Origin of the sequence: Pseudonocardia sp. CA-107938 (assembly GCF_050936315.1) — a bacterium.
Classification (GTDB): Bacteria; Actinomycetota; Actinomycetes; order Mycobacteriales; family Pseudonocardiaceae; genus Pseudonocardia.
Map to the genome: position 1 here is coordinate 1,118,917 of NZ_JBNJNA010000002.1, position 55,173 is coordinate 1,174,089.

Here is a 55,173-nt window from a genome sequence, read left to right on the forward strand (position 1 = left end):
ATACAGCGCGAACTCGTACGGGTGCGGGCGCAGCCGCAGCGGGTCGATCTCCGACTCGCGCTTGTAGCTGATCCAGGTCTCGATCAGGTCGGGGGTGAAGACGCCGCCCTCGAGCAGGTACTCGTGGTCGGCCTCGAGCTTGTCGATCACCGCGCCGAGGCTGGCGGGCACCTGGGCGATGTCCTTGGCCTCCTCGGGCGGCAGCTCGTAGAGGTCCTTGTCGATCGGGGCCGGCGGCTCGATCTTGTTCTTGATGCCGTCCAGGCCGGCCATCAGCATGGCGGAGAAGGCCAGGTACGGGTTGCCCGACGAGTCGGGGCAGCGGAACTCGATGCGCTTGGCCTTCGGGTTGCTGCCCGACAGCGGGATGCGGATGCACGCCGAGCGGTTGCGGGCCGAGTAGACCAGGTTGACCGGGGCCTCGAAGCCGGGGACCAGGCGGTGGTAGGAGTTCACCGTCGGGTTGGTGAACGCCAGCAGCGACGGCGCGTGGTGCAGCAGGCCGCCGATGTAGTAGCGCGCGGTGTCGGAGAGCCCGCCGTAGCCGGACTCGTCGTGGAAGAGCGGCTGCCCGTCCTTCCACAGCGACTGGTGCACGTGCATGCCGGAGCCGTTGTCGCCGAACAGCGGCTTGGGCATGAAGGTGGCGGTCTTGCCGTGCGCCCACGCCGTGTTCTTGACGATGTACTTGAACAGCATGATGTCGTCGGCGGCGTGCAGCAGCGTGTTGAACTTGTAGTTGATCTCCGCCTGGCCGGCGGTGCCGACCTCGTGGTGCTCGCGCTCCACGTCGAAGCCGCTGGCCGTCATGGTGCTGACGATGTCGGCGCGCAGGTCGGCGTAGTGGTCGACCGGCGGGACGGGGAAGTAGCCGCCCTTGTAGTTGACCTTGTAGCCGAGGTTGCCGCCCTCCTCCTCGCGCCCGGTGTTCCACCAGCCCTCTGCGGAGTCGATGTGGTGGAAGGTCTCGTGCTGGCTCGACCCGAAGCGGATGGAGTCGAAGATGTAGAACTCCGCCTCCGGCGCCATGTAGGCGGTGTCGGCGATGCCCGACGCGGCGAGGAACTGCTCGGCCTTGCGCGCGATGTTGCGCGGGTCGCGGCTGTACGGCTCGCTGGTGATCGGGTCGTGCACGAAGAAGTTGATGTTGAGGGTCTTGTGCTTGCGGAACGGGTCGAGCCGCGCCGTCGCCACGTCGGGCAGCAGCGCCATGTCGGACTCGTTGATCGCCTGGAACCCACGCACCGACGAGCCGTCGAACGCGGCCCCGTCCTCCAGGATCTGGCCCGCGGTGGACGCGGGGACGGTGAGGTGCTGCATGACGCCGGGAAGGTCGCAGAAGCGGATGTCGACGTACTCGACCTTCTCGTCAGAGATGTACTTGATGACCTCTTCCGAGTTGCTGAACACCCTGCACGGCTCCTTCGTTCGGCTCTTTTTCCAGCGGCAACTTAGGTCGACGTTGTTGCCCGTCCATCACTCACCTGTTTCACGGACGTTAACGGGAGTAGGTGACGTCGGTCTCGTGCTGCCGCCGCATACGCTAGCGGTATGGCCCGCGACAGCCAGTCCCCGAAGCGCGGAGCGCCGGCGGAGCGCTCATCGACACCGCGCGTGGAAGCGTCCGACGCACACCCGGGAGCGCAGTTCGGGCTGCCCGCCGGCGGCGTGTCCTCGGTGGCGTCGCTGGGCCGGCGCGCAGCCGCGTTGCTGATCGACTGGCTGCTCGGCTACGCCATCGCGCTGCTGGTCAGCGGGCCCGACCCGTTCCGCTCGGGCTCCCTGCAGTGGACGGTGCTCGCTGTCTGGTTCGTGCTCACCGCGCTGCCCGTCGCCCTCTTCGGCTCGAGCCCCGGCATGACCGCGCTGGGCATCCGCGTCGCGTCCCTCGACGACGCCGCGGTGATCGGGGTGCCGCGAGCGGTGCTGCGCACGCTGCTCGTCGCGCTCGTCCTGCCACCGCTCGTGCGCGACGGCGACGAGCGCGGGTGGCACGACCGCGCCACGCGGACGATCGTGGTGCGCACGCGCGCTTGACCCTCCCCGTACGGGAGGGTCGACCGTCGTTCCCATGACCACTTCGACGACCGCCCCCGAACTCCTCGACATCCCCGCTCGCGACCTGCTCACCGTCGACGGGACGGGCGGGCCGGAGACCGACGGGTTCGGCCGCGCCATCCGCGCCCTGTTCGCCGTGCGTGCCGCCCTCGGCGGGACGGGCGACGTCCCGCTGGAGGGCACCTACACCCAGGGCGACGACCTGCACGGCTTCGACCTCGACGCCCCCGACGGCTGGCACTGGCGGCTCGCGGTGCCCGCTCCCTCCGCGTCCGCCGCGGCCGTCGCGACGGCCGCCGAGCGCTTCGGCGCCCCCGTCCACCTGCGGCGCAGCCGGGCGCAGCGGGTGGCGCGGGTGCTGCACGTCGGTCCGTACTCGGCGGAGCGGCCCGCCCTCGCCGCGCTGTACGGGTTCGTCGCCGCGCAGGGTCTCGTCCCGACCGACGGGCACACCGAGGTGTACCTGAGCGACCCGGCGACCGTCCCCGCCGAGCAGCTGCGGACCTACCTGCAGGTGCCGGTGATGATGGTCCGGTGATGTCGATCGGGGCGTTCGCCCGGCTCTGCCGCCTCACCGTCAAGGCGGTCCGGCACTACGCCGCCGAGGGCCTGCTCGAACCGGCGCACGTCGACCCGTCGTCGGGCTACCGCTACTACACCGCGGAGCAGGTCCCGGCGGCGACGACGATCGCGCTGCTGCGCCGCCTGGAGGTGCCCATCCCGGTGGTGCGCGAGGTGCTGGCCGCGCCGGACGAGGCCGCGGTCGCCGCCGTGCTCGCCGGGCAGCGGGCGCAGTGGGCGGCCGAGCTGGCCCGGCGCGAGCAGGTCCTGCGCGCGCTGGACGGGCTGCTCGCCAACCCCGACCGCGTCCGCTACGACGTGACCATCGCGGCGCACCCGCAGCAGCGGTTGACGGGGGTGCGCGGCACGGTGCGGGCCGCCGATCTGGACGACGACATCGCGGCGCTCTGCCGGCGGGCGCTGGTCGCGGGGATCGGGCGGGAGCCGCTGATGGCGGTCTACCCGCTCGACCTCGCTGAGGAGATGGACGTGCTGGTCGGCGTCACCAGCGCGCTCGCCGGGCTGCCCGACGCCCAGGTGCTGCCGGCCGGCACCTGGGCGTCGACCTTGCACGTCGGGCCGTACGAGACGCTTTCCGCGGCCTACACGGCACTGCTGGAGCACGTGCGCGAACAGGGCCACGAGGCCGTCGGCCCGGTGACGGAGACGTACCTGACCGACCCGTCGACGTCCGGCCCGGACGAGCTGGTCACGCGCATAGCTGTACTGATGATCGGCTCACGCACACCCTGAGGCGCCCGCGCACATGGTCGACCGTGTGCGTCGGCACCCGACGGTGTGCGTGAGCGGAGTGGTCAGCGCCGCTTCACCGTGCGCTGCATGCTGCGCATCTTCGCGCCCTGCGGCATGGGGCCCTTCGGCAGCGCGGCAGCTCGCGAGCCGAGTGCTGCGAGCCGGGCTTCGAGGGACTCCATCTGCGCGGCGGAGATGTTGCGCGGCAGCTTCACGAGGTGGCGCTGCAGCTGCTTGAGCGGGATCTGCTCCTCGTCGTTGCCGACGATGACGTCGTAGATCGGCGTGCTGCCGACGACGCGGGCGGTGCGCTTCTTCTCCTGCGCCAGCAGCGACTTGACGCGGTGCGGAGCGCCCTCGGCCACGAGGATCACGCCGGGCCGGCCGATGACGCGGTGGACGGCGTCGAGGTGGGTGGTGCCGGCGACCCCGGGGGTGACGAGCCACTGACCGCGCAGGTTGTCGAGCACCCAGCCGGCGGCGCCGGGGGTGCCGTCGGCCTTGGCGTAGACGTTGCGCTGCACGCGCCGGCCGAAGATGCTGACAGCGATCAGCAGGCCGACCGCGATGCCGACGGGCAGCACGACCCATTCGAGCCCGAAGAACAGCCCGATGACGAACGCCAGCGCGGCCGCGCCGAGCACCGAGCCGATCATCAGCGGCAGGAGCAGCTTGTCTTCCTTGCGCTGCGTCTGGAACACCTGCCACATCTGGCGGCGCCGCGCGCGGCCCTCCTCGCGCTTCTGCTTCTTCGCCGCAGCCTTCGCTTCCTTCGCCGCAGCGTCGTTCTTCCCACCCGCCATGCGGCCAGGATACGGGCCTACCGGCTCAGCAGGGAGCGCGCCTCCTGCGCGGCCGCACCCTCGCTCGCCAGGTGTTCCAGCCCGGCGGGCAGGGTCTCGCCGCGGGCGGCGACGGTCTGGGCGTAGAGGCGCCCGGCGCGGTAGGACGAGCGGACCAGCGGGCCGGCCATGACCCCGGCGAAGCCCATCGCGGTGGCGGTGTCGGAGTGCTGCACGAACTCCTCGGGCTTGACCCACCGCTCGACGGGGTGGTGGCGCTTGGAGGGCCGCAGGTACTGGGTGATCGTGATGATCTCGCAGCCGGCGTCGTGGAGGTCCTGCAGTGCCGCGGTGACCTCGTCGGGGGTCTCGCCCATGCCCAGGATCAGGTTGGACTTGGTGACCAGCCCCGCGGTGCGGGCCTTGGTGATGACCTCCAGTGAGCGCTCGTAGCGGAACGCGGGGCGGATCCGCTTGAAGATCCGCGGCACCGTCTCCAGGTTGTGCGCGAGCACCTCCGGGCGCGAGCCGAAGACCTCGTCGAGCTGGGCGTCGATGGAGTTGAAGTCGGGGATCAGCAGCTCGACGCCGGTGCCGGGGTTGAGGGCGTGGATCTGGCGGACGGTCTCGGCGTAGAGCCACGCGCCGCCGTCGGGCTGGTCGTCGCGGGCCACGCCGGTGACGGTGGAGTAGCGCAGGCCCATCTGCTGCACCGACTCGGCGACGCGGCGGGGCTCGTCGCGGTCGAGCTGGGCGGGCTTGCCGGTGTCGATCTGGCAGAAGTCGCAGCGGCGGGTGCACTGCTCCCCACCGATGAGGAAGGTGGCCTCGCGGTCCTCCCAGCACTCGTAGATGTTGGGACAGCCCGCCTCTTCGCAGACGGTGTGCAGGCCGCCGGAGCGGACCAGCGACTTCAGCTCGGTGTACTGCGGCCCGGTCCGGGCCCTCGTCCTGATCCACTCCGGCTTGCGCTCGATCGGGGTCTCCGCGTTGCGCACTTCCAGCCGGAGCAGCTTCCGTCCTTCCGGGGCGATCGTCACGCCCTCAGGCTACGCCCCGACTACTGTTCGACCTCGTGGACTTGAGGATCTTCACCGAGCCCCAGCAGGGCGCCATCTACGCCGACCTCCTGCGTGTGGCGCAGGCCACCGAGCGGCTCGGGTTCGACGCCTTCTTCCGCTCCGACCACTTCCGGGCCATGGGCGTGCCCGGCCTGCCCGGTCCCACCGACTCGTGGACGACGCTGTCGGCGCTGGCCGTGCAGACCGAGCGGATCGCCCTCGGCACGCTCGTCACGTCGGCGACGTTCCGGCTGCCCGGCCCGCTCGCGATCGCCGTCGCGCAGGCCGACCAGATGTCGGGCGGGCGGATCGAGCTCGGGCTCGGGGCCGGCTGGTTCGAGTCCGAGCACACCGGCTACGGCATCCCGTTCCCGTCGACGGCGGAGCGGTTCGCCCGGCTCGCCGAGCAGCTGGAGATCATCACCGGGTTCTGGGCCACGCCGGAAGGGGAGAGCTACACGTTCCGCGGCGAGCACTACACGCTCGTCGACTCGCCCGCGCTGCCGAAACCGGCGCGGCCGATCCCGGTGATCGTCGGCGGCATGGGCGCGAAGCGCACACCCGCGCTCGCCGCGCGGTTCGCCTCCGAGTTCAACATCCCGTTCCAGCAGCTCGACGCCGCGACCGCCCAGTACGACCGGGTGGCGCAGGCGTGCACCGACGCCGGTCGCGACCCGGCCGGGATCGTGCGGTCGTTCGCGCACGTGCTCGCCGTCGGCGCCTCCGACGCCGAGGTGGAGCGCCGGCTGGCGGCCGCCGGCAAGACCCGCGAGGAGCTGGCCGGCGACCCGCTCGTCGGCACGCCTGCCCAGGTCGTGGACGCCGTCGGGCAGTGGCGGGAGAAGGCCGGCGCCACCCGCGTCTACCTCCAGGTGCTCGACCTGACCGACCTCGACCACCTCGAGCTCGTCGCCGCGGAAGTGGCCCCGCACCTGGCGTAGCCTCAGCCCCATGGCCAGCCGATCCTGCCGCCGCACCGCCGATCCCGTCCGCGTCGACCGCCTGGGGCGCGTCGACTACGAGGTGGCGTGGGAGGTGCAGCGCGAGAACGCGGCCGCCCGCCGCGACGGCACCGGGCCGGACGTGCTCATGCTCCTGGAGCACGAGCACGTCTACACCGCCGGCAAGCGCACCCAGCCCGAGGACCGGCCCACCGACGGATCGCCGGTCGTCGACGTCGACCGAGGCGGCCGCATCACGTGGCACGGGCCCGGCCAGATCGTCGCGTACCCGATCGTCGGGCTGGCCGAGCCGCTCGACGTCGTCGACTTCGTGCGGCGCCTCGAGGAGGCGATGATCGCCGTCGTGCACGGCTACGGGCTCACCGAGGCCGGCCGCATCGAGGGGCGCAGCGGGGTGTGGCTGCCCGCCGACGCCACCCGCTACGAGCGCAAGATCGGCGCCATCGGGGTGCGCGTGCAGGGCGGGGTCACGCTGCACGGTCTGGCGCTGAACTGCGACCCGGACATGTCGGCGTGGGACCGCATCGTGCCGTGCGGCATCTCCGACGCCGGCGTCACCTCGCTGACGGAGGAGCTGGGCCGCGACGTGCCCGTGTCCGACGTGATCGACGCGCTGGAGCTCGCGATCCTGGCCGCGCTCGACGGCACCCTGCCCGTCTCCGACCACCCGGTGGCGCGGCCGGCCGTGCCGGTCGGCCTCGACCTGCAGCTGGACCCCGCGATCCGTTAACGCCGCCCGCCGGGCTCCCAGTTGTGCACCTCGACCGCCGCGTACCGGTCGGTCGTGAGCACCGCGCCGGCCGCCGCGGCGTCTGCGGCGCGCAGCACCGCCGCCGTGCCCAGCCAGGTCGCGCCGTCGTCGGAGAGCAGGGGACCGTACGCGATCAGCCGGTCGGGGTCCGCCGGCTCGACGTCGACGGGCGGCCCTTCGCCGAGGCCGAGCACCAGGAACCCGGGGTCGCTGCCGCGCAGCGTCGGGGCCTCCCACATCGTGCGGCCCAGCGCGTTGCGCCACCGCCGCACGAGCACGTCCCGGTAGGCGCCGGCCTGGTAGCACGGCTCCTCGAAGGCGAACGCGCGGGCGGCAGCCGCGTCGGGCACGTCGACGGCGTGGATGCTGCCGGTCAACGTCTCGTCGTCGTCCTCGAACGTCGGGCCGCGGACGATCAGCTCACGCTCGAACCGGTCCATGTACGACCAGTGCGCCTCGATCATGTGCCCGCGCAGCGGGGTCGAGCCCGGCCGGTCGCGGTGGTAGCAGAGGAACTCCACGCGGCCCAGTCTCCACGATCGTGATCATCGTTCGACGGCGACCGCCAGCGCGTCGTCGAGCGTGCGGTGCCGGAAGTCGTAGCCGGCGGCCAGGAGCTTCGCCGGGATCGCCCGCTGCCCGTACAGCAGCATCTCCTCGCCCATCCCCCCGGGCAGCAGCTTCACCGCGGCGGCCGGCACGGCCAGCGGCGCCGGCCGGTGCACCGCCTGCGCGAGCGCCCGGGTGAACTCGGCGTTGGTGACGGGCGCCGGGCCGGTCACGTTCACCGGCCCCCGGACCTGCGGGTGCTCGACGAGGAAGCAGATCGCGCCCACCTCGTCGTCGAGGGAGATCCACGGCCAGTACTGCTCGCCGGACCCGATCCGGCCGCCCAGCGCCAGCCGGAACAGCGGCCGCACCGGCCCCAGCAGGCCGCCCCGGCGAGCCAGCACCAGCCCGGTGCGCAGCGTGACCACCCGGGCGCCGCCGTCGGCCGCGGCACGCGTGGCGGCCTCCCAGTCGCGCACCAGCCCGGCGAGGAACCCGTCACCGCAGGGCGCGCTCTCGTCGATCTCCGCGGGCCCCGCGTCGCCGTAGAAGCCGACGGCGGCTGCCGACACGAACGACGCGACGCCGTGCTCGGCGACCGCAGCCGCCAGCACCTCCGTCGGCCCGATCCGGCTGTCGCGCAGCAGCTGCTTGCGCGCGCCGCTCCACGGCCGGTCGGCGATCCCGGCGCCGCCGAGCGACACCACGGCGTCGACACCGTCGAGCGCGCCCCGGTCGATCCGACCCGCCGGCGGGTCCCAACGGCGCTCGTCGGGCCCTGCCGGGGCGCGCCGCACCAGGCGCAGCACGTCGTGCCCCGCCGCCCGCAGCTGGGCGACGACAGCCGTACCGATCAGACCGGACGATCCGGCTACGAGGACGCGCACGCGTCGATCTTCGCCGAACCGGCGCCCTCGCGCGACCCGGCGAGGGCGCCGCGGGGGTCAGAGCCCGAGGTCGGACTCGAACGCACCCTCCTCCAGCCGCGCCTTGATCGCCGACACGAAGCGGCCGGCGTCGGCGCCGTCCACGAGCCGGTGGTCGTAGGTCAGCGGCAGGTAGCAGACGGAGCGGATCGCGATCGCGTCCTGACCGTCGGCGTCGCTCACCACCACGGGCTGCTTCGTGATCGCCCCGGTGCCGAGGATCGCGACCTGCGGCTGGTTGATGATCGGGGTGTCGAACAGCGCGCCGGCGCTGCCGATGTTGGTGATCGTGAACGTGCCGCCGGACAGCTCGTTCGGCGACACCTTGTTGGCCCGGGTGCGCGCCGCGAGGTCCGCGATGCGCTTGGCCAGCCCGGCGATGTTGAGGTCGTCGGCGTCGTGGATGACCGGCACGATCAGCCCGCGCGGCGTGTCGACGGCGATCGCGAGGTGGACGGCACCGTGGTAGGTGACCTCCTTCGTCTCCTCGTTGATCGACGCGTTGACCTGCGGGAACGCCTTCAGTGCCTCGACGGTCGCCTTCGCGAAGAACGGCAGGTAGGTGAGCTTGACGCCCTCGCGGCGCTCGAACTCCGCCTTGGCCCGGGCCCGCAGCGCGGCGATCCGGGTGACGTCGACCTCCTGCACCGTGGTGAGCTGCGCCGAGATACGCAGCGACTCGCTCATCCGCTGCGCGATCACCTGCCGCAGCCGCGGCATCTTCACCGTGGAGCCCCGCTGCGGGCCGCCCTCGGCGGGCTTCGGGGTGGCCTGCGGCGTGCGCGGCGCCGCCGCGGCGGGAGCGGCCGGGGCAGCCGCGGCGGCCGGGGCGGGCTCCGGTGCCGGCTCCTCGGCGGGCTTCGCGGCCTCCGCCGCGGCCAGCACGTCCTGCTTGCGGATGCGGCCACCGACCCCGGAACCGGTGATGGTCGACAGGTCGACCCCGTGCTCCGTGGCGAGCTTGCGCACGAGCGGCGTGACGTACGGCGCGCCACCGGAGTCGGAGTCGGCCTCCGCCGCCGGCTCCTCCTTCTGCGCAGGCGCCGACTCCTGCTTCGGCTCCTCCTGCTGCGCGGGGGCCTCCTGCGCGGGCGCTTCCTGCTGCGGCTCCGGTTCGGGCTCCGGCTCGGACTCGGCAGGGGCCGCGTCGGCGTCGCCGACGACGGCGAGCTGCGCGCCCACCTCGACGGTCTCGTCCTCCTGCGCGGTGATCTCCAGCAGCGTGCCGGCGACCGGCGACGGGATCTCCGTGTCGACCTTGTCGGTGGACACCTCCAGCAGCGGCTCGTCCACCTCGACGGTGTCGCCGACCTGCTTGAGCCACCGCGTGACGGTGCCCTCCGTGACGCTCTCCCCGAGCTCCGGCATCTTCACGGACGTGCCGGAGCCGCCCTTCGCGGCGCCGCCGCTCGTCGCGGACGGTGTCGGACGCGGGGCCGGTGCGTCGGCCGGGGCGTCCTCGACCTCGGGCTCGTCCCCGGCGTCCTCAGCCGCCTCCTCGGCGGCCTGGGCGGACGCGCTGTCGTCGGCCGTCTCCTCGGTGCTCTCGTCGGTGGACGCGGGCGCGTCGCCCGAGCCCTCGCTGGCGTCGCCGATGATGGCGAGGTCGCCGCCGACCTCGACGGTCTCGTCCTCGCCGGCCACGATGCGCTGGAGCACACCCGCGGCGGGCGAGGGGATCTCGGTGTCGACCTTGTCGGTCGAGACCTCGAGCAACGGCTCGTCGACCTCGACGGTGTCACCCTCCTGCTTGAGCCACCGGGTGACGGTGCCCTCGGTCACGCTCTCCCCGAGGGCGGGCATCTGGACGGTGAAGGCCATGGCGGGTCGGTACTCCTGTCCTCGACTGCGATCGGCGGCGAGCCGGTCAGCTGTGGGCGTGCAGCGGCTTGCCGGCGAGCGCCAGGTGGGCTTCGCCGAGTGCCTCGTTCTGGGTGGGGTGGGCGTGGACGAGCGCGGCGACGTCGTCGGCGTGCGCGTCCCAGTTGTAGATCAGCTGGGCCTCGCCGATGAGCTCGCCGACCCGGGCGCCGACCATGTGGATGCCGACGACCGGGCCCGGGGTGCCCTGGGCGCCGGCCTTGACCAGCTTGATGGCGCCCTGGGTCTGCAGGATCTGGCTCTTGCCGTTGCCGGCCAGGTCGTAGGTGAGGGTCTGCACCTCGCCGTGGCGTTCGCGGGCCTGCTCCTCGGTCAGCCCCACGGAGGCCACCTCGGGCTCGCAGTAGGTGACGCGCGGGATGCCGGCCTCGTCGATCGGCGGCGGGTTCAACCCGGCCAGCTGCTCGGCCAGGAAGATGCCCTGGGCGAAGCCGCGGTGGGCGAGCTGCAGGCCGGGCACGATGTCGCCGACGGCGTACACGTTCGGCAGGTTGGTGCGCAGCTGCTCGTCGACCTGCACGAAGCCGCGGTCCATCGCCACGCCGGCCTCGGCGAAACCGGTGTCGGCGGTGTTCGGGCCGCGACCGACGGCGACCAGCAGGTAGTCGGCCTCCAGCTCCTCACCGGTCTCCAGCGACACGGTGACCGACTGCTCGGTCTGCCGTGCGCCGGTGAACTTCACGCCCGTGCGGAAGGCGATCTTGCGGCGGCGGAACGCCCGCTCCAGCAGCTTCGACGCGAACTCGTCCTCGGCCGGGACGAGCCGCGGCAGCGCCTCCACGATCGTCACGGAGGCGCCGAAGCTCGCGAACACGCTCGCGAACTCCACGCCGATCACCCCGCCGCCGAGGATCACGACGCGGCCGGGCACCTCCGAGAGGTGCAGCGCCTCGTTGCTGGTGACGATGCGGCCGCCGATGTCGAGGCCGGGGAGGGTGCGGGCGTAGCTGCCGGTGGCGAGGACCACGTCGGTGCCGACGTAGCGCTCGTCACCCACGACGACGGCGTTGGGCGCCTCGAACCGGCCGGTGCCCTGCACCACCTGGATCTTGCGGGACGCGATCAGCCCCTGCAGGCCCTTGTACAGCCGGGCCACCACGCCGTCCTTGTAGGAGTGGACGCCGGCCATGTCGATGCCCTCGACGCTGGACCGCACCCCGACCTTCGCGCCCTCGCGGGCGGCGTCGGCCACCTCGCCGGCGTGCAGCAGGGCCTTCGTGGGGATGCAGCCCTGGTGCAGGCAGGTGCCGCCGAGCTTGTCGCGCTCCACGAGCACGACCGACTTGCCCAGTTCGGCGGCGCGCAGCGCGCACGCATAGCCACCCGAACCGGCACCCAGGATCACCACGTCCGCGTTGTGCACCGTGTGCTCCGGCACCCGACAGCTCCCTTGCGACTTCCGTCGGCCCGGGGTCGGCCGGGCTCTCCGGCCCATCTTGTCACCCATGGCCATCCCGGGCGGGATGTGGTCCGTCCGGGAGAAAAACACAGCGCACGGGCGTTGACAGGACCAGGAGGTGGTCCTCATGGGACTGTTGGGCCGACTGCGTGGCCGGGAGGCCGCCGACACGGACGACCTCGCCCGGCTGCGCGCCTGGGTCGGCGCGCACCACGGCGTCGAGGCGTTCGTCGAGCCGCGCACCGCCGTCACGCCGACGACCGTCCTGCTCGTCGACGCCGACGGCGCGTGGACCCGCGGCCGCGTCACCGGTCCCGCCGCCGCCACCCGGTTCGCCCGGAAGCTGCGGATGCCCGTCTACGACGCCCAGATCGTCGGCTACCCGCAGCGGATGCGCGACCACGACGCGCGGGAGCGCATCCTGCGCCGGCGCCGCCAGGCCTGAACGCGCTGCTCAGCGGCGACGCAGGGTGTCCAGCGCGTAGCGGCCCGGCCCGATCGCGACGAGCAGCAGGAACACCCAGCTGTACAGCGCGGCCGGCTCACCCTGGTTCAGCACGGGCAGCGCGCCCATCGGCTGGTGGACCATGAAGTACGCGCCGGCCATCACCCCGGACAGCACGAACGCGGTCGGACGGGTCCACAGGCCGGCGGCGATCAGGATCGCGCCGACCAGCTGCAGCGAGCCGACCACCCACGGGAAGCTCCCGACGGGAGCCGCCGCGCCCTGCCCGTCCAGGCCCCCGAACGCGCCGTACGGCATCACCGCGTGCACGGCGTACAGGAAACCGATGACCAGGCGGAAGGCGAGCACGACGGCGTCGCGCGCGGCTTCCTGGCGTGCGGTGGGGGCGGCGGAGGTCGAGGCGGCGGCGGTGCGGGTGATGGTGGTCGCGGTCATCGCGGGCTCCCGGGGTGCGTGGGGCGGGGTTGTCGGGAGGTAGACCGCAGCTCCTCGGAAAACTCATCGCCGCGCCCGGAGAAATCCCCGCGAGTTGCCCCGTTCGACAGGGCGAGTTGGCCCGTTCGACAGGGCGAGTCGCCTGCTCAGGCGGCCAACTCGCCCTGCTGGGACGGGCAACTCGCCCTGTCGAGATGGGCAACTCGCGCGGCGGAACGCGGGACTCGAGGGGTCAGGGCCGGTCGGCGAGCTCCTGCAGCAGGGCGGCCAGGGTGCGGACGGGGACGCCGGTGCCGCCCTTGGTCGTGTAGCCGTAGGGGCCGCCCGAGTGGAACGACGGGCCGGCGATGTCGATGTGTGCCCACTCCAGGCCGTCGGGCACGAACTCGCGCAGGAAGATGCCGGCGGCGAGCATGCCGCCCCAGCGGTTGCCGGTGACGTTGGCGATGTCGGCGACGCGGGAGTCGAGGCCTTCGCGCAGGTGGTCGGGCAGCGGCATGGCCCACGCGTCCTCGCCGACCTGCCGGCCGAGCGCGGCGACGCGGTCGCGCAGCTCGTCGGTGCCCATGACGCCGGCGGTGCGCATGCCGAGCGCGACCTGCTGGGCGCCGGTGAGGGTGGAGACCTCGACGAGGAGGTCGGGGGAGTCCTCGGCGGCCCGGGCGATGGCGTCGGCCAGGATCAGCCGGCCCTCGGCGTCGGTGTTGAGCACCTCGACGGTGGTGCCGTTGTACATGCGCAGCACGTCGCCGGGCCGGTACGACGCGCCGGACGGCATGTTCTCCGCCATCGGCACGGTCGCGGTGACGGCGACGGGCAGGTTCAGCTTCGCGGCCAGCACGGTGGTGGCGACGACGGCGGCGGCGCCGCCCATGTCGCTGGTCATGTGGTCCATGTTGGCGGCCGGCTTGATCGAGATGCCACCCGTGTCGAACGTGATGCCCTTGCCGACGAGCGCGACCTTGGCCCGCGGCGCGTCACCGCCGGCCCAGGTGAGGCGCACGAGGCGCGGCGGACGGGTGGAGCCCTGCCCGACGCCGAGGATGCCGCCGTAGCCGCCGTCGGCGAGCGCCTGCTCGTCGAGGACCTCGACCTCGACGCCGGCGTCGGCGGCCAGTGCGGCCGCGCGCTCGGCGAACGTGGCCGGGTAGAGGTCGTTGGGCGGGGTGTTGACGAGGTCGCGGGTGGTGACGACGGCCTGCGCGACGGCGGCGGCGCGCGCGATCTCCGCGGCGTCGCCGTCGAGGTAGAGCCGGCCGAGCGGGGCCTTGCCGTTGGAGCGGCGGTACTCGGTGAACGTGTAGGCGCCCAGCACGCTGCCCTCGCCCGCCGCGGCGAGGTCGAGCGCGCCGAGCGTGGACAGCGCGTGTGCGGAGCCGGCGAGCGCGCGGGCCGCGGCCCCGCTGGCGCGGCGCACCCGGTCGCCGGGGATCCCGCCGTCCGCGGGCCTGCCGAGTCCGACGGCCACCAGCAGCGGCGCGGCGATGGCACCGGCCGTCGGGATCTTGACGACGTCGTCGGCCTTGCCGGTCGCGCCGACGGCGGCGAGGAGTTCCGGCAGCCGGCCGTCGAACGCCTCGGCGACGTCGGCGGCGCCGTCGGCGAGCACCGGCCCGTCCTCGCCCTGGACGAGCCCGACGACCACGGCGTCGACGGCGGCGGTCGCGGCGGAGGCGGTGGCGGGGTGCAGCTCGGTCGTCACGTGCGCGGACTTCCTCTCGGGGAGCGGTGGGATCGGGGGCGAGATCCGTTCGAGATGCTAATGACACCGGCGTGCGCCCGGATCGGGCAGCCCGGGATGCTTGGCTGTACAAGTGCCTCCGCCACCGCGTCGACTCAGTACGGCCGATGTGGTCGTACTGGGGTTGGCGACGGTGCTCGGTGCCGGCGCGTTCGCCGTCTGGGGTCCGGCGGCGGCCGCCGCGGGACGGTGGTTGCCGCTCGCGGTGCTGCTCGCGGCTCTCACGGCGTTCTGCACCACCGCCTCCGCCGCCGAGCTGGTGCTCGCCGGCGAGCGCCCGTCGACGGACGGGGTGGGCGACTTCGGCGCCCTCGACATCGTCCGTGCCCGGTTGCCCGACGCCGTCGGCCGGCTGGGCGCGGTCGCGTTCCTGGTCGCGCGCACCGCGGCCGCGGCGGCGGTGGCCTTGGTGTTCGGGTCCTACGTGCTGCCGACGGCGTCGGTCCCGGCGGCGATCGGCGTGATCGTGGTCGCGACGATCGCGCACGTCGCGGGCCTGCGCGCGACGGTCCGCGGCACGTACGCCCTGGTCGGCGGCACGATCGCGGTCCTGCTGTTCGCCGTGCTCGCCGCGCTGCTGATGACGGGTCAGGCCCCGGTGGCGCCGGCTGCCGGGTTGGTGCTCGACCCGGTCGTGCTGGGCTGGGGCGCGCTGGGCATCACCGGCGCGGCCGGGTACGTGTCGTTCGCGTTCGCCGGGCTGGCCCGTGCCGCGGTCGTCGGCGCGGCGGCGGAGGAGCCTCCGGCGGCCCTGCGGCGCGCGGTGCTCGCCACGTCGGCGATCGGGCTCGCGGTGCTGCTCCTGCTCGCGGTCGCGCTGCTCGCCGGGATGGGCCCGGAACGGCTGGCCGGCGAGGTGGCACCGCTGGCCGCGGTGGTCGACGCGGGTCGCGCACCGGCGATGGGCGTGCTGGTCCGGGTGGGGGCCGCGGTCGTGGCACTCGGGGCACTGCTCGGCATCATGGGCGGGCTGAGCCGCACCGTGGTGACGATGGCGCGCGCCGGTGAGTTGCCGGCCGCACTGGCCGTGGCCGGTGCTCGGGGCACGTCCTGCCGGGCCGGGCTCGTCGCCGGGGCGGCGTCGATCGTGGTGGTGCTGCTGGTCGGGCAGGCCGCCGCGATCGCGGTGTCTGCGTGCGCGGTTTTGCTGGCCTACGCGGTGGTGAACCTGGCGGCCATGCGGCTGCCGGCCGCCGGTCGCAGCTGGCCGCGCTGGGCACCGGTGCTGGGCCTGGTGCTGACGCTGGTGCTGGCGGCGTCGTTGCCGCCGATCCAGGTGCTGGTGGCGGTGGCACTGGTCGCGGTGGGATGGGCGGCCGCCACCGTGCGGGTCACCCCATGATCGCCGCGTAGCCGGCCAGGTGCAGCTCGAACGCCGCGCGCACGCCGTCGACGTCGCCGGTGGTGAGCAGGTCCAGCAGCAGCCCGCGGGTGACGGCGAGGCCGAGCCGTGCGTGGGCGCGGGCCGCGCCCGCGGGTAGCCCGAGGCGCACGAACTGCTCGGTGACGGGGTCGAGCCACGCCGTGACGACCCGGTCGAGGAACTCGGCGGTGTGCGGCCGGCCGGCCAGCGCCTGCCCGTAGACCTCGAAGAACAGCCGCTCCGCCGGCCACAGCGCCGGGTCGAGGAGCTGCTCGGTGAACCGCCTGGACTGCTCGAGCGGCGGGATGTCCGGGTCGGCGAACAGCTCCGCGAGGCGGTCGCGCTGGCGCTGCTCCACGCGCTCGACGATGGCCGTGACCAGAGCGTCGCGGGAGCCGAAGTGGTAGCTGAGCATCCGGTGGCTGGTGCCGAGCTCGGCGGCGAGCGCGCGCAGCGAGAGCTCACCCAGTCCGTGCTGCTCGACGTGGGCGATCGCGGCGTCGAGCAACGACTCGCGGGACAGCATGTACCACATGGTACATTCTTCGGGTGGAGTTCACGCACACCCTGCACGTGGCCGCCCCGGTCCAGCGCCTGCACGCCGCGCTCGTCGACGTCGAGGACTGGCCGCGCTGGACGCCGTCGATCACGTCGGTCCGGCGCCTGGATCCCGGGCCGCTCGCCGTCGGCTCCCGCGCCGAGGTGCGCCAGCCCAAGCTGCCGCGCGCGATCTGGACGGTCACGCGGCTCGACGAGGGCGGCATGGTCTGGGAGTCCAGGGCGCCCGGGGCGCGCACGGTCGGCGAGCACCTCGTCGAACCCGAGGGCGACGGCGCCCGCCTCACCCTCCGGCTGGTGCAGCACGGCCCGCTCGGCCGGCTGGTCGGGCGCGTCTACGGCGGTCTCACCCGGCGCTACCTCAGCCTGGAGGCGGAGGGTTTCCGGCGCTGCTGCACCGAGGCCGAGCGGGCGCAGTAGCGTCCGGAGCGTGGACGATCTCCTGACCAGCCCGCTGCACGACCGGCACGTCGCCCTCGGGGCCACCCTCGGTGAGTTCGGCGGCTGGTCGATGCCGCTGTCCTACCCCGACGGCACCGTCGCCGAGCACCTCGCGGTGCGCGGGGCGGCCGGCGTGTTCGACGTGAGTCACCTCGGCAAGCTCGTCGTGGCCGGGCCCGGCGCGGCGGAGTTCGTCAACCGCTGCTTCACCGCCGACCTCGGGAAGATCGGGCCGGGGCACGCGCAGTACACGCTGTGCTGCACCGAGTCCGGCGGTGTCGTCGACGACCTGATCGTCTACCTCGTCGGGCCGGACGAGGTGCTCGCCGTGCCGAACGCGGCCAACTCCGCGCAGGTCGCCGAGCTGCTGCGGGCCGCAGCACCCGAGGGCGTCACGGTCACCGACCGGCACACCGAGCGCGCCGTGCTCGCCGTGCAGGGCCCGGCGTCGGCCGAGGTGGTCACCTCGGCGCTCGGCGGGATCGACCTGGGCGGCCTGGACTACATGGCGTTCCTGGACGCGCAGATCGACGGTGGCTCCGGCGTGCGGGTCTGCCGCACCGGCTACACCGGCGAGCACGGCTACGAGCTGATCCTCCCGAACGACGGCGCCGGACCCGTCTGGGACGCGATCCTCGCCGAGGGCGCCGCCCCGTGCGGCCTCGCGGCCCGCGACACGCTGCGCACCGAGATGGGCTACCCCCTGCACGGGCAGGACCTGTCGACCGCCATCACCCCCGTGCAGGCCGGCAGCAGCTGGGCGGTGGGCTGGGACAAGCCCGAGTTCTGGGGCCGTGACGCGCTGCTCGCCGAGCGATCCGCCGGACCGGTGCGCCGGCTGCGCGGGCTGCGCGCCACCGGCCGCGGCGTGCCCCGTCCGGGCATGGACGTGCTGCGCGACGGCGAACGGGTCGGCGTCACCACGTCGGGCACGTTCTCGCCGAGCCTGAAGACCGGCATCGCGCTCGCGCTGATCGACACCGCGGCCGGTGTCGAGCTCGACGACACCGTCACCATCGACGTGCGCGGACGCGCGCTGGAGGCCACCGTCGTGAAGCCGCCGTTCGTGGCGACGCACGTGCGCTGATCAGCTGCTGGGACGGGGGATGGTCGGGCTTCCGACCATCGACCGGCCCGGTTACCTTGTCCGCATGACCGTGCCATTCACCCGTACCCCGCACCCTGCTCCCACACCCCCGGAGCGGCGCGCGGAGATCCTGGCCGACCCCGGCTTCGGCAGGTACTTCACCGACCACATGGTCACGATCCGGTGGTCGGCCGAGCGGAGCTCGTCGGAGCGAGCAGACAGCGCCGACCGGGGCTGGCACGACGCCACCCTCCAGCCCTACGGCCCGCTGTCGTTCGACCCGGCCTCGATGGTCCTGCACTACGGGCAGGAGATCTTCGAGGGGCTCAAGGCCTACCGCCACCCCGACGGTTCGATCGCCTGCTTCCGGCCCGACGCCAACGCCGCCCGGTTCCGCCGGTCCGCGGCGCGCATGGCGATGGCCGAGCTGCCCGACGAGCTGTTCCTGGAGTCGTTGCGGCAGCTCCTCGACGCCGACCGCGAGTGGGTGCCGGCCGCCGGCGGCGAGGACTCGCTCTACCTGCGGCCCTACATGCTCGCCACCGAGGTGGGGCTGGGCGTGCGACCGTCCGCCGAGTACCTGTACGTGCTGATCGCCTCGCCCGCGGGCCCGTACTTCGCCGGCGGCGTCAAGCCCGTCGACGTGTGGCTGTCCACCGACTACACCCGCGCCGCGCAGGGCGGCACCGGCACGGCCAAGTGCGGCGGCAACTACGCCGCGTCCCTGCTGCCGCAGACCCAGGGCACGGCGCACGGCTGCGCGCAGGTCGCCTACCTCGACGCCGAGGAGCGGACGTGGGTCGAGGAGATGGGCTCCAACAACCTGTTCTTCGTCTTCGGCTCCGGTGACCACGTGGAGGTCGTCACGCCGACGCTGTCGGGCAGCATCCTGCCGGGCATCACGCGCGACGCGCTGCTGGTGCTCGCGAAGGAGATCGGCTGCGAGGTCACCGAGCGGCGCATCTCCGGCAAGGAGTGGATCGACGGGGCGAACGACGGCACCATCAGCGAGGTCTTCGGCTGCGGCACCGCTGCGGTGATCACGCCGATCGGCGGCGTGAAGAGCCACGACGGCGAGGCGCGGATCGGGGGCGGCCAACCCGGCCCGGTCACCCTGCGGCTGCGCGAGCTGCTGACGTCCATCCAGCGCGGCGCGGCCCCGGACACGCACTCGTGGATGCACACGATGGTGCCGGCCTGACGGAGGCGGCCCGGATGGTGGCGGTGATCAAGGGCAAAAGGTCGTTGACGAAGATCGACTGACGACAGTTTGCCCTTGATCACCGAACTGCCGCCACCACCAAAGCCGCCGTGGTCGCCAGTTCGCACACCGCGCCCAGCGCGTCGCCGGTGACCCCACCGAAGCGCCGCGCGGTATGCCAGGCCAGGCCGATCGCGAGCACTGCGGCGAGCGCGACCGCCACCGGCCCACGCCAGCCCAGCACCGGCACCGAGGCCCCGGCGAGCACCAGCCACCACAGCGGCGCGACCCACCACGGCTGCGAGCCGGCGACCAGCGCGCCGAGCCCGTCGGGACGGGCCGCGGGCACCCCGCGCCGGCACGACCACGCGAACGTCGCCCGCCCGGTCGCCGCGGCCAGCGCGACCGCGGGCACGGTGGCGGCGCCGAGCGCCGCGGCCTGCACCCCCAGCACGACGAGCAGCGTCACCACCGCGAACGGGCCGGCGCCGCCGTCACGCAGCACGGCGAGCGCCCGCTCGGGCGGGCCGTAGCAGCCGAGCCCGTCGGCGGTGTCGGCGAGCCCGTCGACGTGCATGCCCCGAGTGGCCAGCGCCAGCGCACCGACGGTCAGCAACCCGACCACCAGCGCCGGCAGGCCGAGTGCGCTCAGGCCCACGACCAATCCGCCGGCGGCCGCACCGAGCAGCAGCCCCACCACCGGTGCCCAGCGCAACGCGGCCGCCGCCGTCGCCCGGTCGACCGTCGCCACCCGCACGGGCAGGACGGTGAGCAGGGACAACGCGACCGCGAGCCCCTTCACGCCGGCGCGGCCCCGGCCAGCAGCAGAGCCGCCATCCGCACGAGCGGCAGGGCCGCCGCGGCGCCGGTGCCGTCGCCCAGCCGCACGCCGAGGTCGACGAGGGGTTCCAGCCCGAGGCGCTCGACGACGATGCCGGCCGCGGGGTCGGTCGAGCGCTGGGCCAGCAGCCACCACGCCTTCGCGCCGGGCGCGAGCTGCTCGGCCAGCAGCGCGGCCGCGGCCGGCACGACGCCCCCGTCGAGCAGGACGGGGGTGCGGCGCAGCGCGGCCTGCAGGCAGAACCCGGTGAGCGCGGCGATGTCCGCGCCGCCCGCGACGCGCAGCAGGCCCAGCGGGTCGTGCCGGACGGCCTTCGTGCGGCGCAGTGCGTCGCGGACGGCGGCGGCCTTGCGCATCCAGGTGGCGTCGTCGATGCCGCTGCCGCGCCCGACGACCGCCACCGGCTCGGTGCCCGTCATCGCCGCGACCAGCACCTCCGCCGCGGTGGTGGCCCCGATCCCCAGCGAGCCCGGCACGAGCAGGTCGGCGCCGGCGTCGACCTCCTCGTCGGCGATCGCCCGCCCGACGGCGACGGCGTGCGTGGTCTCGGCCTCCAGGAGCGCGTCCTCGCGGTCGATGCGCCCGCTGCCCGGCCGCACCCGGTACTGCCCGCCGCCGGTGATGCCGCCCGCCGCGAGGCCGACGTCGACGACGCGCACCGTGGCCCCGCCGACCGGCGCCAGTATCGCCACCGGCGACGACGAGTGGTGCAGCGTCGTGACCTGCTGCGCCGTCATGCCGGCCGGGTGCACCGACACGCCCGCCTCGGCGATGCCGTGGTCGCCGGCGATGACGACGATCCGCGGCCGTTCCGGCGGCGGCGGCGGGCAGGTGCCGCGGGCGCCGGCGAGCCACACGCCCAGCTCGGCGAGGCGGCCGAGCCCGCCGGCGGGCACCGCCGACTCGGCATGGCGGGCCACCGCCGCACGGTGCGCCTGCTCGTCGGGGACGGGAACGGTGGGGAGATCCACGGGGTGTTTCCTAACAGCGCCGCTCGTCGACGATCACCGGGGGTCCTTCAGCCGGATCGGCAGGCCGGCCACGAGGAGCACCACCTCGTCGGCGACGGCGGCGAGGGCCGCGTTCAGGGCGCCCAGCTCGTCGCGGAACAGGCGGCCGGCCCGGGTCGCCGGCACGACCCCGAGGCCGACCTCCGCCGACACCAGCACCACCCGGCCCGGCGCGGTCGCCACGGCCGTGACCAGCGCGTCGACCCGGTCGGCGACGGCCGCCGGCACGGTCGCGGACTCCCAGGCGCCGGTGTCGTCGAGCACCCCCGTGAGCCAGGTCGCGAGATCGTCGACGAGCAGCGGATCGCCGCCGGCCGCGACGGTCGCGGCGACGTCGGCCTCCTCGATGGTCGTCCAGGCGGCCGGGCGCCGCGTCCGGTGCGCGGCGATGCGGGCCTCCCACTCGGCGTCGCCGTCGATCCGACGGGCGGTCGCGAGGTAGCGCACGGGCTCGTCGGCAGGCAGCAGCCCCTCCGCGTGCCCGGACTTGCCCGAGCGGGTGCCGCCGAGCACGAGCGTGATCACGCTGCCACGCTAGTGCCATGTCCTTCCGGTGGCGCTACCTCGACGGCGACGGCAATGCCGTGGACGGGCCCGACGAACGGTTCGCGGACCAGCAGGAGGCCGAGACCTGGTTCTCCGACGAGTGGCCGCAGCTGCGCGAGCAGGGCGTCGACGCCGTCGAGCTCCTGGACGGCGACGAGGTCGTCTACGGCCCGATGAGCCTCCAGGAGGGCGGATAGCCGACCTCAGGTCGCGAAGACCTGGGAGTCGTCGGCGAACGCCTTGAACTCCAGCGCGTTGCCGGCCGGGTCGAGCAGGAACATCGTCCACTGCTCGCCCGGTTGGCCGGCGAACCGCACGTACGGCTCGATCACGAAGGTGACGTCGGCGGCGCGCAGCCGCTCGGCCAGCTGCTGGAAGCGCTCGACGGTGAGGATGAGCCCGAAGTGCGGGACGGGCACGTCGTGGCCGTCGACGGGGTTGTGGATCGCGGCCCGGCGCGTCGGCGACAGGTGCGTGACGAACTGGTGGCCGTCGAGGTTCCAGTCCACCCAGGTGTCGGCCGACCGGCCCTGCGCGAGGCCGAGCACCTCGCCGTAGAAGCGGCGGGCGGCGGCGAGGTCGTCGACGGGCATCGCGAGGTGGAAGCGCGGGATGGGTGAGTCGAGGACGGTCATGTCGCAATGTTAACATTGCGACATGGTCGAGCCGAGGGTGCGGAAGGCCGAGCGGCGCGGGCTCGCCGACGAGGTGGCCGACCGGGTGCGCGACGCCATCTTCGCCGGCGCGTACGGGCCGGGCGAGCAGCTGCGGGAGACCGAGCTGGCCGCCGAGCTCGACGTGAGCCGCGGCCCGGTGCGCGAGGCGCTGCTGCGGTTGCAGGCCGAAGGGCTCGTCCATCTCGGCTGGCACCGCGGAGCCACCGTCACGGCGCTGACGTCGCGCGACGTCGCCGAGCTGCACAGCCTGCGCGGCGCCCTGGAGACCCTCGCCGTCCGGCTCGTGGTGGAGGCGGCCGATCCGGCCGGCATCGACGCCGTCGACGAGGCGGTGGCGCGCATGGCCGCGGCCGCCGACGTCCACGAGATGGCCGCGTGCGACATCGCGTTCCACGACGCCGTCTACGCGGCCACCGGGCACGGCCGGCTGGTCGAGGCGTGGCGGGCCATCCGCAACCAGGTCCACCTGTTCCTGCTCGCCCGGGTGGACGCCAGCGCCGAGGGGTACCTCGCCGAGCTGCCCGCCGAGCACCGCGAGCTGGCCGCGGCACTGCGGGCCGGGGACACCGATGCCGCGCTGGCCCTGTTCGACGAGCACCGGCGCCGCGCCTTCGACGTACTGGCAGATCACCGGCCGTAGCGGCTCAGGAACGTCCGCACGCCCTCCTCGGCGAGCTGCGCCAGCCGGTCGTCGGAGAGGCGGTCCCGGCCGGCGGTGAGCTCCAGCCGGTTGAGCGGCGCCCCGACGACGAGCCACACGAACTGCTCGGCGGCGACGGCCGCGTCGGGGATGGCCAGCCGGCCCTGCTCGGCGAGGGTCGCCAGCGCGTCGGCCAGGTTCTGCGTGTTGCGCTCCCAGCTGCGGGAGACGTAGTCGGCGGCGACCGCAGGCAGGGTGTCGGCCTGCGCGGCGACCAGTGCGCGCATCGCCAGCACCGGTTCGCTCAGGATCCCGGCCTGCAGGGTCGCGGCCAGCGCGCGCAGGCCGTGCTCGACGTCGCCGTCGGTGAGCAGCGCCGCCAGCTGCGGCGCGGTGGCGCTGCGGCCGCGGTCCACCCAGTCCTGCACGACGGCGGCGAACAGCGCGTCCTTGGACGGGTAGGCGGCGTAGAGCGTCTGCTTGGAGATGCCTGCCTTGGCCGCGACGGCGTCCATCGTGGTGCGGCGGAACCCGTGTTCCAGGAACTGGTCCCGGGCGAGCGTGACGAGCTCGGGCCCGACGGTGCCGGACGGCCGGCCGCGCTTCCGGCCGGTCGGGGATCGCTCGGGGGCAGCCATGCCGCCATCTTAGTACTTGCGCGTACGTAATACTCGAGGTTAAAGTACTGGTAGGTACTAAAAGGAGGAACCCGCGATGACCGTTCTGACCGCAGCCCCGACCCCGTTCCTGACCCGGCGCCACGTCCTGTACCTCGCCGCGGCCGCCGCCGTCCCGCTCGTCACGGCGTCGATCTGGTACACCGTCTTCGGCGCCACGTGGGTGGAGCTCTCCGGCATCGACCCCCAGCAGGCCGCCCGGCCCGGCGTCGGGGAGATGCTCGGCCAGCTGGCCCGCAACGTCGCCGTCATGCTCACGATGACCGTGCTGATCACGCGCATGGGCGTGCGGACGGTGCGCGGCGCGCTCGCCGTCGCCGCGACGGTGTGGTTCGGGTTCGAGGCGATGGCGATCCTCGGTTCGGTGCTGCACGAGGGCTACCCGTTCGTGCTGTACCTGATCCACGTCGGCGACGCGCTGCAGACCGCGCTGGTCATGGGCCTGTTCATCGGTCTCGCGCGACGCAGCGGCTCGACGCGATGACCGTCCTCGCCGTCGCGATCGCAACCGTGGCCGCGTTCGTCGTCAGCTCCGTCTACTACGCCCTGCTCACCCCGCTGGAGCAGCGCGTCCTCGGCGCGGCCGCACCCGACCGCGGGAAGCCGCACCCGGCGAAGGCGCTCGCCGAGCTGGCCCGCACCGCCGTGCTCGCCGCGGTCATGACGTGGGTGGCGGGCCGCGCGGGCCTGCTCGGGCTCCCCGAAGGGCTCGGCCTGGCCGCCGTGCTGTGGCTCGGCTTCCCGCTCATCCTGCTCACCGGCTCGATGCTGTGGGAACGCGTGCCGCTGGTCACCGCGGCCCTGCACGCCGGCGACTGGCTGCTGAAGCTGCTGCTCGTCGCCGCGGTGCTCGGCCTCGTCAGCGCGTGACGTACCCGATGGGGAAGTCGAAGTAGGTGTCCGGGTAGGGCTCGTCGGCCAGCGTGTGGTGCCACCACTCGCAGTCGTACGGACGGAACCCGCTGGCCTCCATGATCGCGCGGAGGTGCTCGCGGTTGGTCGCCTCCAGCTCCGTGATCCCGGACGCCCCGTGGTGCGAGATCGCGTCCATCAGGTCGTGGTCGCCGCCCATGGCGGCCAGCTCGCCGGTGGCGAGGTGGTACAGCGTCAGGTCCACGGTGCTGCCGCGGCTGTGCCCCGACTTCGCGGCCACGTAGCCGCGCTCGAACATCTCCGTGCGGTCGATGTTGGGGTAGTGCCGCTGCTTGGTCCGGCCGTCCTCGGGCTGCTGGGCCCAGCGCAGGAAGCTGTCGACGGCGCGTTGCGGGCGGTAGCCGTCCCAGAGGAGCAGGCCGAAGCCGCGGTCCGCGGCGTGCCGCCGCGCCCGGTCCAGCGCGGCGCACAGCGCCGTCGTGCCGACGATGCGGTTGGCCAGGTACCCCGGCACCGGCTTGCCGGTGAAGTTGTCCCAGGTCGCGTACTTGGCGTCCCAGCGGATCCCCGGAACGACCTCGTCCACCAGCGCGAAGCCGTCCCTCATCGGTTCTTGCCGGCGAGGGCGAGCGTGATCAGCCGGTCGACGACCTCACCGAGCGGCAGCCCGGCCGCGGCCATCATCCGCGGGTAGCGGCTGTACGACGTGAGGCCGGGCAGGGTGTTGACCTCGTTGAGGACCACCTCGTCGTCGTCGGTGAGGAACATGTCGACGCGCGCGAGCCCGCGGCACCCCAACGCGCGGTAGACGGACATCGCCGCCTCCTGGACGCGCGCCCGTGCCTCGGCCGGGATGTCGGCGGGAACGATGAAGGTGGCGTTGTCCGAACCGGTCTCGGGTGAGCTCTCCTGGTGGATGCGGAAGAACCCGTGGCTGAGCGCGACGTGGTCCACCTCGCCCGCGACCAGGTCGGCGCCCTCGCCGAGGATGGCGCAACCGATCTCGCGGCCGACGACGGCCTCCTCGATCAGCACCTTCTGGTCGTACATGCGGGCGATCTCCACCGCGGCCGCCAGCTCGTCCGGCCCCGCCACCTTGCTGACGCCGAACGAGGAGCCCGAGCGGGCCGGCTTGACGAAGACCGGGTAGGTGAGGCCGGCCGGATCTGCGCTCTCGCCAGGCGCGACGATGCGGAACGCCGGTGTGGCGATGCCCGCGTTCGCGGCGACGAGGTACGCGAGCGACTTGTCCATGCACAGCGCGGAGCTCTGGATGTCGCAGCCCACGTACGGGATGCCGGAGAGCTCCAGGAGGCCCTGGATGGCGCCGTCCTCGCCGAGCTTGCCGTGCAGGACGGGCAGCACAACGTCCAGGGCGATCGTCTCGTACCGGCCCTGCCCGCCCAGCACGACGAGCCCGTGGACGTCGCGGTCCGGGGACAGCACGGCAGTGCGGCACCAGCCGTCCTCCCACTCCGGTTCGGGGCCGTCGCAGAGCTTCCACGCGCCGCTCTCGGTGATCCCGACGTAGTACGGCCGGTACTTCGCCGGGTCGAGGCTCTGCGCGACCTGCCGCGCCGACTTCACGGAGATCGGGTGCTCCTCGGAGCACCCGCCGAAGAGGATGCCGACGGCCGCTCTATCCATGCTGCTTCCTGCTTTCGAAGTCCAGGCAGTTGACCAGGGAGTTCTCGACGGTGTCGCTCAGGGCGTGGTCGGTGTAGTAGGCCGTGTGCGGGCTGACGATCACGTTCGGCAGCTCCTGCAGGCGCAGCCACGGGCCGCGCGGCACCGGGTGGTAGCGGTGGTCGACGTAGAAGATCGCCTCCTCGCCCTCGAGGACGTCGAGCGCTGCGCCGCCCAGCCGGCCGCTCTCCAGCGCCGCCACGAGCGCCGCCGTGTCGATCAGCGGGCCGCGCCCGGTGTTCACGACGTGCGCGCCGTGCTTCATCCGCGCGATGCGGCCGCCGTCGAGCAGGTGGTGCGTCTCCGGGGTGAGCGGGGTGTGGAGCGTGACGACGTCGCTCTGCTCCAGCAGCTCGTCGAGCTCGACGTACTCGGCGGTGGTGCTCCGGCAGGTGTCGTGGGCGAGGACGCGCGGGCCGAAGCCGCGCAGCCGCTGCATGACGGCGGTGCCGATCCGGCCGGTGCCGACGACGCCGACGGTCAGGTCGCGCAGCTCCTTCCCCCGCACCCGGTTCAACCGGTAGTCGTGGACGTCCGAGCGGCGGATGGTGGTCCGGGCGTCGCGGAGCAGCATCAGGATCAGCATCAGCGCGTAGTCGGCGACGCTGTCGGGGGAGTAGGCGACGTTCCCCACGGTGATGCCGACGCGCTCCGCGGCCGCGAGGTCGATGTGGTTGCAGCCGACGCTCCTCGTCGAGACGTACTCGACGCCGACGTCGGCGAGGTGCTGCAGCGTCGCGTCGGTGACCGGGGTGCGGTGGTCGACGCTGACGCAGCGGTCGCCGGCCGCCAGCCCGGCGGTGGCCGCGGACAGCGCGGCCTCGACGAGGGTCGCCGTCACGCCGAACCGCGGCGCCAGCGCCCGGAACAGGGCGGCCTCGTCCTGGCCACAGCCGAAGACGGTGATGCCCGTCGTCGCGACGACCGGTGGCGACGCGGTCGGGGCCGGTTCGCTGCGGGGCATGGCCGCGAGTCAAGGCTCCGACGTGTTGCCAGCCCGTATGCGGATCTCGATACGCGGACGATATGTGCCGGGGCCCCGGCAGGGCAGGATCGCGGCATGGACATCGTCGTCACGGGCGCGGCCGGGTTCCTCGGTGCGGAGGTCGTCGCCGCCCTCCTGCGCCGCGGTGAGCTGCGCGGGCAGGAGATCTCGCGGGTGGTGACGGTGGACCGCGTCGCGCCCGCCGTCGAGGTCGATGGGGCAGGCCCGCGCCTGGTGCCGGCGGTGGGCGACATCGCCGACCCGGACCTGCTCGACGCGGTCGTCGACCAGGACACGGGCGTCGTGTTCCACCTGGCCGCCGTGGTGAGCGGGCAGGCCGAGGTGGACCACGAGCTCGGCGCGCGCGTCAACGTCGACGGCACCCGGCGGCTGCTGGAGGCCTGCCGGCGGGCCGGCAGCACGCCCGTCGTCGTCTTCGCCAGCTCGCTCGCCGTCTACGGGGGCGAGCTCCCGCCCGTCGTCGACGACGTGACGCCGCTGTGGCCGTCGTCCACGTACGGCACGCAGAAGGCGATCGGGGAGCTGCTGCTCGCCGACCACACCCGCAAGGGCTTCGTCGACGGGCGGGCGCTGCGGCTGCCGACGATCTGCGTGCGGCCGGGCGCGCCGAACCGGGCCGCGTCGTCGTTCCTGAGCGGGATCATCCGTGAGCCGCTGGCCGGGGTGCCGGCGGTCTGTCCCGTGCCGCCGGAGACGCAGGTGTGGCTGGCGTCGCCCGAGTCGGCGGTGGCGAACCTGGTGGCGGGCGCCGAGGTCGACCTCGGCTCCGACCGGCGCGGGGTGAACCTGCCGGGCGTGTCGGTCTCGGTGGGGGAGATGGTGCAGGCGCTGGCGGAGGCGGCCGGCCCGGAGGTGGCCGAGCTCGTCCGGTGGGAGCCCGACCCGGCCGTCGACGCGATCGTGCGGACCTGGCCGGCCCGCACCGACATCTCCCGGGCCGTGGCCGCCGGGTTCCGCGCCGACGCCGGCTTCGGCGACCTGCTCGCCGCGCACCTGCGGCGGATCGGTCGGTGAGACCCGGGGGAAACAACGCCCCCTAGCGTCTGGGACGTGGCTAAGGTGCGCATCCGCGCGGTCGCGTGCCGCGACCTCGACGACGAGCTGCTCGGCCGGCTGCACGCGATGGCGAACGCCCTGATGGCCGAGGACATCGAGCACTTCCGCCTGCACGCGGCGTCCAACGACGTCGTGCACGTGTTCGAGGCCGCAGGCGGCGAGGTCGTCGGGTTCCAGTTCTGGAAGAGTGCCCCGCTCGGGCGGTCACGGGTGATCGTCGGGGGGAAGCTGCGCGTCCTGCCGCAGTTCCGCGGCCGCGGGCTGCACCTGGAGTCCGGGCTGCGGTTCTACCTGCGCACCCGGCTGCGCCATCCGCTGGGCCGGATCTACCGGGTGTCGATGGCGAGCATGTTCGGGTTCGTGTCGATCACCGAGGCACTGGCCGAGTACAGGTTCTACGACCCGGCCCCGACCGATGCGGAGGGCAGGCTGCTGGACGGGGTGTTCCGCGAGATGGCCGGCTACAACGGCTTCCGCATCGACGAGGACGGGCTGTTCGAGGTCGACATCCACATGACCCCGCAGACCCTGCAGGCCTTCGGCGACGTCTACTTCGCCCGGCCCGCAGCGGTGGCCTACGCGACGCGCAACCCCGAGTTCCGCACCAACGGCTCCTACCTCGGGTTCTGGTTCCGCTTCACCCCGCGCAACGTGGCCGCGCTGTCCCGGGCCGTGGTGCGCAAGCGCCGCCGCTGACCGACGTCAGCGGGGCACGACCGCGTGCGCGCTGGCGTCGAACGCCGGGGCGACGACGAGCGTGGTGCCTGCCCGCTCGCACGATGCGACGGCGACGTGGCACGGCCGCGGCACCGACGGCGGCAGCCGTAGCCCGCCGTCGAGCTGGTAGCGCATGTTGGTGATCTTCCAGGCCGTCGCGGCGGGATCGGCCGGGGACTCCGGTGCCCGGTCCGCGCGCACCACCACCATCGCCTCGGTGACGCCCGCCGGCCACTCGAACAGCAGCGGGCCGGCCGCGGTCGCCGTCAGGTTCCGCACGGGCGGGATCCCGACGGGCGCCGGGGGCGCGGCGGCCGGCTGCGCGACCGACTCGACCAGGTCCGACACCTCGGTGCCGAGCCGGGCGACCACCCCGTACACCGGGATGGCGGCGTCGGGCGCGACGGCGCCGTCGACGATCGAGTTCGCGGCCGTCCGCCCGACGACCTGCCAGCGTCCGTCCGGCGTGCGCCGGCTGACCTTGTACTCGACCTGCGCCGCGCTGCCCGGGGTCCAGGTGACCGTGATCGACCGGTCGGCCTCGATCCGTTCCGCACGCACGTCGGACGGGGGCGCCGGGGCGAGCCTCGCCGGTGGCTCTGCTTCCTGCACGGCCACCGTCTCCGCGGCCGGCACCCGCGACGCCTCGTCGGGCTCCGCGGGACGGGTCGGGCGGTCCGGCGGGGAGGGGGAGGGCAGCGGCAGGGTCGGCGGCAGCGATCGGCCCGGTCGCGGCACCGGAGCCGGCGGCGGCCCCTGCGGGACGGGCGCGGGTCGCGGACGCGGTCGGGGCGCGGGGGCCAGCGCGGCCCGCAGCGCGGCGACGAACGCCGAGCAGGTGGGGAAGCGGTGGTCGGGGTGCTTGGCCGCGGCCCGCGCCACGACGCCGTCGACGGCCGGCGGCAGGTCCGGCCGCAGTTCCGTCGGGCGGGGCGGGCTGCCCGCGAGGTGGGCGTAGATCACGGCCGAGGTGTCGTCGCGCGGGTAGGGCACCTGACCGGTGAGGGCGCGGTACACGAGGCAGGCGAGCCCGTACTGGTCGGAGCGACCGTCCAGCCAGCGGCCCTCGATCTGCTCGGGGGAGGAGTACTGCAGCGTGCCGATGTACTGCCCGGCGGAGGTCAGGTCCGGCCCGCCGGACGTCGGGTTCTTGGCGATGCCGAAGTCGCAGAGGTAGACCTGCCGGTGGCCGTTGGGGCGGACCGTCCGCGCGATGAGCACGTTCCCCGGCTTGACGTCGCGGTGCACCAGCCCGGCCTCGTGGACGGCGTCGAGCGCGTCGGCCACCGGACCGAGCACCGCGCACACCAGCTCGCCGCTCAGCGGGCCCTCGCGGCGCAGGAGCGCGCCGAGGTCCTCGCCGTCGACGAAGCGCATCGACAGGTAGAGCAGCCCGTTCGCGTGGCCCGCGTCGTAGATCGGGATGACGTTGGGGTGCTCCAGGCTGGCCGCGATCGCGGCCTCCCGCTCGAACCGGCGCCGGTAGTCCTGGTCGGCGGCCAGCGGCGGCGGCAGCACCTTGAGCGCGACGGGGCGGTGCAACCGCAGGTGGGTGGCGCGGTACACGACACCCATCCCGCCCTCGCCGAGGACCGCGTCGATGCGGTGCCCGGCCACCACGTGCCCGACGAGGCCCGCGGCTGCGCTCTGCTGCTCCGGCACCGGCAGTCCGGGCTCCACCGGTCGGTGGAGCCCGTCCTCCTCTCCACACGTTCCGTGATGATCCTGCGAGCGCGGCGATCGACCGGGCCTGCCGTGGAGCCTACGGCTTCCGGCCGGGGCGCTGCGTGGAGCCGGAACTGCTCCGTCCGAGGGACGTCACACCCGGGCGGTCAGCTCCGGGTAGAGCACCTCCAGCCCGCCGGACAGGCCGGCCCGCACGGTGTGGCTGAGCTCGTCGGCCAGCACCTCCGGCGTGCCGGCCTGCACGGCGTCGAGCGCGCGGACCGCGACGACGGCCGGGTCGATCTTCTGGCCGGCGGGGACGCGCGCGGCCATGTCCGTGTCCATGTAGCCGACGTGCAGGGCGGTGACCGTGATCCCGGCCGGGGCGAGCTCGGTGCGCACCACGTTCGTCATGGCCCACTCGGCGGCCTTCGCCGCGCTGTAGCCGCCGACGCCGGGGCGGTGGATCCAGGACAGCACCGAGAGCACGTTCAGCACCGCCCCGCCGCCGTTGGCGGTGAGCACCGGCGCGAACGCGCGGATCATGTCGAGCGAGCCGAAGTAGTGGGTCGCCATCTCCCGGCGGATGTCGTCGAGATCGCCGTCGACGAGCCCGACACCGGTGCTGATGCCGGCGTTGTTGACCAGCAGCGTCGTGTCGGCGGCGAGCCGGGCGGCCGCGGCGACGGCGTCGGGGTCGGTGATGTCGAGCCGGATCGGGACGGCACCGGGCAGGTCGACCGACTCCGGGTCGCGGGCGCCCACGTAGACCTTGGCGCCCCGCTCGAGGAGCTGGGCGGCGAGGTGACGGCCAAGGCCGCGGTTGCCTCCGGTCACCAGTGCGACCGAGCTGCTGATGTCCATGACGTTGTCCTTTTCTAGACTGATTGGTGCGGTTTGAAGGCATGCAGAGGTGCGGACCACGGAGCAGCGGTCAGTCGAGCAGGCCGAGGACGGACGCGACGTCCGCCATCAGCTCGTCCACGCCGGCCCCGGCGCGGACGCGGACGCGCAGGCCCAGCCAGGCGTTGAACACGGCGGCGGTCAGCACCGCGCCGTCGCTGGAGCTGGAGATGCTGCCGTCGCGCCGGCCGCGCTCGATCAGCTCGCCCACCAGCTCCTTCGAGCTGTCGAGCTGTCGCTGGACCAGCGCGCAGGCCTCGTCGCCGGCGCCGGGCTCCGTGGCGGTGTTGACGGTGAGGCACCCCCGGCGCAGGACGACGCCCTGGGCGACCGCGGTCTCCAGCAGGACGCGGAGGGCCTGGCGCGCGTCGGGTGCGCGGTCGACGATCTCCCGGAACCCGGCCTCCCGCTCGTGCGCGTACCGCTGCAGGACCTGCAGGAACAGGGCGTTCTTGTCGCCGAACGTGTCGTAGAGGCTGCGCCGGCCGATGCCCATGCGGGCCACGAGGTCGACCAGCGAGGTCCGCTCGTACCCGTTCTCCCAGAACGCGTCGAGGGCGCGCCCCAGCACCACGTCCGGGTCGAACTCCTTGGTGCGCATGCCGACGACGCTAGTCTTACGAGAACGATCGGTGCAATATCTCCCCGATCACTCACACCGGCCCGCCGGTGCCGGGAGGCGTTCTTCACCTCGTTTTTACGGCGCGCCGACGATGCCGTGACGAGGGATGGAGAAGCTGCCGGCTCGATCCGCTCCCCGGCGACGTCCCCTGTCGAACCGCGTGCTCCCGCCCGCTCCGTGTTCGTCAGGGGACTCCGACGATGAAAGGACTCCCCATGAACGTGGTGGCGAGGCTCATGGGCTTCGTGACCACGCTCGCGCTCGTGTTCGGCGGGGCCTGGTGGTTCGGCACGGCCACCGCGCCGCCTCCCGGAACCGCACCCCCCGCGCCGGTCGACCCGCACGCCGCGGTCGCGCTGCCGCCGGACCGCCCGTCCTCGATCGGGACGACGGGTCTGGTCTCCACCGCATCCGGCTACACGCTGGTTCCGCGCGGGTCGACGACGTTCCGTCCGGGCGTCCCGGCCGAGTTCGCCTTCGTCGTCACCGGACCGGGCGGGCGCCCGGTCACCGCCTTCGACGTCCGGGACGAACGCCAGCTGGACCTCGTCGTCGTCAGCCGGGGCGGGGCGGGGTTCCAGCACGTGCTGCCCGCCGCCGACGCGGGGGGCGTGTGGCGGGCGCAGCTCGAACTGCCGGTCGCCGGCGTGTACCGGGCGTACGCGACCTTCGTGCCGACGGGCGGACCGGAGCTCGTGCTCGGCGTCGAGCTGTCGGCGCCGGGCAAGTTCGCCCCCGAGGAGGCCACGACCTCCCGCACGACCCAGGTGGACGACTACACCGTGCGGCTCGACGCCGACCTCGTGGCGGGCACGCGGTCGGAGGTGTTCGTCGCGATCGACCGCAACCGGCTGCCCGTCACCGACGTCGAACCCCGCTTCGGACAGCCGGGCCAGCTCGTCGTCGTGCGCCAGGGCGACATGGCCCGACTGCGCGTCGCCCCGCTCGCGATCCCGCCGGAGGATCCCCATCGCGGCAGCCAGGCCCTCGCCTTCACCGTCGAGGTGCCCGACGCGGGCGTGCACCGGCTGTTCGTCGAGTTCCAGCACCGGGGTGCCGTGCACGCGGCCATGTTCACCGTCACGACCGGCAGTGGCCAGTGAGCGCGAGCTCACGGGGTCCGTGCCCGCAGCGAGAGGCTCCCGAAACGTCCCGGTAGTCCGGCGGCTCGTCGGAAACCAACGGAACGGCTTCTGGTGACGTTCCGGAAACCAGCGATCAGCCCGTTCGGCCTAGGGTCGCGCCCACCGACGACCAGGGTGGGTGCTCCGTATGCAGCTGGGTGTGGCATGGATCGACGGACCACTCGGGCTCGCGTGCCTGCTCGCGGGCCTCTACCACCTCGTGCTGCTGGTCCAGGGCCGCGTCCCGTTCGCTCCTGCGCTGGCCCACGCCGTGATGGGGCTCGGCATGGCGGCGATGTTCGTCCCGGCCGCGGACCCGCTGCCGCGTCCGGTGTGGGTCGCGGTGTTCCTCGCCGTCGCCGTGTGGTTCGCCGGGATCGGTCTGCGGGACGGAACGCTGCTGGGTGCGGCCGGCCACCACGCGGTCGGCGGCCTGGCGATGATCTACATGCTCCAGGGCCACACCCTCGACGCGGCGCCCTCCGGCGCGATGGAGCACGCGCACCACGAGAGCCCCTCTGGGCAGCCGCTGCTCATGACCGCGATCGCGCTGGTCTTCATCGCCTGGTTCGTCGCCGACCTCGCCCGGCTGCTGCTGCCGCAGAGCGGCGCCGTCGCGGCCGTGCCCGTCGGCGCCGCGTCGGCCGGCTCCGTGGGGCTCGATCGACACGTCGTGGTGCCCAACGCGGTGATGAGCGCCGGAATGTCGATCATGTTCCTGGCCGGAATGGTCTGACCCGGAACTGCCGCCCGCGCACATGCTGATGTGCTCGCGCACCCGTCCCATCATGTGCGTGAGCATCTGAAGGTGTGCGCGAGCGGCGGAAAACGCGCCGATTCCGTCCCGGATCGGCGCGCTTTTCGTGTACCCCTATCCTTGGTACAACGAGTGGATACGGCAGATGGTTGTAAACCCTGCGTGACGTCGGCCGCACGTGTCGTAGACCGATCGGAAGAGGCAGCCGTTACGGAAGGGTCACCCGAACGGCCTTGCCTGTTACGCAGGTAGTGCCAATATTGCCCATCCCGCGGTTAAAGGCGGGGTCAAGTCTTGATCATGGTCATGCGCCGAAGCCTGCGTGATCATGGTCGATCCGGCGTGCCCGGAAGTTGTTCTCGGAACTGATCCGCGTAATTCCGTAGTAACAGGGGTGTTGAACCCCTGCGGCTCACGAGTGCGGGACCTTCGTGGGCCGAATGAATAAGTGACAAGAGAGGGAACACATGTCCGCGACCGCTCCCCCGGGCGCTCCACGATCTGGACGACGACGGCGCCTAGCCACCGTGACGGTGATCGCCGCGCTCGGTGCGACGGTGGCCAACGCCACCCCCGCCGCTGCTCAGCAGCCGATCGGTGTCGGGCCCCTGCCGATCACCTTCAACCTGACCGACAACAGCGACGGGTGGTTCGACTCCGGGCTGAACCTGTTCGGCAGCAAGTCCCTCGCGGTCGCCGTCCTGCCGCGCGTCAGCACGGACATCCTGGCGGTGCCCAGCATCGGCGGTCCGATCCTGGAGTCCGACCTCAACGGTCTCGTCAACGGAGTCACCGGCGGAGCGGCCGGCGGTCTCCTCGACGGCGTGACCAAGCCGCTCAGCGGCCTGCTCGGCGGGGCACCCGGCGTCGCGCCTCCGCCTCCTGCGCCCACCCCCGCCCCGGCCCCCGCCCCGTCCGCGGGTGCGGGTTCCAGCTCGAGCTCGAGCTCGAGCGCGGGATCGGCCTCCGCCTCGGGGTCGGCCTCCGCAACCGCGGCCCCGGCCCCCGCGCCGGCCCCCGCGCCGGCACCGGCTCCGGCTCCGGCGAAGGGCGTCCAGGGCCTCGACGTGTTGGGCCTCGGCTCGACACTGGCCACGGTCCAGGGGATCGGCAAGAGCGCCCCGGAGGCCGCGGGCCTGGCCGCCCAGGCCGAGGGCCTCATCGGCAAGCTGACCGCCGAGGTGGCGGCGCTTCCCCCCGGGTCGCCGGTCAACCTGCTCGACCTCCCGGTCGGTGTTGACCTGCAGGGCGTGCTCGACTCCCTCGGCAAGTTCGCGCTCAACGGGCCGGCGGTCTCGGTGACCTTCAACGTCGACCCGAAGAACTCCGAAGGCCTGCGCAACCCGATCGGCCTGATCGCGCCGGAAGGGGCGAAGGACTTCCCGTACATGGACGCGGGTGGCGCGTTCTTCGGCGAGAAGACCATCCAGCTCACTGAGCCGGGCCTGTACGCCTTCCAGGACTCGGTCGCGCCCTACATGCTCGGTGCCGTCGTCGTCGACGACCCGCTCACGCTGGGCCTGGACTTCGGCAAGAGCCTCCGCGTCAACGGTCAGCCGAAGCCCTTCCCGTCGAACGCGGACATCATCCAGCGGCTGGTGAACACCTTCTTCACGGTCACCAACCCGAACAACTGGCAGAAGTACAGCGAGACCGAGGAGGTCTCCTGGAACCCGTTCCAGCCGCCGGCGCCGATCCTGCAGTACGACGCCGCCGGGAAGCCGGTGCTCATCCCCAACCTGGATGCGTACTACGACCAGTACTTCAAGTACCCGCGGACGCTGCCGGCGCTGAAGAAGCCGACCACGCCGGGCGTCGGTGAGGTCTGGGTCGCCACGCAGATGGAGGACTACGAGGGCAAGGCGAAGCCCGGGTCCGCCACCAAGATCAACGTGGAGAACTGGACGATCGACCGGAAGATCGCCGCGCCGGAGATCAACATGAACAACGTCCACAACATGTGGACCGACAAGGACTACAAGTACCTGTACGCGAACGAGTGGTTCGACAACAAGACCGACGTGTTCGACCGCGAGACCGGCAAGTTCGTCCGGCAGATCGAGGTGGGCCACAACCCGGCGCACGTCATGACCCGTCCGGGCAACGACAACCTCACCGTCGGGACCAACGCCGGCACCGACATCGTCGAGCTGACGCCCGGTGCCACGTCGATCGTCCAGCGGATCAACGTCGACCCGGAGAGCGGGATCACGCCGCACCCGCACGCGCACTGGACCAGCCACGACGGCAAGACGGTCGTGGCGCCCAACACGATGACCAACGAGGCCGTCATCGCCGACATGGACTCGGGCACGGTCAAGCACGACAAGGTCGGCTACTTCCCGATCGCCACGTCGATGACGCCGGACTCGAAGAAGGCGTACATGTCCAACTTCCTGGGCGGCAGCATCAGCTGCATCTCGCTCGTGGAGGACGCCTGCGCCACCGAGGACGGCAAGCTGGCGCACACCTCGACGATCGACCTGTGGAAGAACTACAACCCGCTGACCGGGCCCACCGGTACGTGGGGCGGTCTGACCATCCAGCTCCCGGTGAGCCCGGACGGTAAGGCCTTGCTGGCCGAGAACACCCTGTCGCAGACGGTCTCGGTGATCGACCCGAAGACGAACAAGGTGATCAAGGACCTGCCGTGCAACCCCGGTTGCCACGGCGCCAACTTCGGCGCCAAGAAGGGCGGCGGCTACTACGCCTACGTGTCCAACAAGTTCTCCAACGCCGTTCAGGTCATCGACGTCGACCCGAACAACGACGGGAACATCGCGGACGCCGCGGTCGCCGGGCAGCTGGTGCTGAACGCAACCTCCAGCACCAAGACCGACGACAAGCTCAAGTCGGGTGCCGGCCAGGGCGGGCAGGGCGTCGTCGCCATCCCGCTCGTCTACAACGGCTGGGTGCAGCAGAACCCCGAGGCGTGGAAGCAGAAGCTCACGCCCGAGCAGCTCAACCCGATCGGCTGAGCTGAGCAGCAACTGACACCGCGGTCCGGGGCTGGGCGATGCCGCCCAGCCCCGGGTCGCGTTCCTGAGGAGTTTCCATGGTCCACCCGCTCACGACCCTCGTTCGCGCCGCGACGGCGCTGCTCACCACCGCTGTGATCTCCGTGGTCTGCATGCTGGTCCTCGCGCCCGCCGCGTCGGCGCGGGTGTCCATCGTGCCCGGATCCGTGAAGGGCGGTGAGACGCAGTCGTTCGCCGTGCGCCTGTCGAACGAGCGGAAGGGTGTGTCGACGACCCGGCTCGAGCTCACCTTCCCCGCCGACGTCCCGATCCCCAAGGCCACCGTGTCCAGGGTCAAGGGTTGGAAGGCGACGGTCACCACCCGACCCGTCGACCCGCCGGTCACCATCGGCGGCGAGAAGTTCGACGAGGCCGTCGCCTCGATCGTCCTGGAGGGCGGCGAGGTCGCCCCCAAGCAGTTCGAGCAGTTCATCGTCACCGCGGGTCCGCTGCCGCAGACCGGCCGGCTGGTGTTCGCCGCCACGCAGGGCTACTCGGACGGCAGCGAGGACCGGTGGACCGACGCCGGCGAGTCCGCCAAGGGGACCGCGCCGACGATCACGATCACCGCCGGGGGCGCATCGCCCGCCGGCGCAGCAAGCCCCGCCGGCGCCGCGGACTCCGCGGAATCCGTGGACGGTGCGGAGGACGGCCCGAGCGTGCTGCCGTGGGCGCTGCTCGCCATCGGGCTGGTGGGCAGCGGGTGCGCCCTCATCCTCTGGAACTGGCCGCCGGGCAGGCGTGCGATCAGGTCGCTCCCGACGACGGCCGGAACGGCCACCAAGCGGGTGCTGGAGAAGGTGGGAAGCCGATGAAGCGCCGCTCCGTGACGGTGGGCCGCTGGCCGCTCGTCCGCCGATTCCTCGGACTGCTGGTGCTGGTCGCCGCGTGCTGGGGCGCGCTGTTCGTCGCCCTCCCGGCCCCCGCCGGAGATCCGGTGCTGCTCTCGACGTCACCGGCCGACGGCGCGTTCGTCACCTCACCCGACGAGCTCCGGCTCACCTTCGACCGGCCGGTGCCCGCCGGGCTGGCCACCGTGCGCATGAACAACCCGCCGGGCGATCAGGTCGTCGCCGTCCGGCCGGTCAACCCGCCGGGGGAGCCCGCGACCATCACCGTGCCGATGCCGAAGACCCGCTACGGCGGGACCTACTCGGTGGCGTGGTCCGTGCCGAACAGCCGGCTCGAGCTGATCAGCGGCACGTCGAGCTTCTCCGTGTCCGCTCCGACGAAGCTGCACCCCGCTGTGGTCGGGATCGAACGGGATCCCGTCGTCGTCGCGATCTACGCGGTGGCGGTGCACGGTGCCACCGCTGCGCTGCTGCTGGGCATCGGCCTCGTGTTCGTCCTGGTCGTGGCGTGGCCGGCCGCCGGGCGGCAGGCCGTGGTACGGCGGCTGATCACCTCGGTCTGGTGGACGCTGCTGATCTCGACGCTGCTCACCATCGCCGGCTTCGGTGCCTACGCCGCCCGGGCATCGCTGCGTGAGGCGTTCGATCCCGCCCTCGTGGCAGGCACGCTCGGCTCGGAGACCGGTGCGGCGTTGCTGCTCAGGTTGCTCGTGCTGGTGCCGGTCACCGTCGCGCTCGTGCTCCTGCTCGCCGGCCGGCCGCCCGAGACGGGGATCGAGCGGTGGTCCTCCGCGCTCGCGGTGCTCGGCTGCGCGGCTCCGCTGGCCGCTACCTGGAGCTTCGCCGAGCCGCACGATCCGCACGGCCCCGGACTGCCCGCGATCGCTGCCGAGACCGGGCTGTTGCTCGCGATCGCGATCGCCGTCGGCGGACCGGTGCTGCTGTGGATCCTCCAGCGCGGCCCCGGTGACTCCGCCCTCCGCACCGTGCTGCCTCGGCTCGCCCGGGTCATGTGGGCGTGCGGTGCGCTGGTGGCCGTCGTCGCGCTGATCACGGTCGGGGGCTGGGAGCTGGCGGCGCTGCTCGCGCTGGCGACGCTGGTCGTCGCCACGGGGATCGCCGCACACCTGTGGGTCCGCCGGCGGGCCGAGACGCGTGGCAAGGACCTGCCCGGCCGGCAGCGCCTGCGCCGGGTCGCCGTGGTCGCCGCGAGCGCCGCGGCCGTGCTGATGGTCGCGACGTCGGCGATCGATCCCTCGGAGTCGGTGTTGGGCCTGTGGTCGACCGGCGGTGCACACCCCGGTAGCCCGCCCGCGGAGCGGTGACCGACTGGTGGCCGCGGACAGCGGAACGATGACATCCGCCTCACCGCCGGATCGCCGGACATGTGAGGAAATCAATGGCGGCTTTACGGAAGTTCGCAGCGAGTCCTATGAGAGTTCTTTTTCACTGCGCCGTAACGCTCAGTGCATCATCTGACATCTGGTCTCTGGTTGGCTCTACCAATCGGCGGAACGCTCCCCATCTCCGGATCTAGCCAGTGTCGGCCAGACAGCGCCCTCCGCCGATCGGCAGGATGATCAGAAGGAGAGATCAATGTCCAAGCACAGGACGTCCGGCTCGAGCCGGCTGCGCAACATCGGTCGCGCGGGTGCGGTCGTCGCGGGTGGCGCGCTCGCCATTTCCGGAATCATGACGGGCACGGCTTCCGCCGCTGAGGGATACGGCGACACCGGGCACGACAGCACGGCCTCGAGCGGGTCGACCGCCCCGAAGTCCACTGCCTTCACCCCGACCACCCCGGTCGACGGGTTCGTGTACCACTGGGGCAAGTACCACTACGGCGAGGAGAACTTCGCCGGCGACGAGGTCAAGCGCATCACGACCGACCCCGGGAAGTACGTGGACATCCACCTCGACATGGTCAAGATGATGGCCGGCCTGACCCCCGAGGGTGACATGGGCACGGGCCCCTCGGGCTACTGAGGTTCGACCCACCGGCTTGGGCGTCGCCCGGCTCCCCATCGGGGCGGCGCCCAGCTCTGCAAGAGGTGAAGAGAGAGGGCGGTGGGGATCGGTCCGCGGACCGGTCCCCACCGCCCTTTCGTCATGTCACCATCCCCGCTCACGCACACCTTCGGGTGCTCGCGCACAAGGCGGGACGTGTGCGTGGGCACGTCAGCATGTGCGTGAGCGGCAGCTGGCTTCTGCGCTTGATCACGAACACCTCGACCGGGCTCCTGGGCGGTCCCAGCCGCGGGCGAGCCGTACGACGGCGAGGGTGGGGGCCGCGTGCGGGCGCCCGACATGGCGCTCGCCCCGTCACCAGTGGTGAACGGGGCGAGCGGGGGGCGAGCGTCAGGTGGTGCGGGGGCCTCAGTTGCGGGGCTGCTGCCCGGTCACGGCGGTCACGCTGCCGAGGAGATCGCCGGTGACCGGAGCGAGGGTGCCGGTCAGGATCCCGATGAGGTTCTGCACGACTCCCGGTGAAGGCGCGGGGGAGGCACCGGGTCCGGCGGGCTGCGGCGCGGGAGTGGCGCCGGGTCCGGCGGGCTGTGGCGCCGGGGCCGTGGTGGTCGGGCCGACGGGGCTCGTCAGGGGGACGTCGGGCGAGTCCTCCGACGCCGCGCCGCCACCCGGTCCGTCGGCGCTCGGGTCGGTCGAGGTCGCCGCGGCGTCCGGGGCGACGGCGTCACCCGCAGAGAACCGCTGGACGACCGGTTGGCGACGGGGCGCGAGCGGGGCGGCGCCGACGTCGAGGGTGCCGCCGGGCGGACGGTCCACGGTCCAGGGGTTGAGTTCGCCACCGCTGGGCGGGACGTCGGGTTCGCGCGGACCGGGCGCCGGGCCGGCGCCGATCGGCTGACCGGTGGTGGGTGCCGCGGTCGGCAGCACCGCGAACGCGATCAGCGCGGCCGCGAGCGCGACGGTGCCGGCTGCCGCGGTCGTGCGCGCCAGTGCCGACCCGTCCCGGAAAGCCCTGATCAGCACGTCCACGAGCAGGAACGCGACGAGGCTGATCGCGAACGCCGGCAGCAGCCAGCCCAGCACGACGACGACGGCCGCGATCCCCGCAGCGACCGGCCACGGCAGTGCGGCGAGCGCGCGCGGCGGCGGGGGAGTCGCCGTGCTGCGGAACGGGTTGCGCTTCCACCACATCCGGTAGCCGCCGAGGATCAGCGCGATGGTGCCGAGCACCACGAGCGTCAGCAGGATCTGGTTGGCCAGCCCGAAGAGGGTGCCGGTGTGGAACTGGACGCCGACCTCACGCAGCTGGGCCAGCAGCGGGTAGTCGTCCCAGCCGATCCGCTCCGTGACGCGCGCGGTGTAGGGGTCGACGGAGATCGCGCCCTTGTGGATCGGGAGTCCCGTCGACGTCTCGACGACGGAGAACGGTCGATCGGGTGCTGCCGGCGGGGTGACCAGGAGCTGCCCGGTGAGCCCTTCCTCGCGGGCAACGGCCAGCACGTCGTCGATGCCGATCGGAACGCTCGACTCCGGGCTGATGGGAGCCATGGCGAGCCGGGGTTCGCGCGCCGACGGCAGGCCCCACCCGGCGAGCCGGCTCATGAGCAGGCCCGTGACACCGACGACCAGCAGGCCGGCGGTCAGCCACAGACCGAGCGGACCGTGGACGGAACGCAGCCGGCTCATGTCGCCGTTGCCGCGCGGGACCGGCACCAGGAGCTCGGCGGCGGTTCGCCGCCGCCGCCCCTGCTTGGTGAGCCACACGATCAGCCCGCCGGCGACGATGACGGGCACCCAGCTCGCGGCGATCTCCGAGTACCACCGCCCGACCTCGCCGAGGTGCAGGTCCGAGTGCAGCTCGCGCAGCCACACGTTCGCCGGGAGGCGGCCGTCGCTCGTGAGCAGTTCGCCGTTGATGAAGTCGGTGTACGGGTCGACGAAGACGGTGCGTGCGTCCCCGGGCTTGTCCATGCCCGGCACGTGCAGGTTGACGCGGGTGGTGCGATCGGGCGCGTCCGGGGGGACGACCGACTGGACGTGTGCCTCCGGATGGGCCCGCAGCGCTGCCGCCACCTGGTTCGCCACCGGATGGCGCTCGGCGCCGACCTGGGAGACGAACAACTGACCGCGGTACAGATCCTCGTGAACCTGCGGGCTGAACACGTACACGAGACCGGTCAGGCACAGGAGAAGCAGGAACGGTGCGACGAGGAGCCCCGCGAGGAAGTGCACGCGTCGGGCGAGCGGGCGCAGTTGCACACCGACACTGCTCGACGAGCGCGGTCGGACGAGGCCGCGAACGGGAATCCATCCGGCGGTCCGGCGGGAATGAGCGGAGGTCACCGCGGACTCCTTGCTGTGCTGGGGTGCTCGTCGGCGCGCACCGCGCCGCGGAGGGCGCGCCGACCGGTTACCGAGAACGTCCATTGCTCTTCCATTTCGACGTTCTCGGGGACCGGGCCGGTCGAGCTCTTCATGGGGAGCGCCCGCCGATCGACCGATGTGCTGTCAACCGCGGGACCGACATATTTTCGCAGAATCGCCGTAACGAACGGCCGCGAGGCGATGACCTCTTCGTAACGTCGAAGCCGTCGTATTGACGGATGCCCGTGAGCGCACTGTCACAAAGGCTTTACGACCGATCGCCCCGGCCGCTCGTTTGCGCGGAACCGGGGCGATCGATGATGTGGACGTGCAGCGGCGCGCCCCGTCGGACAACGGGGCGCGCGCGGCGGTGTTCAGGCGCTGGCCGTCTCTCCGGCCAGTACGCGACGGGCGAGCGCCCGGACGTCGAAGTCGTCGTCGCTCAGCTCGGCCTCGGTGGGCGTGATGCGATCCAGCAGCCGGCGGGCGGCCATGTGGGTCCCCGGGTCGTTGACGGACTCGACCCCGGTCAGCAGCCCGTCGCACAGGCGGAAGACGGAGAAACGATTCGCGCTGCCGCGGACGACCAACCGGTCGTGCCCGCCGCCGAGGTCGACCAGCTGCAGGCGCAGCGATCCCTGGTTGCTCCAGAACCACGGCACCGCGCGGTAGGAGCGCTTCCAACCCAGGATGCGGGCAGCCGCGTACCGGCCCTGGTCGGTGGCGTTCTGGATCGACTCGAGCCGGCGCAGCTGGCCGGTGATGCGGTCGCGCACGGCCGCGCAGTCGCCGACCGCCATGATGCGCGGATCGGAGGTGGTCAGGTAGCGGTCCACGACCACGCCGTCGGCGGTCTCGAGTCCGGCGCGAGCGGCCAGACCGTCGTCCGGGATGGCGCCGATGCCGATGACCAGCAGGTCTGCGGGGAGGAGCATCCCGGACTCGGTGCGCACCCCGGTGACGTGGCCGTCGTGGCCCACCACCTCGATCGCCCGGTCCTCCAGGCAGAGCCGGACCCCGGCGGCGCGGTGATGGGCGGCGACGGCGTCGGAGACGGGGGGCGACACGACCCGGCGGAGCAGCCGATCGGCCAGCTCCAGCACGGTCACGTCGATGCCGCGCTTGCGCGCCGCGCTCGCCACCTCCATCCCGATGAAGCCGCCACCGAGGACGACCATGTGCCGCGCCCCGGCCATCGACGCGCGAAGGGCCAGGGCGTCGTCGACCGTGCGCAGCTCGGACACCCCGCGCAACGGCAGACCCGGCAGGGGGAACCGGCGGGGCACCGCACCGGTGGCCAGCACGAGGTGGTCGTAGCCCAGCCGGCTGCCGTCCTGCACCAGCACCTGCTGCTGCAGCCGGTCGATCTCCACCGCAGGGCCGGGGCACAGCGTGATCCGCTGATCGTCGAAGAACGCCTGGGGTCGCAGCGAGATGCCGGTGACATCCGCCTGATCGTCGAGCAGCTCCTTCGACAGCGGCGGCCGCTGGTAAGGCAGATGACCCTCTGCGCCCACCACGGTGACCGGCCCGGCATATCCGCCGGTGCGCAGCGATGCCGCAGCTTCGATGCCGGCGTGTCCTGCGCCGATCACCACCACCCCGCGCACGTCAGATCTGCTTCGCAGGCACGCGGACGATCAGGTGGCTGCTTTCCTGCCTGGGCACCAGCTGGCAGCTCAACCGGCTGTTCTCGGCACGCGGGGCGGCCGTCCATTCCAGCATGTCGTCCTCGTCACCCGACGGCGGGTCGAACTCCTCCGTCGAATGGTCGAGGTAGACGTGGCACGTGCCGCAGGTCGCCGATCCGCCACATTCTCCGACGATTCCCGGAACCTGGTTGCCCAGCGCCGCGCGCATCAGGCTGGTCGCGACCGGCGTGTCGACGGTCATCTGTGATCCATCGTCGTTCACATACACGACAGTGGGCACGATCGTCTCCTTCTCCTGGCCGCAGGACCGAGATCCCGCGTTGAAAGACATTCGGACACACAAACACGGCACCCGTTGCTCAACGTTTGCGCGCCGCGCATCGGGCGCGGCGATAGATTTGTCCCCCCTGTACCGATCAGGTGCCCAAAAGACTAGCCCGAACGGCGTGACGGCGAGATCGGCTCGCAGTAAAGTCAACGTAACGAAGAACTCTGCCCACGATCCGGCTGCTGTGAGTGCCCGCCCGTTGCCGCTCCGCTGTCGCGCGCAGGCCGCTCAGCCCGACGGCGCGACGAGCGTCTGCAGCGCCTCCGCGAGCAGCGCGTCGCCGACCTCCACCGTCTCCAGCGGCAGCCCGAGCAACCCGGCCGCCCGCTCGGCAGCGGCCCGCAGCCGCGGCGTCGGGTGCTGCGCCAGCCACACGACCCGGCGGTAGTGGCCGAAGTACGCGTCGCGCAGGTCGGGGAAGCGGTCGAGGCCCAGCTCCGCGACCACCGCGCGGTCGACGTTCGCCGCGAGCCAGTCCGTCAGCACGTAGGTGCCGGGCTCGGCCTCCAGCAGCTCGCGGAACCGCGCCGCGCCGGCCAGCACGTCGTAGCAGTGCGCGCCCGGCAGCCGGGCGACGCCCAGCCGCGCGCACACCTCGTCGAGCCCGCCGGAAGTGCCGCAGTCGGCGTACCCGACCGCCACCCGCGCGTAGCGGCCGCGCAGATCCGCGATCCGCTCCTCCACGGCGGCGGCGATCCGTTCCGGGCGGTTGTGCAGCAGCGGGGGCAGGGCGTGGACGTCGACGGGCCAGCCACGGCGCGCAGCCACGTCGCGGACGTGCCGAGCGATCGCCCCGCACGCCACCACCGCTACGCGGGTCTCAGCATCCATGTTCGCTCCGCAAGCTCCGCTCAGGGGAACGCCAGCCGGTCGACGAACCGGTCGTTGAAGTCGGGGCGGTCGGAGAGCTCGACGTAGCGCACCTCCTCCAGCAGAGCCTGCGCCGCGGCGCGCTCCCGCACCGACAGCAGCGCCATCTTCGCGCCCTCACCGGCCACGTTGCCGGCGCTGACGATGCGCAGCACGGCGACGTCCGGCACGAGCCCGATGCGCACCGCGCTCGCCGCGGACAGGTAGCTGCCGAACGAGCCGGCGAGCACCACCTGCGCGACGTCCGCCTGGGTGAGCCCGGCCTCCTCCAGCAGCAGCGCCCAGCCCGTCGCGATGGCGGCCTTGGCGAACTGCAGCTCGCGGATGTCGCGCTGGGACAGGTACAGGCCGGGATGGAGGACGAACACGCGCTCCTGCCCGACCTGCTGCAGCCGCGACCGCAGCCCGGGCGGAACACCCGGGGCGTCGGGCAGGGCGAGCCGTCCCGACGCGTCGACGAGCCCGGCGGTGACGAGCGCGGCGACGGCGTCCACCAAACCGGAGCCGGCCAACCCGATCGGCTCGACATCGCCGATCACGTCGAGCGCCACGTCGTCCTCGCTGATCTTGACGCCCTCGATGGCGCCCGGCGCGGCACGCATCCCGCAGCGGATGGCCGCACCCTCGAACGCGGGCCCGGCGGGAGCCGCCGTCGCCATCAGGCGGTCGCCGGAGGCGAGCACGATCTCGCAGTTGGTGCCGATGTCGACGAACAGGCGGATGCGCCGGTCGCGGTCCATGCCGGACGCGAGCGCGCCCGCGACGATGTCGCCGCCCACGTACGCGCCCAGCGCGGGGAAGACGTAGGCACGGGCGCCCGGGTGCACCTGCACACCGAGGTCGCGGGCCGTCAGCCCGGGGAACTCGCGGCTGGCCATGACGAACGGCGCCACCCCGAGCGGCTCCGGGTCGAGCCCGAGCGCGAGGTGCACCATGGTGGCGTTGCCGGCCAGCGCGATCTCGTACACCTCGCCGCGGTCGACACCGGCCTCCGCGCACACCTCACCGGCGAGCTGGTCGAGGGCCTGATGGGCGAGCGCGGTGAGCCGGCCGAGCGCGTCGGGGTCCATCATCGTCGCGCTGATCCGGGTGATCACGTCCGCGCCGTGGGGCTGCTGCGGGTTGAGCATCGAGGTGACGGCGGCCGGCGTGCCGGTGGCGAGATCGAGCAGCGTCGCCACCACGGTGGTGGTGCCCAGGTCGAACGCGAGACCGTAGAGCCGGCTGCTGGTGTCGCCGGGCTCGACGTCGACGAGCACCTCGTCGACGATCACGGCGGTGACCTCGCCCTCCTGCGCGCGCATGGCGCGGGACAGGTTGCGCACCGCGTGCAGGTCCGCGGTGAACTCCAGGTCGTCCAGGGCATCGCGGAGGCGTTCCAGGTCGGTGCGCTGGTCGGCGAGCGTCGGCTCGGGCAGCGTCACGCAGCGCTTCTGCACGGCCGGCCGCAGGACCACCTGGCGCCCGACCCCGACCGTGGCCGCCTTCGGCCGGGTGACGAGCGGCGGCACCTCCACGACGACGTCCCGCTCGGCCGGCGCGCGGCAGGCCAACCGCCACCCGTCGCGCAGCTGCTCGGGGGTGAACGCGCGCGGGTCGACGCGCGAGACCGCCACCTCGCCCTCGACCACCCGCATCACGCACTTCTTGCACGTGCCGTGGCCGCCGCACGTCGAGTCGACGGCGATGCCGTTCCAGCTCGCGGCGTCGAACAGCGTGGTGCCGGCCGGCACCCGCACCTCGCGCGGCGGCGACTCGTGGGGGCGGAACGCGATCCGCACCCGGTCCGTCCCGGTCACGGCTCGGCCCCGGGGAGGTTGCGGTGATCAAGGGCAAAGTGTTGCTGCGGAAGATCGACTGGCGACGTTCTGCCCTTGATCGACGGAAGTGGCCGGGCGGCCGGCGGTCCGCCGGGCGGGGCGAGGTCTGCGCGGCCCGGTGTGTGGTGATCAAGGGCAAAGTGTTGCCGGGGAAGATCGACTGGCGACGTTTTGCCCTTGATCACGGCAACGGGGTGGGCGCCGGGGTCCGCACCGCCCGCGCCGCGGTGATCATGGGCAAACCGTGGCTGAACAAGATCGACTGACGACACTTTGCCCATGATCGACGGAAGCGGGCGTGAACCCGGGGGTTCCGTGCCGCTGGGGCGCACGCAGGCCGGACCTGCGCTGCCTGGCCTGCCGTGATCAAGGGCAAAGGGTTGCCGCGGAAGATCGACTGGCGACGTTCTGCCCTTGATCACCGCAACGGGGTCGGCGGCGGGGTCTGCGCCGCCCGCGCTGTGGTGATCATGGGCAAACCGTGGCTGAACAAGATCCACTGGCCGCGTTTTGCCCATGATCGACGGAAGTGGCCGGGCGGCCGGCGGTCCGCCGGGCGGGGCGAGGTCTGCGCGGCCCGGTGTGCGGTGATCAAGGGCAAAGTGTTGCTGGGGAAGATCGACTGGCGACATTTTGCCCTTGATCACCGCAACGGGCCGGGCGCCGAGCCCCGCGCCACCCCGACCGCGGTGATCATGCCGGGCGCGCGCGGACCGGAGCCCCACCCCACCGCGCGGCACTAGACCGCCGCCGCCTTCGCCGCCCGGGCCCGCGCGATCCATGCCGCGCCCCAGTCGTCGTTGCCCAGCAGCAGGTCGGCGGCCTTGACGGCCTCGACCATCTGCGCCGACCGCACGTCCATGATCGCGCTGGTCAGGCCGCAGGTCATCGCCATCGGAAGGAACGCGGAGCCGAGGGCGGGCCGGTTCGGCATCCCGAACGAGACGTTGCCGGCGCCGAGGGTCATGTTGAGGTCGAACTCGTCGTGGATCAGCTCGATGGTGCGCAGCGTGGTCTTCACCAGCGACGTGTCGGCCCCGATCGGCATCGCGAGCGGGTCGATCACGATGTCCTCGAGCGGGATCTCGTACTCGCCGACGGCGATGTCGAGGATCTTGCGCGTGATCTCCAGCCGCTTCTCCGGCTCGTCGGGGATCTCGTCCTCCTCGTTGGGCAGCGCGATCACCGCCGCCCCGTACCGCTTGACGATCGGCAGGATCGCGTCGAGCCGTTCCCGCTCGCCCGTGACGGAGTTGACCAGCGCCTTCCCCTGGTACGCCCCGAGCCCCGCTTCGAGCGCCTCGATCACCGACGAGTCGATGACGAGCGGGAGATCGGTCAGCTCCTGCACCAGCGTGACGGCCTTGGCGAGCAGCTCCGCCTCGTCGGCGAGCGGCACGCCCATGTTGACGTCGAGCATCGTCGCGCCGCCCGCGACCTGCTGCTCGACGTCGACGACGATCTGCGACAGGTCACCGTCGCGCAGCTGCTGGGCGAACACCTTGCGGCCCGTCGGGTTGAGCCGCTCGCCGATCAGGCAGAACGGCTGGTCGCCGCCGATGACCACTTCACGGGTAGCCGAACGAACGACCGTGTGCATCAGACCCCCACCATGGCGCGCTTCGCGGCGAGCAGTTCCTTGGCCTTCCGGACGGCGGTCGCGGCGTCGGCCGCGTAGCCGTCGGCGCCGACGGCGTCGGCGTACTCCTGTGTGACGGGCGCCCCGCCCACCATGACGATCACCTGGTCGCGCAGACCGGCCTTCTGCATCGCGTTGATGTTGGCCTTGAACATCGGCATGGTCGTGGTGAGGAACGCCGAGAACCCGACGATGTCGGGCTTGTGCTCCTGGATCCCCGCGATCACCTTCTCCGGCGAGACCTGCACGCCGAGGTCGATCACGTGGAAGCCGGCGCCCTCCAGCATGATGTTGACCAGGTTCTTGCCGATGTCGTGCACGTCGCCCTTGACCGTGCTCATCAGGAACGTGCCGACGGTCTGCGCGCCCGTCTCGGCGAGCAGCGGGCGCAGCACGTCCAGGGCGCCGCTCATGGCCCGGCCGGCGACGAGCATCTCCGGCACGAAGAAGTCGCCGCGCTCGAACCGGGCGCCGACCTCCTCCAGCGACGGGATCAGCGCGTCGAACAGCATCGACTCGGGCGTCAGGCCGGCGTCGAGGCCCTGCTGGGTCAGCTCGAGCACGCGCGGGCCGTTGCCCACGAGCGTCTCGTCGTAGAGCCCTCGCAGGATCTCCTGATGATCGGTCATCGCGTGCCTTCCTTCCGTGCTGGCCGATGGCCGAGCAGCGCCGAGAGCCCTTTCAGCTCGGTGACCAGCAGGTCGCCGAGGGCGGTGATGCCGAAGTCGTTGATCCGGCTGGTCGGCCCGGAGACGGAGATGGCGGCGGCGACGACGCCGTCGACGGTCCGCACGGGCGCCGCCACGGCGGCCAGCCCGAGCTCCAGCTCGTCGAGGGAGACCGCGAACCCGCGCCGGCGCACCTCGACCAGCATGTGGTCGAGCTGCGCCCGGTCGACGGGGGAGTGCGGGGTGCGCCGCTCCAGCGCGCCGTGCGGGCGGGGCAGCGCGTCGTAGGCGTAGAGGATCTTGCCCAGCGCGGTGCAGTGGGCGGGCACGTCGACGCCGACCCAGTTCACCGCGCCGAGCAGGTAGCGGCTGTCGACCTGGTCGATCTGGACGACCTGCCCACCCCGTGGAACTGCGAGGACGACCGTCTCGCCGGACAGCTCCGACAGGTGCTCCATGGTCGGGCGGGCCAGCTCGGAGAGGTCGTGCAAGGCGCTCGGCCGGGCCGCGTGCAGCGAGAACAGCGCCCCAGGGCGGAACGCACCGGCCCGGTCGCGGTGCACGAGCCGGGCGCGTTCGAGCGCGCTCAGCAACCGTGACGTCGTGGACTTCGCCATCCCCAGCTCGTCGACGAGCGAGGTGAAGGTGCGCGGCGCCCCGGACTCGACGATCACGCCGAGCAGGGCGCTCGCCCGTTCGACGGCCTGGCTGCCCGTCTGCTGGGTCTGCGTGGTCATGAGGGATCCGTCCTGGCGCTTTGTCCGGTTCGCAACTCGGGGCCCGAGAGTTTCACGATATGGAACCCGTGTTCCGTCGATAGCGGTTACTGTGACGCCGATCATCCGGCACGTCAAGAGATCATTTTCTGCACCTCCTCGGTAACTCCTGAGAGCGAGCGCCGCATGTTCCGCAATGCCATGCCCCGCTACGAGATCCTTTCCGCGGACGCCATGAAGACGCTCGACGGCGGCTGGCGCCGCCTGGTGTCGGAGATCGGCGTCGAGTTCGGCTCGGAACGGGCGCTGGAGCTGTTCCGGCAGGCCGGGCAGAAGGTGGAGGACGGGGTCGTCCGGTTCGATCCGGAGTTCGTCCTCGAGCAGGTCGCGAAGGCGCCGCACGCCTTCGACCTGCAGGCCCGCAACCCGGCCAACAGCGTGCACATCGGCGACGACGCCATGGCGTTCGGCGCAGTGTACGGTCCGCCGTTCGTCCGCGAGGGTGACGTCCGCAGGGACGCGAAAATGGCGGACTTCGAGAACTTCGCCCGCCTTTCGCAGAGTTTCGCGGCATTGGACTCCGCGGGCGGGATCGTGTGCGAGCCGGAGGACACACCGCTCGATTCCCGGCACCTGGATATGACGTTCGCGTTACAGACGCTGACCGACAAGATCTACATGGGGAACGTGGTCTCGGGGGAGAACGCGCGCGACACGATCGCGATGACGGAGATCCTCTTCGGCGGCCGCGAGATCGGCAGAGAGGCGATCGAACGCACGCCCGCGACCATCTCGTTGATCAACTGCAACTCCCCGCTCCGCTGGGACGACCGCATGCTCGACGCGCTGTTCGCCTACTGCGAGGCCAACCAGGCCGTCGTCGTCACGCCGTTCCTGCTGATGGGGGCGATGTCGCCGGTGTCGATCCCGGCCGCGCTCACCCAGCAGATGGCCGAGGCGCTCACCGGCATCGCGCTCGCGCAGCTCATCCGGCCCGGCTGCCCGGTGGTGTTCGGCTCGTTCCTGTCCAACATCGACATGCAGTCGGGCTCGCCCTGCTTCGGCACGCCCGAGTCGGCGATCGGCCTGTTCGCCACCGGCCAGATCGCCCGGCACTTCAACCTGCCGGTGCGCTCCGGCGGCGGCCTCACCTCCAGCCAGACGCCCGACGCGCAGGCCGGCTACGAAGCGCTCATGACGATGCTCCCGACGTTCCTGGCGGGCATCAACTGGGTCATGCACTCCGCGGGCTGGCTGGAGGGCGGGCTGGTCGCGAGCTACGAGAAGTTCATCCTCGACGTGCAGGTCCTGGAGATGCTGCAGCAGGAGTTCACGCCGCTGGAGATCGACGAGGCGAGCCTCGCGTTCGGTGCCCACGACGAGGTGCGCCACGGCGGCCACTTCCTCGGCGCCGCGCACACCATGGAGCGCTTCCGCACCTGCTTCTACCGGCCGTTCGTCAACAGCTCCGACAACTACGACCGCTGGATGCGGGGCGGGGCCAAGGACGCTGCGGCTCGCGCCGCCGACGTGGCGAAGAAGAAGCTCGAGGAGTACGAGCCCCCGCCCATCGACGACGCCGTGCGCGAGGAGCTGACCGAGTACGTGACCCGCCGCCGCCGCGAGCTGGGCGACTGAGGAGGAGACCACCCATGGCCACCGTTCCCCCGACCGCTCGCGTCGTCGTCATCGGCGCCGGCATCGTCGGCAACAGCCTCGTCCACCACCTGGCCCGCCTGGGCTGGCGCGACATCGTCCAGATCGACAAGGGCCCGCTGCCCAACCCGGGCGGCTCCACCGGTCACGCGTCCAACTTCATCTTCCCGGTCGACCACTCCCGCGAGCTGGCCGACCTCACGCTCGACTCCATGCGCCAGTACAAGGAGCTGGGCGTGTTCACCGAGTCCGGCGGCTACGAGGTCGCGCGCACCGAGGAACGGATGGAGGAGCTGCGCCGGCGCATGTCGTCGGCGAAGGCGTGGGGGATCGAGGCGGAGCTGGTCACCCCCGACCACGTCGTCGAGCGCATCCCGTTCCTGGAGAAGGACCAGATCCTCGGCGCCTTCTGGACGCCGTCGGTGGGCGTGGTCGACTCGCTGCGGGCCGGCACGCTGATGCGCGAGGCCGCGATGGAGCTGGGCGCGCTCACGACGGTGCCGAATGTCGAGGTCGTCGGCATGGACGTCGAGCAGGGCCGGATCAAGCGGGTGCGCACCGACAAGGGCGACATCGAGGGCGAGTACGTCGTCATCGCGTGCGGTGTGTGGAGCCCGAAGATCGCGCGGATGGCCGGCGCGGCCATCCCGCTCACCCCGGCCGTCCACCAGATGATCTCGGTGGGCCCGATCCCGCAGCTGGCCGAGCGGCCCGGCGAGATCAGCTTCCCGATCGTCCGCGACATGGACACCTTCTGCTACGAGCGCCAGCACGGCGCCGACATGGAGGTCGGCTCCTACGCCCACCGCGCGATCCTGCACGAGCCCGAGGAGATCCCCTCCATCGAGCAGGCGAAGCTGTCGCCCACCGAGATGCCGTTCACCGCGGACGACTTCGACCCGCAGCTGGAGCAGGCGCTCGAGCTCATGCCCGACGCGCTCGGCGCCGACGGCGCGGAGATCCGCTACGCCATCAACGGCCTGCTCTCCCTCACCCCCGACGGGGCGCCGATCCTCGGCGAGACGCCCGAGGTCAAGGGCCTGTGGTCGGCCGCGGCCGTCTGGATCAAGGAGGGGCCGGGCGTCGGGCGCGCGGTCGCGGAGTGGATGACCCAGGGCTGGTCGGAGATCGACCTCGGGCACTCCGACATCGCGCGCTTCTACCCGCACCAGCGCACCCGCGAGCACGTCCGTTCGCGCACGTCGGAGGCGTTCAACAAGACCTACGGCATCGTGCATCCCGGCGAGCAGTGGGCCGGGGAACGCGGCAAGCGCCTGGCTCCGATGCACGCCGCGGAGCAGGCGGCCGGCGCGGTGTTCTTCGAGACGGCCGGCTGGGAGCGCCCGTTCTGGTACGCGTCGAACGAGGGCCTGCTCGCCGAGTACGGGGACGCGGTGATGCCCCGCGAGCACGAGTGGGACAGCCGCTGGTGGTCGCCGATCATCAACGCCGAGCACCTCGCGATGCGCGAGCGCGCCGGCATCGTCGACCTCTCCGCGTTCGCGATCTTCGACATCGTCGGGCCCGGCGCGCTCGCGTCGGTGCAGCACACCGTCGTCGCGCAGTCCGACGTCGCCGACGGCCGGCTGATCTACACGCCGGTCCTCGACGCGCACGGCGGGTTCCGCTCCGACCTCACCGTCATGCGCCTGGCGCACGACCGCTTCCGCGTCGTCACCGGCGGCGCGCACGGCATGGCCGACCTGAAGTGGTTCGCCGACAACCTCGCCGACCGTGCCGCGCTGGTCGACCAGACCTCGGCGTTCACCACCATCGGGCTGTGGGGTCCGAAGGCGCGGGACATCCTCGGCCGCGTCACCGACGACGACATCAGCGACTCCGGCTTCCCGTTCTTCACCTGCCGCCCGATCGAGCTGGGCAGCATCTCCGTGCTCGCCTCGCGCATCTCCTACGTCGGCGAGCTCGGCTGGGAGCTGTACGTGCCGATGGAGCAGGGCGCGCGCGTGTGGGACCTGCTGCACGAGGCGGGCAAGCCGGACGGCGCCGTCCCCGTCGGGATCGGGGTGTACGGCACCACCGGCCGCATCGAGAAGGGCTACCGGGCGTACGGCTTCGAGCTCGACGCCGAGCGCACGATCGTGGAGTGCGGCATGGCGCGACCGCGGGTGAAGGAGGCGTCGTTCATCGGCCGCGACGCCTACCTCGCGCAGCGCGAGGAAGCCCCGAAAGCGGTGCTGTGCACGCTTACCGTCGACGACCACGTCTCCGCGAACGGGCAGCGCCGCTACATGCTCGGCGGCGAGCCGATCCTGACCCGCGACGGCGGCCCGCTGACCGACGGGCACGGCCACCACCCGTACGTCACGACGGCCGGCTCGGCACCCTCGCTCGGCAAGCACCTGCTCATGGCCTATCTGCCGCCGGACGAGGCGCGGGTGGGCAACGAGCTGGCCGTGTCGTACATGGAGCAGCTCTACCCCGTGACGGTCGCGGCGAACGACGCGACGCCCCTGTTCGACCCGAAGAACGAGCGGATGCGCTGATGACGGACGTACTCGTGTGCCTCAAGCGGGTGCCCGACGTGGCCGGCGAGGTTACGCTCACCGCCGACGAGCAGGGCATCGACGCACGGCACGTGGGCTTCACGGTCAGCGCGCACGAGAACTGCGCCGTCGAGCTGGCCGTGCAGATCGCGGCCGACACCGGGGGCACCGCCACCGTGCTGACGGTCGGCCCGGCCGAGGCCGTCGAGCAGCTGCGCTCGGCGCTCGCGGTCGGGTGCGAGTCGGCGGTGCTGGTCGAGGTTCCCGATCCCGGTGCGTACGGCCCGGCCGACATCGCCCGCGAGATCGCCGCTGTGGTCGAGGGCCGCACCTACGACCTCGTGCTGCTCGGCAACGACGCCGCCGACACCGGCGACTTCCAGGTCGGCATCCGGCTCGCCCACCTGCTCGGCCGCCCGGTCGTCAACGGGGTGCGGACGGTGTCCGTGGCCGACGGCGTGGCGACCGCGCGCGGCGACGGCGTCGACGGCGTGGAGACCTACGCCGTGCCGCTCCCCGCGGTCGCCACCGTGCTGGAGGGCGGCGTCGAGCCGCGCTACCCGTCGCTCAAAGGGCGGATGAAGGCGAAGAAGGCTGTCATCGAGACGCTGCCGCCGCAGTTCGAGCCGAAGGGCTCCGGGCGGGTGCGGCTCCTGCTGCCGCCCGCCCAGCCGAGCACGGTCGAGGTGCTGGGACAGGGCCCGGACGCGGCGGGCGCCGTCGTCGACCTGCTGGAGCGGATGGGGGTAGCGCGGTGATCATCGTCTTCGTGGAGACGTCGGCTGCCGGCGTCACCGAGACCTCGCTGGAGACCGTGACGTTCGCGCGCGGGCTCGGTGCCGAGGTCGACGCCGTCGTCGTCGGTGACCTCCCGTCCGGGGCGGCCGACGAGCTGGCCAAGCACGGGGTGCGCGAGGTGCACCACGCGACCGGCGAGGCGTTCGGCGCCTACTCCGGGGCGGCGTGGGCGAGCGCGGTGCAGTCGGTGGCTGCCGGCGCCGACGCGGTGCTGGCCCCCGGCACGCCGCGCGGTCTGGAGGTGCTCGCGCACCTCGCTGCCCGGCTGGACGTCGCGATGGCGGCGAACGTGGTGGCGGTGAGCGACGGCGTCGCGGTCCGGCAGGTGCTGGGCGGCGCCGTCCTGGAGGAGATGCGCCTGGCCGACTCGCCGGCGCTGCTCGCCGTCGCCGGGCACGCCGTCGAGGCCACCCCGGCGGCCGACGCCGGCGCGGGCACCGTGCGGGAGTTCGCGCCGGAGGTGGCCGCCGCCGACCTGGTGGCGCGGGTGGTCTCGGTCGAGCCCGTCGAGTCGGTGGACGCGAGCGGGCTGACCTCGGCGTCCGTC

57 protein-coding genes (2 of these 57 cut by a window edge) are annotated in these 55,173 nt (G+C 72.7%); 28 read left to right on the plus strand and 29 right to left on the minus strand.

Annotated features, from left to right (window positions below):
• Positions 1–1,410: the 5' portion of a type I glutamate--ammonia ligase gene (gene glnA / locus ACQEVB_RS38240; RefSeq protein ID WP_432983915.1), read on the minus strand. It extends 12 nt beyond the left edge of the window; 1,410 of the gene's 1,422 nt are visible here — the first part of the coding sequence; it begins with the start codon at positions 1,408–1,410; its stop codon lies off the left edge, out of view.
• 141 nt (positions 1,411–1,551) lie between these two features.
• Here glnA and ACQEVB_RS38245 point away from each other — a divergent pair, with 141 nt between their 5' ends.
• Genes ACQEVB_RS38245 through ACQEVB_RS38255 form a run of 3 tightly spaced genes read left to right on the plus strand, consistent with a single transcriptional unit; the run spans position 1,552 to position 3,372 of the window.
• A complete protein-coding gene (locus ACQEVB_RS38245) occupies positions 1,552–2,037 on the plus strand; it encodes an RDD family protein (RefSeq protein WP_432983918.1) in 486 nt (161 codons plus the stop codon).
• A gap of 34 nt (positions 2,038–2,071) precedes the next feature.
• Positions 2,072–2,596: a GyrI-like domain-containing protein gene (locus ACQEVB_RS38250; RefSeq protein WP_432983921.1), complete on the plus strand. Its 525-nt coding sequence runs from the start codon at positions 2,072–2,074 to the stop codon at positions 2,594–2,596.
• Positions 2,596–3,372, plus strand: a complete 777-nt coding sequence (locus ACQEVB_RS38255; protein WP_432983924.1) for a MerR family transcriptional regulator — start codon at positions 2,596–2,598, stop codon at positions 3,370–3,372. Before ACQEVB_RS38250 ends, ACQEVB_RS38255 begins: the two co-directional genes overlap by 1 nt.
• Positions 3,373–3,434: 62 nt before the next feature.
• On the opposite strand, the gene ACQEVB_RS38260 is transcribed toward ACQEVB_RS38255, so the two are convergent.
• Both ACQEVB_RS38260 and lipA read right to left on the minus strand, forming a co-directional pair.
• Positions 3,435–4,175 carry a DUF4191 domain-containing protein gene (locus ACQEVB_RS38260; RefSeq protein WP_432983927.1) on the minus strand — a complete coding sequence of 247 codons (741 nt, stop codon included), beginning with the start codon at positions 4,173–4,175 and terminating at the stop codon, positions 3,435–3,437.
• 17 nt (positions 4,176–4,192) lie between these two features.
• On the minus strand, positions 4,193–5,194 hold the full coding sequence (lipA, locus tag ACQEVB_RS38265) for a lipoyl synthase (RefSeq protein ID WP_432983930.1): 1,002 nt from the start codon (positions 5,192–5,194) through the stop codon (positions 4,193–4,195).
• 35 nt (positions 5,195–5,229) lie between these two features.
• On the opposite strand from lipA, the gene ACQEVB_RS38270 reads away from it, so the two are divergent.
• On the plus strand, positions 5,230–6,156 hold the full coding sequence (locus tag ACQEVB_RS38270; protein WP_432983933.1) for an LLM class F420-dependent oxidoreductase: 927 nt from the start codon (positions 5,230–5,232) through the stop codon (positions 6,154–6,156).
• 10 nt (positions 6,157–6,166) lie between these two features.
• The gene (gene lipB / locus ACQEVB_RS38275; protein ID WP_432983936.1) at positions 6,167–6,907 is read left to right on the plus strand and encodes a lipoyl(octanoyl) transferase LipB; all 741 of its coding nucleotides are present in this window, start codon (positions 6,167–6,169) and stop codon (positions 6,905–6,907) included.
• Here lipB and ACQEVB_RS38280 read toward each other — a convergent pair.
• Genes ACQEVB_RS38280 through lpdA form a run of 4 tightly spaced genes read right to left on the minus strand, consistent with a single transcriptional unit; the run spans position 6,904 to position 11,662 of the window.
• On the minus strand, positions 6,904–7,449 hold the full coding sequence (locus ACQEVB_RS38280) for a YciI family protein (RefSeq protein WP_432983939.1): 546 nt from the start codon (positions 7,447–7,449) through the stop codon (positions 6,904–6,906). The two genes, lipB and ACQEVB_RS38280, sit on opposite strands and share 4 nt — an antisense overlap.
• A gap of 24 nt (positions 7,450–7,473) precedes the next feature.
• Positions 7,474–8,364: a TIGR01777 family oxidoreductase gene (locus ACQEVB_RS38285; protein WP_432983942.1), complete on the minus strand. Its 891-nt coding sequence runs from the start codon at positions 8,362–8,364 to the stop codon at positions 7,474–7,476.
• A 57-nt stretch (positions 8,365–8,421) separates the two neighbouring features.
• On the minus strand, positions 8,422–10,224 hold the full coding sequence (gene sucB / locus ACQEVB_RS38290) for a 2-oxoglutarate dehydrogenase, E2 component, dihydrolipoamide succinyltransferase (RefSeq protein ID WP_432983945.1): 1,803 nt from the start codon (positions 10,222–10,224) through the stop codon (positions 8,422–8,424).
• A gap of 46 nt (positions 10,225–10,270) precedes the next feature.
• Positions 10,271–11,662: a dihydrolipoyl dehydrogenase gene (gene lpdA / locus ACQEVB_RS38295; protein ID WP_432983948.1), complete on the minus strand. Its 1,392-nt coding sequence runs from the start codon at positions 11,660–11,662 to the stop codon at positions 10,271–10,273.
• 148 nt (positions 11,663–11,810) lie between these two features.
• Here lpdA and ACQEVB_RS38300 point away from each other — a divergent pair, with 148 nt between their 5' ends.
• Complete coding sequence (locus ACQEVB_RS38300) at positions 11,811–12,128, plus strand: oxidoreductase (RefSeq protein ID WP_432983951.1); 318 nt, start codon at positions 11,811–11,813, stop codon at positions 12,126–12,128.
• A 9-nt stretch (positions 12,129–12,137) separates the two neighbouring features.
• Here ACQEVB_RS38300 and ACQEVB_RS38305 read toward each other — a convergent pair whose 3' ends face one another.
• Entirely contained in the window at positions 12,138–12,584 is a 447-nt protein-coding gene (locus ACQEVB_RS38305; RefSeq protein ID WP_432983954.1) for a DoxX family protein, read from the minus strand.
• A gap of 232 nt (positions 12,585–12,816) precedes the next feature.
• Positions 12,817–14,286, minus strand: a complete 1,470-nt coding sequence (locus tag ACQEVB_RS38310) for a leucyl aminopeptidase (protein ID WP_432983957.1) — start codon at positions 14,284–14,286, stop codon at positions 12,817–12,819.
• Positions 14,287–14,458: 172 nt separating this feature from the next.
• On the opposite strand from ACQEVB_RS38310, the gene ACQEVB_RS38315 reads away from it, so the two are divergent.
• Complete coding sequence (locus ACQEVB_RS38315; protein WP_432983960.1) at positions 14,459–15,667, plus strand: amino acid permease; 1,209 nt, start codon at positions 14,459–14,461, stop codon at positions 15,665–15,667.
• Here the strand turns inward: ACQEVB_RS38315 and ACQEVB_RS38320 are convergent.
• A complete protein-coding gene (locus ACQEVB_RS38320) occupies positions 15,657–16,214 on the minus strand; it encodes a TetR/AcrR family transcriptional regulator (RefSeq protein WP_432983963.1) in 558 nt (185 codons plus the stop codon). The two genes, ACQEVB_RS38315 and ACQEVB_RS38320, sit on opposite strands and share 11 nt — an antisense overlap.
• A 23-nt stretch (positions 16,215–16,237) precedes the next feature.
• On the opposite strand from ACQEVB_RS38320, the gene ACQEVB_RS38325 reads away from it, so the two are divergent.
• The 3 genes from ACQEVB_RS38325 to ACQEVB_RS38335 all read left to right on the plus strand — a co-directional run bounded on the left by ACQEVB_RS38325 (position 16,238) and on the right by ACQEVB_RS38335 (position 18,975).
• Positions 16,238–16,666, plus strand: a complete 429-nt coding sequence (locus ACQEVB_RS38325; protein WP_432983966.1) for an SRPBCC family protein — start codon at positions 16,238–16,240, stop codon at positions 16,664–16,666.
• A gap of 10 nt (positions 16,667–16,676) precedes the next feature.
• Positions 16,677–17,774: a glycine cleavage system aminomethyltransferase GcvT gene (gene gcvT / locus ACQEVB_RS38330; protein ID WP_432983969.1), complete on the plus strand. Its 1,098-nt coding sequence runs from the start codon at positions 16,677–16,679 to the stop codon at positions 17,772–17,774.
• Between the two features lie 64 nt (positions 17,775–17,838).
• Positions 17,839–18,975, plus strand: a complete 1,137-nt coding sequence (locus ACQEVB_RS38335) for a branched-chain amino acid aminotransferase (protein WP_432983972.1) — start codon at positions 17,839–17,841, stop codon at positions 18,973–18,975.
• 79 nt (positions 18,976–19,054) lie between these two features.
• On the opposite strand, the gene ACQEVB_RS38340 is transcribed toward ACQEVB_RS38335, so the two are convergent.
• The 3 genes from ACQEVB_RS38340 to cobU are packed head-to-tail and all read right to left on the minus strand — an operon-like array spanning position 19,055 to position 21,351.
• Positions 19,055–19,777, minus strand: coding sequence for an adenosylcobinamide-GDP ribazoletransferase (locus ACQEVB_RS38340; protein WP_432983975.1), 723 nt, complete (start codon positions 19,775–19,777; stop codon positions 19,055–19,057).
• Positions 19,774–20,787 (minus strand): nicotinate-nucleotide--dimethylbenzimidazole phosphoribosyltransferase, encoded by a 1,014-nt coding sequence (locus ACQEVB_RS38345; protein ID WP_432983978.1) that lies wholly within the window; start codon positions 20,785–20,787, stop codon positions 19,774–19,776. Before ACQEVB_RS38345 ends, ACQEVB_RS38340 begins: the two co-directional genes overlap by 4 nt.
• 33 nt (positions 20,788–20,820) lie before the next feature.
• Positions 20,821–21,351 (minus strand): bifunctional adenosylcobinamide kinase/adenosylcobinamide-phosphate guanylyltransferase, encoded by a 531-nt coding sequence (gene cobU / locus ACQEVB_RS38350; protein ID WP_432983981.1) that lies wholly within the window; start codon positions 21,349–21,351, stop codon positions 20,821–20,823.
• A 17-nt stretch (positions 21,352–21,368) separates the two neighbouring features.
• Here cobU and ACQEVB_RS38355 point away from each other — a divergent pair, with 17 nt between their 5' ends.
• Complete coding sequence (locus ACQEVB_RS38355; RefSeq protein WP_432983984.1) at positions 21,369–21,569, plus strand: hypothetical protein; 201 nt, start codon at positions 21,369–21,371, stop codon at positions 21,567–21,569.
• A 6-nt stretch (positions 21,570–21,575) separates the two neighbouring features.
• Here ACQEVB_RS38355 and ACQEVB_RS38360 read toward each other — a convergent pair whose 3' ends face one another.
• Positions 21,576–22,007: a VOC family protein gene (locus ACQEVB_RS38360; RefSeq protein WP_432983987.1), complete on the minus strand. Its 432-nt coding sequence runs from the start codon at positions 22,005–22,007 to the stop codon at positions 21,576–21,578.
• Between the two features lie 22 nt (positions 22,008–22,029).
• Between ACQEVB_RS38360 and ACQEVB_RS38365 the strand changes: the two genes are divergently transcribed.
• A complete protein-coding gene (locus tag ACQEVB_RS38365; RefSeq protein WP_432983990.1) occupies positions 22,030–22,689 on the plus strand; it encodes a GntR family transcriptional regulator in 660 nt (219 codons plus the stop codon).
• On the opposite strand, the gene ACQEVB_RS38370 is transcribed toward ACQEVB_RS38365, so the two are convergent.
• Entirely contained in the window at positions 22,677–23,327 is a 651-nt protein-coding gene (locus tag ACQEVB_RS38370) for a TetR/AcrR family transcriptional regulator (protein WP_432983993.1), read from the minus strand. The two genes, ACQEVB_RS38365 and ACQEVB_RS38370, sit on opposite strands and share 13 nt — an antisense overlap.
• A gap of 76 nt (positions 23,328–23,403) precedes the next feature.
• On the opposite strand from ACQEVB_RS38370, the gene ACQEVB_RS38375 reads away from it, so the two are divergent.
• Positions 23,404–23,850: a DUF1761 domain-containing protein gene (locus tag ACQEVB_RS38375; RefSeq protein ID WP_432983996.1), complete on the plus strand. Its 447-nt coding sequence runs from the start codon at positions 23,404–23,406 to the stop codon at positions 23,848–23,850.
• On the plus strand, positions 23,847–24,236 hold the full coding sequence (locus tag ACQEVB_RS38380; RefSeq protein ID WP_432983998.1) for a DUF1761 domain-containing protein: 390 nt from the start codon (positions 23,847–23,849) through the stop codon (positions 24,234–24,236). The genes ACQEVB_RS38375 and ACQEVB_RS38380 overlap by 4 nt, the downstream gene beginning before the upstream one ends.
• Here ACQEVB_RS38380 and vanX read toward each other — a convergent pair.
• Genes vanX through ACQEVB_RS38395 form a run of 3 tightly spaced genes read right to left on the minus strand, consistent with a single transcriptional unit; the run spans position 24,226 to position 26,889 of the window.
• On the minus strand, positions 24,226–24,846 hold the full coding sequence (gene vanX / locus ACQEVB_RS38385) for a D-Ala-D-Ala dipeptidase VanX (protein WP_432984001.1): 621 nt from the start codon (positions 24,844–24,846) through the stop codon (positions 24,226–24,228). The genes ACQEVB_RS38380 and vanX overlap by 11 nt on opposite strands.
• Positions 24,843–25,886, minus strand: coding sequence for a D-alanine--(R)-lactate ligase (vanA, locus tag ACQEVB_RS38390; RefSeq protein ID WP_432984004.1), 1,044 nt, complete (start codon positions 25,884–25,886; stop codon positions 24,843–24,845). Before vanA ends, vanX begins: the two co-directional genes overlap by 4 nt.
• A complete protein-coding gene (locus ACQEVB_RS38395) occupies positions 25,879–26,889 on the minus strand; it encodes a D-isomer specific 2-hydroxyacid dehydrogenase family protein (RefSeq protein ID WP_432984007.1) in 1,011 nt (336 codons plus the stop codon). The genes vanA and ACQEVB_RS38395 overlap by 8 nt, the downstream gene beginning before the upstream one ends.
• 96 nt (positions 26,890–26,985) lie before the next feature.
• Between ACQEVB_RS38395 and denD the strand changes: the two genes are divergently transcribed.
• Complete coding sequence (gene denD, locus ACQEVB_RS38400) at positions 26,986–27,945, plus strand: D-erythronate dehydrogenase (protein ID WP_432984010.1); 960 nt, start codon at positions 26,986–26,988, stop codon at positions 27,943–27,945.
• Between the two features lie 36 nt (positions 27,946–27,981).
• Complete coding sequence (locus ACQEVB_RS38405; protein ID WP_432984013.1) at positions 27,982–28,683, plus strand: hypothetical protein; 702 nt, start codon at positions 27,982–27,984, stop codon at positions 28,681–28,683.
• A gap of 6 nt (positions 28,684–28,689) precedes the next feature.
• Here the strand turns inward: ACQEVB_RS38405 and ACQEVB_RS38410 are convergent, their stop codons facing one another.
• From ACQEVB_RS38410 to ACQEVB_RS38420, 3 genes are all read right to left on the minus strand, one after another.
• Positions 28,690–30,366, minus strand: a complete 1,677-nt coding sequence (locus tag ACQEVB_RS38410; protein WP_432984016.1) for a protein kinase domain-containing protein — start codon at positions 30,364–30,366, stop codon at positions 28,690–28,692.
• A gap of 156 nt (positions 30,367–30,522) precedes the next feature.
• Positions 30,523–31,233 (minus strand): SDR family oxidoreductase, encoded by a 711-nt coding sequence (locus ACQEVB_RS38415; protein WP_432984019.1) that lies wholly within the window; start codon positions 31,231–31,233, stop codon positions 30,523–30,525.
• 70 nt (positions 31,234–31,303) lie between these two features.
• Complete coding sequence (locus tag ACQEVB_RS38420; protein ID WP_432984022.1) at positions 31,304–31,873, minus strand: TetR/AcrR family transcriptional regulator; 570 nt, start codon at positions 31,871–31,873, stop codon at positions 31,304–31,306.
• Between the two features lie 236 nt (positions 31,874–32,109).
• Here ACQEVB_RS38420 and ACQEVB_RS38425 point away from each other — a divergent pair, with 236 nt between their 5' ends.
• From ACQEVB_RS38425 to ACQEVB_RS38450, 6 genes are all read left to right on the plus strand, one after another.
• Positions 32,110–32,997, plus strand: coding sequence for a hypothetical protein (locus ACQEVB_RS38425; protein WP_432984029.1), 888 nt, complete (start codon positions 32,110–32,112; stop codon positions 32,995–32,997).
• Between the two features lie 181 nt (positions 32,998–33,178).
• A complete protein-coding gene (locus ACQEVB_RS38430; RefSeq protein ID WP_432984032.1) occupies positions 33,179–33,754 on the plus strand; it encodes a DUF5134 domain-containing protein in 576 nt (191 codons plus the stop codon).
• Between the two features lie 548 nt (positions 33,755–34,302).
• Entirely contained in the window at positions 34,303–36,753 is a 2,451-nt protein-coding gene (locus ACQEVB_RS38435) for a copper oxidase (protein ID WP_432984035.1), read from the plus strand.
• 77 nt (positions 36,754–36,830) lie between these two features.
• A complete protein-coding gene (locus ACQEVB_RS38440; RefSeq protein WP_432984038.1) occupies positions 36,831–37,607 on the plus strand; it encodes a DUF1775 domain-containing protein in 777 nt (258 codons plus the stop codon).
• Complete coding sequence (locus ACQEVB_RS38445; protein WP_432984041.1) at positions 37,604–38,968, plus strand: copper resistance protein CopC; 1,365 nt, start codon at positions 37,604–37,606, stop codon at positions 38,966–38,968. The genes ACQEVB_RS38440 and ACQEVB_RS38445 overlap by 4 nt, the downstream gene beginning before the upstream one ends.
• Before the next feature lie 271 nt (positions 38,969–39,239).
• Positions 39,240–39,629, plus strand: coding sequence for a hypothetical protein (locus tag ACQEVB_RS38450; protein WP_432984044.1), 390 nt, complete (start codon positions 39,240–39,242; stop codon positions 39,627–39,629).
• A 390-nt stretch (positions 39,630–40,019) separates the two neighbouring features.
• Here ACQEVB_RS38450 and ACQEVB_RS38455 read toward each other — a convergent pair whose 3' ends face one another.
• The 5 genes from ACQEVB_RS38455 to ACQEVB_RS38475 all read right to left on the minus strand — a co-directional run bounded on the left by ACQEVB_RS38455 (position 40,020) and on the right by ACQEVB_RS38475 (position 46,624).
• Entirely contained in the window at positions 40,020–41,870 is a 1,851-nt protein-coding gene (locus ACQEVB_RS38455; protein ID WP_432984047.1) for a PepSY domain-containing protein, read from the minus strand.
• A 479-nt stretch (positions 41,871–42,349) separates the two neighbouring features.
• Entirely contained in the window at positions 42,350–43,585 is a 1,236-nt protein-coding gene (locus tag ACQEVB_RS38460; RefSeq protein ID WP_432984050.1) for an NAD(P)/FAD-dependent oxidoreductase, read from the minus strand.
• A gap of 1 nt (position 43,586) precedes the next feature.
• Positions 43,587–43,907: a 2Fe-2S iron-sulfur cluster-binding protein gene (locus ACQEVB_RS38465; protein WP_432984053.1), complete on the minus strand. Its 321-nt coding sequence runs from the start codon at positions 43,905–43,907 to the stop codon at positions 43,587–43,589.
• 276 nt (positions 43,908–44,183) lie between these two features.
• Positions 44,184–44,786: a DUF1638 domain-containing protein gene (locus tag ACQEVB_RS38470; RefSeq protein WP_432984056.1), complete on the minus strand. Its 603-nt coding sequence runs from the start codon at positions 44,784–44,786 to the stop codon at positions 44,184–44,186.
• 20 nt (positions 44,787–44,806) lie between these two features.
• Positions 44,807–46,624 (minus strand): ASKHA domain-containing protein, encoded by a 1,818-nt coding sequence (locus tag ACQEVB_RS38475; RefSeq protein ID WP_432984059.1) that lies wholly within the window; start codon positions 46,622–46,624, stop codon positions 44,807–44,809.
• Positions 46,625–46,647: 23 nt separating this feature from the next.
• Between ACQEVB_RS38475 and ACQEVB_RS38480 the strand changes: the two genes are divergently transcribed.
• Together ACQEVB_RS38480 and ACQEVB_RS38485 are read left to right on the plus strand one after the other, a co-directional pair.
• Positions 46,648–46,911, plus strand: a complete 264-nt coding sequence (locus ACQEVB_RS38480) for a hypothetical protein (RefSeq protein ID WP_432984062.1) — start codon at positions 46,648–46,650, stop codon at positions 46,909–46,911.
• Between the two features lie 96 nt (positions 46,912–47,007).
• Entirely contained in the window at positions 47,008–47,388 is a 381-nt protein-coding gene (locus ACQEVB_RS38485; protein WP_432984065.1) for a hypothetical protein, read from the plus strand.
• Here ACQEVB_RS38485 and ACQEVB_RS38490 read toward each other — a convergent pair.
• Genes ACQEVB_RS38490 through ACQEVB_RS38500 form a run of 3 tightly spaced genes read right to left on the minus strand, consistent with a single transcriptional unit; the run spans position 47,385 to position 49,689 of the window.
• Positions 47,385–48,245: a dihydropteroate synthase gene (locus tag ACQEVB_RS38490; RefSeq protein ID WP_432984068.1), complete on the minus strand. Its 861-nt coding sequence runs from the start codon at positions 48,243–48,245 to the stop codon at positions 47,385–47,387. The two genes, ACQEVB_RS38485 and ACQEVB_RS38490, sit on opposite strands and share 4 nt — an antisense overlap.
• Positions 48,245–48,913 (minus strand): corrinoid protein, encoded by a 669-nt coding sequence (locus ACQEVB_RS38495; protein ID WP_432984071.1) that lies wholly within the window; start codon positions 48,911–48,913, stop codon positions 48,245–48,247. Before ACQEVB_RS38495 ends, ACQEVB_RS38490 begins: the two co-directional genes overlap by 1 nt.
• Entirely contained in the window at positions 48,910–49,689 is a 780-nt protein-coding gene (locus tag ACQEVB_RS38500; protein ID WP_432984074.1) for an IclR family transcriptional regulator, read from the minus strand. Before ACQEVB_RS38500 ends, ACQEVB_RS38495 begins: the two co-directional genes overlap by 4 nt.
• Before the next feature lie 165 nt (positions 49,690–49,854).
• On the opposite strand from ACQEVB_RS38500, the gene ACQEVB_RS38505 reads away from it, so the two are divergent.
• The 4 genes in view from ACQEVB_RS38505 to ACQEVB_RS38520 are tightly spaced (at most 14 nt apart) and all read left to right on the plus strand, a layout consistent with a single transcriptional unit that may run on beyond the window.
• On the plus strand, positions 49,855–51,306 hold the full coding sequence (locus ACQEVB_RS38505) for a trimethylamine methyltransferase family protein (RefSeq protein WP_432984077.1): 1,452 nt from the start codon (positions 49,855–49,857) through the stop codon (positions 51,304–51,306).
• Between the two features lie 14 nt (positions 51,307–51,320).
• Positions 51,321–53,828: a GcvT family protein gene (locus ACQEVB_RS38510; protein WP_432984080.1), complete on the plus strand. Its 2,508-nt coding sequence runs from the start codon at positions 51,321–51,323 to the stop codon at positions 53,826–53,828.
• Positions 53,828–54,586, plus strand: coding sequence for an electron transfer flavoprotein subunit beta/FixA family protein (locus tag ACQEVB_RS38515; protein ID WP_432984083.1), 759 nt, complete (start codon positions 53,828–53,830; stop codon positions 54,584–54,586). The genes ACQEVB_RS38510 and ACQEVB_RS38515 overlap by 1 nt, the downstream gene beginning before the upstream one ends.
• Positions 54,583–55,173 carry the 5' portion of an electron transfer flavoprotein subunit alpha/FixB family protein gene (locus ACQEVB_RS38520; RefSeq protein ID WP_432984087.1) on the plus strand. The gene runs 357 nt beyond the window's last position, so the window shows 591 of its 948 coding nt (coding positions 1–591); its start codon is at positions 54,583–54,585; its stop codon lies beyond the right edge, outside the window. The genes ACQEVB_RS38515 and ACQEVB_RS38520 overlap by 4 nt, the downstream gene beginning before the upstream one ends.

Bases quoted from the DNA above. Each gene is read 5' to 3' on its own strand.
- ACQEVB_RS38245 (WP_432983918.1), top strand. From the start codon at position 1,552: ATGGCCCGCGACAGCCAGTCCCCGAAGCGCGGAGCGCCGGCGGAGCGC.
- ACQEVB_RS38250 (WP_432983921.1), top strand. From the start codon at position 2,072: ATGACCACTTCGACGACCGCCCCCGAACTCCTCGACATCCCCGCTCGC.
- ACQEVB_RS38255 (WP_432983924.1), top strand. From the start codon at position 2,596: ATGTCGATCGGGGCGTTCGCCCGGCTCTGCCGCCTCACCGTCAAGGCG.
- ACQEVB_RS38260 (WP_432983927.1), bottom strand. From the start codon at position 4,175: ATGGCGGGTGGGAAGAACGACGCTGCGGCGAAGGAAGCGAAGGCTGCG.
- lipB (WP_432983936.1), top strand. From the start codon at position 6,167: ATGGCCAGCCGATCCTGCCGCCGCACCGCCGATCCCGTCCGCGTCGAC.
- sucB (WP_432983945.1), bottom strand. From the start codon at position 10,224: ATGGCCTTCACCGTCCAGATGCCCGCCCTCGGGGAGAGCGTGACCGAG.
- ACQEVB_RS38300 (WP_432983951.1), top strand. From the start codon at position 11,811: ATGGGACTGTTGGGCCGACTGCGTGGCCGGGAGGCCGCCGACACGGAC.
- ACQEVB_RS38305 (WP_432983954.1), bottom strand. From the start codon at position 12,584: ATGACCGCGACCACCATCACCCGCACCGCCGCCGCCTCGACCTCCGCC.
- ACQEVB_RS38320 (WP_432983963.1), bottom strand. From the start codon at position 16,214: ATGCTGTCCCGCGAGTCGTTGCTCGACGCCGCGATCGCCCACGTCGAG.
- ACQEVB_RS38335 (WP_432983972.1), top strand. From the start codon at position 17,839: ATGACCGTGCCATTCACCCGTACCCCGCACCCTGCTCCCACACCCCCG.
- ACQEVB_RS38355 (WP_432983984.1), top strand. From the start codon at position 21,369: ATGTCCTTCCGGTGGCGCTACCTCGACGGCGACGGCAATGCCGTGGAC.
- ACQEVB_RS38360 (WP_432983987.1), bottom strand. From the start codon at position 22,007: ATGACCGTCCTCGACTCACCCATCCCGCGCTTCCACCTCGCGATGCCC.
- ACQEVB_RS38365 (WP_432983990.1), top strand. From the start codon at position 22,030: ATGGTCGAGCCGAGGGTGCGGAAGGCCGAGCGGCGCGGGCTCGCCGAC.
- ACQEVB_RS38370 (WP_432983993.1), bottom strand. From the start codon at position 23,327: ATGGCTGCCCCCGAGCGATCCCCGACCGGCCGGAAGCGCGGCCGGCCG.
- ACQEVB_RS38375 (WP_432983996.1), top strand. From the start codon at position 23,404: ATGACCGTTCTGACCGCAGCCCCGACCCCGTTCCTGACCCGGCGCCAC.
- ACQEVB_RS38380 (WP_432983998.1), top strand. From the start codon at position 23,847: ATGACCGTCCTCGCCGTCGCGATCGCAACCGTGGCCGCGTTCGTCGTC.
- vanX (WP_432984001.1), bottom strand. From the start codon at position 24,846: ATGAGGGACGGCTTCGCGCTGGTGGACGAGGTCGTTCCGGGGATCCGC.
- vanA (WP_432984004.1), bottom strand. From the start codon at position 25,886: ATGGATAGAGCGGCCGTCGGCATCCTCTTCGGCGGGTGCTCCGAGGAG.
- ACQEVB_RS38395 (WP_432984007.1), bottom strand. From the start codon at position 26,889: ATGCCCCGCAGCGAACCGGCCCCGACCGCGTCGCCACCGGTCGTCGCG.
- denD (WP_432984010.1), top strand. From the start codon at position 26,986: ATGGACATCGTCGTCACGGGCGCGGCCGGGTTCCTCGGTGCGGAGGTC.
- ACQEVB_RS38415 (WP_432984019.1), bottom strand. From the start codon at position 31,233: ATGGACATCAGCAGCTCGGTCGCACTGGTGACCGGAGGCAACCGCGGC.
- ACQEVB_RS38420 (WP_432984022.1), bottom strand. From the start codon at position 31,873: ATGCGCACCAAGGAGTTCGACCCGGACGTGGTGCTGGGGCGCGCCCTC.
- ACQEVB_RS38425 (WP_432984029.1), top strand. From the start codon at position 32,110: ATGAACGTGGTGGCGAGGCTCATGGGCTTCGTGACCACGCTCGCGCTC.
- ACQEVB_RS38440 (WP_432984038.1), top strand. From the start codon at position 36,831: ATGGTCCACCCGCTCACGACCCTCGTTCGCGCCGCGACGGCGCTGCTC.
- ACQEVB_RS38445 (WP_432984041.1), top strand. From the start codon at position 37,604: ATGAAGCGCCGCTCCGTGACGGTGGGCCGCTGGCCGCTCGTCCGCCGA.
- ACQEVB_RS38450 (WP_432984044.1), top strand. From the start codon at position 39,240: ATGTCCAAGCACAGGACGTCCGGCTCGAGCCGGCTGCGCAACATCGGT.
- ACQEVB_RS38470 (WP_432984056.1), bottom strand. From the start codon at position 44,786: ATGGATGCTGAGACCCGCGTAGCGGTGGTGGCGTGCGGGGCGATCGCT.
- ACQEVB_RS38490 (WP_432984068.1), bottom strand. From the start codon at position 48,245: ATGCACACGGTCGTTCGTTCGGCTACCCGTGAAGTGGTCATCGGCGGC.
- ACQEVB_RS38495 (WP_432984071.1), bottom strand. From the start codon at position 48,913: ATGACCGATCATCAGGAGATCCTGCGAGGGCTCTACGACGAGACGCTC.
- ACQEVB_RS38500 (WP_432984074.1), bottom strand. From the start codon at position 49,689: ATGACCACGCAGACCCAGCAGACGGGCAGCCAGGCCGTCGAACGGGCG.
- ACQEVB_RS38505 (WP_432984077.1), top strand. From the start codon at position 49,855: ATGTTCCGCAATGCCATGCCCCGCTACGAGATCCTTTCCGCGGACGCC.
- ACQEVB_RS38510 (WP_432984080.1), top strand. From the start codon at position 51,321: ATGGCCACCGTTCCCCCGACCGCTCGCGTCGTCGTCATCGGCGCCGGC.
- ACQEVB_RS38515 (WP_432984083.1), top strand. From the start codon at position 53,828: ATGACGGACGTACTCGTGTGCCTCAAGCGGGTGCCCGACGTGGCCGGC.